Genomic DNA, 42,121 nt, shown 5'->3' with positions numbered 1-42,121 from the left:
GAATGTGCCGACAACAGAGCGAGGTTAGCACGCCAAACAGGGATGTTTGGCGAGGCTATGCTTCGCCGGGAGCGAATCATAGCCGGTGCGTTAAGACCGAGCGGCGGCGTCGGGTAGCCGTAGGCCACATTCTGCAGCCAAAGCGTGGGTTGTCAGGGAATTCGCTTTAATTCCCTGACTCGGACGTGGTCACGATAGCTATTTTATTCACCCAAGGTCAAAACGTCCGAAACCACTGCACCCAATTTATCCTATTCACCAAAACAAAAAGGCCTGATTTTTAGCCAAAAAATCGGTCAGGAAAGGTATTGATTTTATTAAAGTTTTTTTGAGCTATTTTTTAACAAAAACCGCCTAACAAAAACACAACAACCCATCCCAAAAACGATAGTTATGTTGTTTGTCTTATTCCGGCGTCAGAATGTGCCGACAACAGAGCGAGGTTAGCACGCCAAACAGGGATGTTTGGCGAGGCTATGCTTCACCGGGAGCGAATCATAGCCGGTGCGTCAAGACCGAGCGACGGCGGAGGGTAGCCGTAGGCCACATTCTGCAGCCAAAGCGTGGGATTGCTAAGGGAATTCGCTTTAATTCCCTTAGCTCGGACGTGGTCACAATAGCTATTTTGTCCACCCAAGGTCAAAACGTCCGAAACCTGCGCACCCAATTTATTCTATCCACCAACCCAAAAAAGGCCTGATTTTACACCCAAAAATCAGTCAGAAAAGGTATTGATTTTATTAAAGTTTTTTAAATCAACACCTACATCAAGTTAGAACACCCCCCTCATCACCATCAAACTTCTGACGGCTCATTTTCAAGAGTAATATTAGGATCGTTATACACAGCCATATCCATAAGGCCAATTTCACGATCAGTCGCCACAGCCGCTGTCATAGCGCCAGATACATTGGCTAAAGTTCTTGCCATATCAATAATTGGATCAACAGCTAAAACCATCCCAATTAATGGGAAGTATTCAGCCATCCCCATACCAGATAAAACAACGGTTGCAGCGACAGTTGCTGTGCCGGGAATGCCGGCGATGCCGATTGAGCCAATAACTACCACAATGACAAGCATAATATAAAATTGGATATTCGTTTCAATACCAACCATATGCGCTACCATCACGGCAAGTAAAGCAGGGAAAAAACCAGCACAACCGTTCATTCCCATCGTGCTGCCAAGTGAGCCGACTAAATTTGCCGTGCCGGTATTTACTCCCATTCGAACGGTTAACGTTGAGATAGTCATTGGTAAAGAGCCAACTGATGAGCGACTCGTAAAGGCTAATAACCATGTTCCTAGTGCTTTTTTGATAAACATAATTGGTGAAACACCATGAATCGAGACAATGGCGATATGTACAATTAGCATAATCAATGTGGCAATATAGATGGCAGCAACAAAGCTAGAAACCTGAATAATAGCCGGTATTCCATTCGAAATAATAGTGCGAGCCAGTAACGCAATGACTGCGTAAGGCATGTATTTAATCACTGTCATCGCAATGGACATCACGATTTTGTAAAGCGCTTCGATAAATGTTTTAAAGAGTGCAATAGGTTGTGGGTTCTTCTTTTCCATTCTATTGGCGGCAAGCCCCATTAAGGCAGAGAAGATGACTAATCCAACAATGTTTTCATTTACCATTGAGGCAATAATATTACTTGGGATTAGATTTATAAAGGTATCAATAATATTGGTGTATTGTTTTGCTTGGGCTTGATGTACAGAGCTTGAGCTTATTTCACCTAAAGAAAATAGATTCGCTAGCAAAATACCAACGACACAGGCAATGGCTGTTGTAAACAGTAACCAAAAAATCCCTCTAAATGCAATTTGAGGTAGATTTTTTTTGCCCGAAAAGTCGATAATCACTTTAACAATCGATACAAAAATAAGTGGTATCACTAACATTCGGATAAAGGCAATGAATGCTCGACCAAATAACCCATACCATGTTGCGGTTTCTTGCATCCAGAGGGTTGATGTATTAGGAAAGCCCGCTACAGCTTGAATGCCTAGACCAAGCACAGCACCAAGGATTAAGCCAACTAACATACGAACTGAAAAATTGACTTTTTTATCTTGTAACGGCTTCATCACCGCAAAAAAACAGATGAGAAGTAGCCCAATACCAATGAGAGTTTGATAATGAGTAATTGATAGGAACTTTTCAAAAAAAGTCCCCTTAAAAATGGCATCTGACATAATTAGCCTCTCTTTTGATAATTCAATTATCTGGTTAACAATCTATGTTTAATTACATGATTTGATGTTTAACTATAAATATATTCATGTTGTTTATTTGGCGATTGAGCCGGCAATATTTAAAATATCCCAAGGTCTGGAAAAAGGTGGCGCATACAGAAAATCCATCATGGCCAATTCATCAATTTTCACATTCGCCCATATAGCGGTTGCTAACGTGTTCACTCTTAATACCGCACCTTGCCCACCGGCTATTTGTCCACCTAAAATCACGCGCGTATCGGCATGATAAATAAGTTTTGCTGTTACACTTGTTTGTCCAGCAACATAATTACTGTGATTTTTATCTTTAACTATGACAGTTTTATAGGGGATTGCAGCTTTTTTGGCTTCGTTTTCAGTTAAACCAGTGCGCCCTGCTTCGATATCAAAAACTTTTAAAGCTGATGTGCCAATCGTGCCGGGATATTCGCAATGTCCACCACCTAAATTTTCGCCTACAATTTTGCCAAGCTTGTTTGCTCCTGTGGCGAGCGGGATATATACCATTGAATGGCTAACTTTATGGTAAAGCGCGGCGCAATCGCCAGCGGCATAAATATCGGTAATATTGGTTTGCCCTAAGCTGTTAGTGATTATGGCGCCATTTTTAAGTGTGTTGATGCCAAGATCTTTATAGATATCACTATTTGGTTTTACTCCCGTTGCAATAATAACCATATCAGCAGGATATCGTCCTTTATCGGTAATTACATGCGTGACATTGTGTGAGCCTTCAAAGCCAAGTACTCGCTCTTGCAAGTGTAGGTCGCAATGTTGTTTAATATTTTCTTCAATTAGGTCGGTAATTTGTTCATCAAACGCATCGACAAGGATTCTGTCATCCAATTGAATCAATTTAACCTTTTTTTGTAAGGCGACCAGTGATTCAGCGATTTCAAGCCCAATATAGCCAGCACCGACAACAATAACATTTTGGGTGTTTGGGTCTGATAATACGTGTTTGATTGCTAATCCATCGTGCAGATCACGTAATGTAAAAATGTTTTTTAGCTGACCATTTTTAAAAGCCGGCATGACAGGACTTGCGCCAACCGCCAGTAATAATTTATCGTAGTTGTCATCAAAGCAATCACCAGTATTGTGATCTTTAATGGTTAATTTTTTTTGATTAACATCAATCGCCATGACTTCATGTAACGTTTTAATTTCAATACCATCTTTTTGAAATTGTTCTGGTGTTCGAGATATCATTTCATTGGCATCAGTAAAGTGGTTACCAATGAAATAGGGTAAACCACAAGCGCCAAACGAGACAATATTCAATTTTTCATAAATACGGATGGTTGCCTCTGGGTTCATTCTTTTGGCCTTTGCGGCAGCACTTGCGCCTGCGGCTTGAGCGCCAATGATGATGATTTTCACTTAATTTGCTCCTCAGTGCTCAGATATTCAATTATTCATAATATCCTATCATACGCCATAAATTATAGGGGAGATAGACAGCTATTTAGCATGAATATTTGTTAATTTAAAATTTGAATCATTTGAACATGAACAATTACCAATCTTGCATAATCTTTTTAAGTCGCATGGCTTATGTAAAAAATGTTAGGAGACTATGTGTTTGAGTATAAGTTTTTAAATGTAAACGGTTGAGTATGATTAATTAGCTCTATGATTAAACACATCTGTAAGTCGCTCTCATTTAATGCGGGAATATAATAAAACGTTTTTCCGCCTGCATTAAAAAACAGTTCTCGATTTTCTTCATCAATTTCATAAAGAGTTTCAATACAGTCTACCGAGAAACCCGGGCAGATGACGTGCACGTTTTTAACGCCACTTTGCGCTAGTGTTTGTAGTGTCTCACTAGTACTTGGAGTTACCCATTTACCTTTACCAAATTTGGATTGATACGCCATTTGGATTGGTCGATTTATACCATTTGCTCGACATTTTTCGATTAATAACTGTGTGGTCATTTCACAACGTTCAATATAATCCTCTTTTCGTTTGTGAATATAGCGCTCTGGGATACCATGATAAGAAAGCACGAGTACTTCAGGCTCTCCTTGATCTTCAAAAGCCTGCTTAATTTGTAAATAAAGTGCATTGATATAGCTTGGATGATCAGCATAATCACGAATATAGCAGATGTTATCGATGATTTGATCAGAGGCGATAATTTGTTTAAGTTTGTCAAGTACTGCCAGAGTTGTGGTTGTGGAATACTGTGGAAAGAGTGGTAATACGGTAATCTTTGAGCATGATTGAAGCTTGTTCAACGCAGATTGCATATCCGGTTCGCCATAGGTCATGGCTAATTCACATTGGATATTAGGTAAATGGCGTTGTAACTTATCACATAATAATTGGCTATAATGTAATAAAGGTGATGCGCCATTTATCCAAATTTTTTGGTAATGGTGAATAATATAAGGCACTCGTTTAGGTATCACAAGATACTTTAAAATGGGAGACCAAAACAGCTTAGGTAAATCAACCACATGCCGATCAAGCAAAAACTCGGTTAAATACTGCTTTATTGCATCTGGCGTTGCTGCACTTGGCGTGCCTAAATTAACCAATAATAGACCTTGTTTTTTTTCCACAAGCAATCCTTATTTAGAGTAAAGATAATGGTTGATAATGTTAAGCAGCCGCTCTAGTGCCCCTTGATTTTGTTTTAATACTTGATATGCCTGTTCGCCAATTTGCTGACTATGACTTTTATTTGCCAAAAGCGCATTAACCGCTGAATAAAGAGCGTCTGCTGAGCTAGCACAAGTGATCATCCCGTTAGCTGAAATGAGCTGTTCACAAATAACTTTAAAATTGAAAAAGTGTTCGCCACTAATGATTGGAATGTGGTGAAGTGCTGGCTCTAATGGGTTATGCCCACCATGCTTCACTAAACTACCACCAACAAAGGCAATATCGGCTATGCCATAAAGTTCTATTAACTCTCCCATTGTATCGCCCAAAATAACTTGCGTCTGTTGAGTCGGAACTTGGTTGCTACTGCGGTTTATATAATTTAACCCGCGGTCATTAATTAATTTTTCGACGGTTTTAAAGCGTTCAGGGTGACGGGGGACAAGAATTAATAACAAATTAGGATATGTTTGTAATAATCGTTCAAAGGCAGACAAGATGATTTCATCTTCGCCACTATGTGTACTTGCAGCAATAAAGGCAGGGCGGTTTAATTGCCACTGTTGTTTTAGTGTTGTGATTTTTTGCTGCTGTTGAGTAGTTAAATCAATATCAAATTTAATACTGCCGGTTATTGCTAAATGATCGCTCGGCAAACCCAGTGATATAAAACGCTCTCCATCTTGCTTATTTTGTGCGGCAACGGTGCTAATTTTTGATAGTAAATGGCTAATCGCGCGTCCTAGTTTGCGATATCGGTTAGCTGATCGTTCTGATAATCTGGCGTTGGCAAGAATCAGCGGAATATTTCGTTTGTAACACTGACCAATAAAATTAGGCCAAAGCTCAGTTTCCATAATAATCACTAATTTGGGCTGAGTTGTTTTTAAAAAACGATTTATTGCGCAAGGCAAATCATAAGGTAAATAGACATGATGAACGCTATCACCGAGTAACGATTTCACTCGCTCCGAGCCTGTTGGCGTCATAGTGGTCACGGTGATAGGTAAATTAGGATATTGTTGTTGCAATGCTTTGATTAGTGGGATAGCGGCAATCGTTTCCCCCACTGATACGGCATGCAGTAAAATACCGTTAGGTTCAACTTTATTTTGGCAAAAACCATAGCGTTCAAGCCAACGCTTACGATAAGCAGGCGCTTTACAGCTACGCCAAAGTAGCCTTAGCCAAACCAAGGGTTGAATCAAATATAATAAAACAGTATATAAAATTTGCATGCTAATTATTGGGTTAGATCAAAAAAGTGCTCGCGATAATAAACCAGTTCGGCAATCGAATCACGAATATCATCAAGCGCTTGGTGCGAACTCTGTTTGCTAATTCCTTTTAATATTTCAGGCTTCCAGCGTTTAGCTAATTCTTTAATTGTGCTGACATCTAAATAACGATAATGGAAATAACGTTCTAAATTAGGCATATAGTTAAATAAAAAACGACGATCTTGCCCAATAGTATTCCCACAAATCGGTGAGCAGTTTTCAGGTACCCATTGTTTTAAAAATTCGATGGTTTGTTGTTCGGCTTGTTGTTCGCTAATGGTACTTGTACGAACACGTTCAATGAGTCCTGATTTGCCATGAGTATTTTGATTCCACTCATCCATTAATGCTAATTGCTCATCAGATTGATGAACGGCAATGACCGGTCCTTCAGCAAGGATATTTAAATTAGAATCGGTAACAATGGTTGCAATTTCAATAATGCGATCAGTGGTTGGATTAAGTCCTGTCATTTCAAGATCGATCCAAATAAGATTACTGCTGTTAATTTGTGGTTGTTTGCTCATAATTTGCGATAGAAATTTTCTTTTTGATACTGAGTAGTGTAGCATAACTGACAATCTGTTTTAGTAAAAAATGAGTGCTATGGCAAAAAATCAACTCTCCCAAAATCAAAAAAGGCGCGTAGCGGCAAAACACCAGCAACGATTAGTTATAAAACAAGATGAAAGTCTATCAAATTTTTCATCCCCTCGTGATGGTGTGGTGATAAGTCGTTTTGGTAAATCGGCGGATGTCGAAGATGATGCCGGCCTTATTTATCGTTGTAGTATTCGGCGCACGTTACCGTCGTTAGTCACTGGCGATAAAGTTTTGTGGCGCGAAAGTTTAGAGCCGAACACCAATGGCATCATTGAAGCGGTTCATCCTCGGCATTCTGAACTTGTTCGGCCTGATTTTTATGATGGTGTTAAACCTGTTGCCGCAAATGTTGATCAAATCGTGATTATTTCGGCTGTTTTGCCAGAACTATCACTAAATATTATCGATCGCTATTTAGTAGCTTGTGAAAGTACGGATATACAACCCATTATTGTTTTAAACAAGATTGATTTACTCAATGATCAGCAACGCGCTGATGTTGAAAAACAATTGGCGATTTATACCAAAATTGGTTATCAAGTGTTGTATGTTTCATGCCAGCATCAACAAGGTATTGCGGTATTACAAGATATCTTGCAAGGTAAGATTTCTATTTTAGTTGGGCAGTCAGGCGTGGGTAAATCAAGTATTATTAATTTACTGTTACCTCATCAATCACAATCAGCAATGATTGGGGATATTTCGGGAATATCAGGACTTGGTCAACACACCACAACCTCATCAAAGCTTTACCATTTACCAAATGGTGGCGATATTATTGATTCACCAGGTATCCGTGAATTTGGTTTATGGCACTTAGAGCCGGAGCAAGTGATTAGTGGTTTTAAAGAATTTAATAATTATTTAGGTGGTTGCCACTTTCGTGATTGTAATCATCTTGACACACCAGGATGTTTATTACAAAAAGCCGTGCAAGATGGTGAAATTGCTCAATCAAGGTTAGATAACTATCATCGAATTTTGCAGTCAATGCAAGAAGTTAAAGCAAAAACCAATAAAAGCTATAAGTAGTGGCTTTTGGCATATTGTTTGTTGCAATTAAGTTATTATGTTCATGAATGATTGCTCACAATAAGTAGTAACCGTGTGCCAGACTGCTAAAAGTACCGCCACTTGATTGTGAGCAATGGCATGATTTATTTATTATTTACCGCTTTAATTGCAAATCCAATAGCAACATAAGCCCAACCTTGGAAGATAAGGTCGATACCTAAAAACATGCCTAATACCCAAAGGCTGTCATATGGCCACCCCATGATAATCATAAAGCCTAAAATAAGTGTAATAATGGCAGAGGTTAAAATCCATCCCCAGCGAGGTAAATTACGATTATTTAGCGCTGCAAATAATTGAGTAAAACCACTCATCAGTAATAAGAATGAAATGACTAACGTTAAAGCTGATGAAACCGCAATTGGTTGGAAAAACGACATCAAGCCTATCAAAATGTATAAAATCCCCATTACTGCCCATAAAGCAGATTGGCCAAAGCTTTTAATATTAAATGAATGTAACGCTTGAGCGATCCCTGCAATTAATATTAATGAGCCAATAAAATAGACAGAAAAGACGGTAGCGATAAACTGATAACCTAATGCTAAGCACCCCAATACAATTAAAATAACACCGATTAAAATAAACCAACTTGATTTTTGTTTAAGACTTTGTAGCTTGTTTTCGTTAGATATCATGTTATTTCCCTGTTTTTATAAGTTAATTTTGGGTTTTAAATTAAAAAATTTTAAAACCTATGCGCTTGCTAATAGTGATTAGAAAATAAAAAGAAAGGTCTTGAAGTTTTAATTTATTACACAGTCGTTATTTTTGTTGAAAATTTGACTGTGCAATAAATTAGTAAATATGATAAGACTAAATTTAAAATTAATCTTTATCTTTCAGTGCTTCTTCTAATGTTGAATAGAACATGATTTTGTTAGATGTTGGCACTACTTTGGCTCGAGCAAGAGTTTTTAATGGTTGAAATTGTAACTCGCAAATCGATAAATCGACATGTTCAGGGAGTTCATCAATAAAATGTATTAAAGCATTGAGCCCACCAGCATCAAGAATAGGCACAGCATCCCATTGTAATACAATGTGTTTATAACCATTTATTTTTTGATATATTTCTGAAAAAGTACGTTCAGCGGCTGCAAAAAAGAGTGGGCCGTTAATTCGTAATGCAAGGGTTTTATCGTTGCTTTGGTTTAGTTCAACTAAGCGGGTCATTCGAGCTATACGGCGCATAAATAAAATTGATGCAAGCACTATTCCAACTGTAATTGCAATCACCATATCAAATAGTACCGTTAGCGACATGCAAATAAGCATAATTAAAATATCGTCTTTGGGGGCGCATTTAATGATGTAAATGACGCGTTGAACTGCACTCATGTTCCATGCCACTATAAGTAATAAAGCAGCCATCGCTGATAGTGGAATGAACGATAACACTGGTGCAAAGCAAATAAGTGCAAGTAACACAACCAATGAATGCAAAACAGCAGCAATAGGGGAGGTCGCACCCGCTTTGACATTTGCTGCCGATCTTGCGATGGCTGCTGTTGCTGATATGCCACCAAAAAATGGGGCAATGATATTACCTAAACCTTGGCCAATAAGTTCACTATTTGAGTGGTGTTTGGTGTGTGTCATTTCGTCTAATACTACTGCGCACAATAACGATTCAATTGCACATAACATTGCCATGGTCAGCGAAATAGGTAATAGGGCTGTGAGCATTGACCAATCCCAATTAAATTCGGTATGAAGCCACGGTACAGAAAATTCTGGTAGCACTGATGGAATACCGTGCCCTATGGTATTATCAGCCATTGTGTAGGTAAATCGTGAGCCAATTGTTTCAATTTGGTAGCCAAATTGATTAAAAATAAACATGATAATCACACCAGCAATGAGTGCAGGTAGGTGCCCCGGTATTTTTACTTTAAGCTTTGGCCATGCAATTAATATCATCAGTGTGACAAATCCAACAATGGTGTCAGCGATATTGATAGTTGGTAGAGTTTTTGTTAATTCAATGACTTTGCTAATATAACTTTCAGGCATATGTTCGAGCGTTAAGCCAAAAAAATCTTTAATTTGCATGGTGGCAATAGTGATGGCAATGCCCGAAGTGAAGCCTAATACAACAGGGAGTGGAATATATTCTATTAATCGACCTAATCGAGCCATGCCCATAAAAATAAGGAATATACCCGACAATAAGGTAGCAATTAGTAATCCAGATAATCCATATTGTAATGACACCGGGTATAAAATAACCACAAATGCTGCTGTCGGGCCAGAAACACTAAAACGAGAGCCCCCCGTTAATGCAATCACCAAACCCGCGATAATGGCTGTGTATAGGCCATGCTGTGGTGGTACACCGCTAGCGATTGCCAATGCCATTGCAAGTGGGATAGCAATAATACCAACGGTTATGCCAGCTATTAAGTCTTTAATAAAACGGGGGATGTTGTAAGGGGTATTTATACATGCTGATATCAGTGCACAGCTAATTTTGGTACCAGAAAGGCCATATAATTTCATTGTGTTTAATCAATTAAAGGGAAGTTGTGTTGAGTGACTAATAAGATAATCTTTTTTACGAAAAATAAAAGAGTGTTATGAAAATAATCATCTTTTTTTGTGAAATTTATTTATAGATAGAGTTTAATTAAAGCTACATTCTTAATGTTAATCTACAATGTAAATATTGATATTTAGACTCTTTTTAATGGTATATTAGGTTGTTTATTTCAATGGCAATGGGAGAAAAACGTATGATTATGGTACGTTTTCGTAAATTGTTTACTATTTTGTTATATGCGTTTTCTTCCATAAGTTTTGCTCAACAACTAATGATTGTGGGTTCTAAAACTGCTTATCAATATGATGCCGAGCACAAGATTATCCCTGCTCCAACAGGGTATATAGCTTTTTACATTGATCATGTTGGGCGACATGGCTCTCGTTATATTAGTAAGCCCAAATATGAAGATATTGCTTATCAAATTTTGTTAATGGCTGCAAAGCAAGATCAATTGACAGACCTTGGTAAGGATTTATTTAAGCAAATAATTCGCATTGCTGAACTAAATAAACATCATTATGGTGAGCTTACCGAGCTTGGTCGTAAAGATATTGCCTTGATTAGCCAGCGTATGCAAAAGAATAATCCAACTGTTTTTAGAGGAAATAGAATTGATGTCGTTTCATCTCGCTCACCACGAGCAAAAGAAACCGCAGAAATTTTTGTTGAATCTTTCAAATCTAAATATCCATATATCCAAGTTACTCAGCAACCCGAAGATCAGCAAATTTTATTGCGTTTTTTTGATTATTCACCTGCTTATGATGAATATAAACAAAGTAAAGCAGTTAAAAATGCGGTGAAATCAGTAGAAATGGCTTCTAAAACAGAGCAAATAAGCGAAGAAGTAGTAAAAAAAATCTTTACTCATGATTTTATCGAAAAGTTAGATAATGGTATTGAGGTCGTCGATAAATCATCAGTAAAAACACGGGATTTTGTGATTTCGATTTATCAATTATATCAAGAGTTACAGGCATTTTCGCCTCAAGTATTAAAGGATAATAGCCTTGACTTTAATCCGTATTTCTCGAACGATGAAAATGCATGGTTGAATACAGTTGTTTCGGCTAAAAATTATCTAGAAATCGGCCCTGCTTTTGATGCAAATGGTATCCAAATAAAAATTGCAGCACCCTTGTTGTGGGATATGTTAAATACTGCTGATATTGCTATAGAAAATAATAATATTGATGCTAATTTACGTTTTGCTCATGCTGAAACCGTTTCACCTTTAGCTACTTTACTTGAAATTGAAGGTACAGCTACTACTGCTGATTCCATTTTTGATTATTATTCTGTTTGGCAAGCTGATAAAATTATTCCTATGGGTGCCAATATTCAATGGATTTTTTATAAAAGTAAACAAGCAAATCAGCCTATATTAGTGAAAGTATTATTGAACGAACGTGAAGTGCATCTACCTATAAAATCAGCAGATTATCCTTATTATCGTTGGAGTGACATGAAGCAATTTTATATAGATAAGCTCAATAAATTAGGTCTAGGAAATATTCCGCTGCAAGCGACAAAAGATTAAGCTGTAATGGAGCTGATTACAAGAGTTCAAAAGCAATATTTCTATCAGAAATATTGCTTTTTTATGATCATTAACCTAAAAGTAAAGCATCATCGGTGACTTTTTCACCACGTGTTTGTTCAAACATGGCTAAGAGATCGGTGACGGTTAATTTAGCGCGCTCTTCGCCCGATACATCAAGTACCACTTGGCCTTGGTGAAGCATGACAGTTCGGGTGCCATATTCTAAGGCTTGTTTCATTGAGTGGGTAACCATCATCGTTGTTAATTTGTTTTGTGAAACGATTTGATCGGTTAAATCTAAAACAAATTGTGCGGTTTTAGGATCCAGTGCGGCTGTGTGTTCATCTAGAAGTAGTATTTTAGACGGTTGTAACGTTGACATTAATAAGCTAACAGCTTGCCTTTGTCCACCAGAAAGCAGCCCCATCATGTCCGTTAATCGATTTTCAAGGCCTAGGTTTAATGTTGCTAGCTTTTCTTTAAAGATCGATCGTGCTTTACGGTTAAGTGCTGGGAATAATGTGAATTTATGACCTCGGTTATAAGCAATTGCTAGGTTTTCTTCTATCGTTAAATTTTCACAAGTTCCAACCATCGGGTCTTGGAATACTCGCGCAACCATGCCGGCTCGTTTCCATGCTGGCCAGCGAGTGACATTTTTATCATTAATCGTAATACGACCAGAATCAGTCAGTAAATCGCCACTAATTGCATTGAGTAACGAGCTCTTACCTGCACCGTTACTGCCTATGATAGTGACAAATTCTCCTTCACTGATGTTAAGGTTTAACCCTCGCAATACATGATTTTCAATCGGAGTACCTTGATTAAAGGTTAATTGTAATTGTTCTGCTTTAATCATGTTTACTTTCCTCTGTTTTTCGAGAGTTTTTTTAGTTGTTTTGGTAAAACAAGTGCTAATACCATTAATAATGCGGTGATAATATTGAGATCTTCTGTTCCAACACCGATACTTTTTAGGGATTCGTTACTTAATGCAAAAGCAATAAATAAACGGTACAAAATAGAGCCCAAAATGATCGCAAACATAATCGACCAAATTCGTTTTGTTGGGAAGATGCTTTCACCGAGTATAATTGATGCCAGACCAATAACGATAGTGCCAACACCGATAGTAATATCGGCACTTCCTTGCGTCTGTACAAATAACGAGCCGCCAAGCGCAATTAAACCATTTGAGATCGCCATTCCCAAAATGATAATGCCATCGGTTGGTATGCCTTGGGATTTTGCCATTCGTTGGTTAGTTCCGGTCGCCCTTAAGGCAAGTCCTTTTTGGGTATTTAAAAATAGATTTAGTAATATCCAAAATACAATTACAAACCCTAATATTATCAAGTATTGTGCAATAGATTCATCAAAAGGAAGTGATGAGAAAATCGTATCAGAACCCAGCAATGATAGGTTTGGTGTACCTACAATTCTATTCGCTTCGTTCATGACATAGTGCCCAACCCCTAAAATTCTTAGGTTTATTGAGTAAAGTCCCATCATCACAATAATACTAGCAAGTAGTTGTAATATATTTAGTTTTACATATAAAAATCCTGTCATGGCGCCAGCAAGGCAACCTGCAAACATGCCAAGGAATGTCGCCATCCAAGGATCAGCGCCGATATAGATAAATACTCCACATACCGCCCCACCCAGAGGGAAACTCCCATCAGCAGTAAGATCGGGAAAATCTAGTAAACGGAATGATATAAATACACCCAAGCTAACCAGTGCATAAATAAGGCCAATTTCGGTTGAGCCTAATAAAAATTCAAAAGACATTAAAAAATCCATTAAAGTTAACCGCCAAGATTGGCGGTTTAATGATAAAAGAGTAAAAATTAAAAATTATTTTTCAACAATTTTTGCGGCTGACTTTAATACCTCTTCAGATAAGGTAACACCTTGTCGTTCAGCTGCTTTTTTGTTAATTGTGAGTTGAGTGATATTGCCCACTTGTGGGGGAATATCTCCTGGTTTTTCGCCATTAAGTATGCGGATAACAATTTTACCAGCTTGTCGTCCAAGATCATAATAACTCATACCTAAAGCAGCAATTGCCCCTCGTTCTGCTGAATCAGGATCTGACGCAATTAGAGGGATTTTACTTTCGTTTGCCACTTTTGCTAAAGCTTCATAAGCCGAAACCACGTTATTATCTGTTGTAGTATAGATTAAATCAACTTTACCTTTTAAACTTCGAGCAGCGGTTGATATATCTGATGTTCGTGGTGCTGGTACTGCTGTAATTTTTATATTGCGCTTTTCAAGTGCGGTTTGTAACTCTTTAAGTACAATTGTGGAATTTACTTCACTTGGACTGTAAATATAACCGATATTTTTAGTATCAGGTTTAATTTTTAGCATCATGTCGATTTGAGAATCAAGAGACAAGGCATCTGAAACACCTGTTACATTTGTTTTTGATGCTTCCCAACTTGGGATTAATTTTGCTGCAACAGGATCTGTTACCGCTGTAAAAACGATAGGAGTACGTTTTGTTGCGGCAACTAAAGCTTGTGTACTTGGGGTTGCAATACCGACGATAACATCAGGCTTACTGGCAGCAAATTGTTTGGCAATTTGTGCCGCATTTGCGCTAGTTCCTTGCGCGCTAGCAAACTGTAATTTTAAATTTTCACCATTAATATAACCGTTATCTTTTAACTCATCTTCAACTCCTTTACGTACATTGTCTAATGCTGGGTGTTCAACGATGGCCGTAATGGCTACAAATTTTTGTTCCGTCTTAGAGTCAGCAAAAGAACAAAATGTTACTAATGATAAACTCATTAGTATGCAAAACTTAATAATAGAATTACGCATCATAAAATGCTCCTGTAATATTTTTTTTACATATAAGTTAAATATTGAGTTACTATAAAGCAAAATTAGATAATTTTCTAGAGTAAAAATATTGTGTGTAAACATTTCGTTACAATTGTGAATGATTGTTATTATTAAACAAAAGATGTTGTAACGGATTATTTTATTGTTGAATTAAAGTTGGCTGTCAGTAATGTTTACTGATTAGGAGCGGTTGTTTGCCATATTGAGAGCCTTGTCTACTTAATTAAACAAGGCTGTTAATTTATTTTATTCAATGATTTCCAATGACTTTATCTGCTGATTGAATGACTTCTGGTGTTAATGTGATGCCTTGTTTTTTAGCTGCATCGGTATTGATGACAAGGCGTAGGGATTGTCCTATTTCTGGGGCTATGCTCCCTGGATTTTCACCTTTTAAAATACGTACAACAAGTTTACCTGATTGACGACCCACGTCATAATAACTCATGCCGTATGCCGCAACCGCTCCCCGTTCAATGGCATCAGGAAATGAGGCTAAAAGGGGAATTTTGTTTTCATTGGCAAATTTGACTAAAGATTCGTAGGCTGAAACAACATTATTATCCGTTGTGGTATAGATCAAATCAACTTTACCTTTTAAAGAAGCTGCTGCTGTTGAAATATCTGCTGTTCTTTGAGCGGGTACAGCAAAAAGAGCGATCCCTTGTTCTGTTAATAAAGTTTGAAGGTGTCTTAGTACAACCGTTGAGTTAATTTCACTCGGGCTATAAATATAACCGATCGATTTAACGTTAGGTACGATTTTTTTCATGAAATCAATTTGTGGACCTATTTCTTGGTAATCAGATACCCCTGTAATATTGGTACCTGTTGGCTGCCAATCTTTAGCTAATTTAGCCGCTATTGGATCGGTAATACCAGCAAAGACGATAGGAATGTGTTTAGTTGCAGCAGCGGTTGCTTGTGCGCTTGGTGTTGCAATTGCCACAATAACGTCGGGCTTTGTTGTAGTAAATTGCCTTGCAATTTGAGCTGCATTTGCGCTACTTCCTTGTGCACTTTTATATTGTACAGTCAAATTTTCATTTAACTTATAGCCGCTGTTTACTAGTTCATCTTTGACACCATCACGAATTTGATTTAATGAAGGATGTTCAACAATTGCCGTAATGGCAACATTTTTCATTGTATCTGCAAAACTGTAAAAAGGCGTAAGCAATACCATTATTATTAACAAAATAAAACGTTTCATAAAACACACTCATAAACTAGTACAGTAGTTTTATTGTAGCCTTATTCATCAGAAAAGTTAAGTTGTATTTTATGAATTAATGATTATTATTAATAAAATCGTTATACGGCCATCGTAAACTATTTCTTAATCATAGTGTTATATGTACTTTTATTGAGCAAATATAAATGGGTTCATTCCGCTTTTGGCAAAGCCTTCTTCTTCTGTTTTGATATCTAATATCAATGAGGCAATGTCATCGGCGATGATCTCAATGTGTGGATCTTTATCTTGATCAAGGATTTTTAAATAACTATGGCAAGCATCACAACATTCTGTTTTTGTGGCGGATAGTTCTACGTCAAGTGAAAAGTATTGGATATCTTTCATATTATCACAAGTCGTGCATTTGATTCGAGGTACATACCACTCACTTTCGCACAAACTACAATGCAAATAGCGTAAGCCATTGTTACTACCTAATTGGATGATACTAGCAACGGGCATGCTGTTACATACGGGGCATAAACAGTTTTTATCTGTACTTTCTGCTATTGCTTTACCTTTGATTTGGCTTGCTAGCTGGCTGTAATAAACCGACAAGCTTGACCATATAAATAGGGCTTCGTTACCGTCTACACAATCAAACTTACCATTGAGTAAATGCAAAGCTTTATCGTGTAATTGTTGGGCAGTATTTTGTTTAAGCTGCTCAATAACTAATGCTATTTGTTCGGTCGTTGCAGTTATCGAACTTAATAAGTTGTTAAGATATTCTTGCCAAACGTTGGACAAAGGGAGGTTGTTTAAACTTAATGGTGGATATTTATCATTTAGAAGGTGAGACAAGTCCACATTAACTGAGTTTTGTTTGGCTAAATTAGCTTGTAGTTCGACAATTTGGGCGCAAAAACTTAAATAATCATTAAACTGGTTATTGGTCGCCAATGTTTTTAAACGTTTTGCCCGATGAACATAAATATTTTGGGGTGATGGAAAAAAAAGTAATGGGATCTGCCTAATCACTGAGTTTGACGCTTGTTGTTCAAGTTGTTTTTGTGGGATTATTTTTATACTCATTGTACATTCTCATTGATTGTGATTTGGCTGATTATTGCTTTTATACCATTAAGCGGTGATACCGCTGATAGTAGCTCAGCGGTAAACATAGTTAAATAGGTTTATGTTCAATATCATTCTCGATATCATGTTTAGCGGTAGCTTTGTTTTGCTCGGATTCAGTTTTAGCATTTAATTCTGCTTGATAACTTTTTTCCATTTCTTCTTCATACCAAGCGGAATGATTTTTTCGTGCCCAAGCACGTGATACGTAACCTGTTATCATCCCTTTAATTGAGCCTTTAACCCAAATTGCCATATAAGCATGACCAATAGCAAGTAGAATTAAGCCAATAGCGGCAAGAGAGTGAAAGAATATTGCTATACGAACAATTGGTACAGGAAAATAGTCCGAAATATACTGGCGCCACATAATGATTCCTGTAACAAACAAGACCAAAATTAAACTCATAATGCACCAAAATAGAAACTTCTGACCAATATTGTATTTGCCAATTGGAATACCTTCTTCTTTGCCCATAATCACTTTTTTAAAGTTTTTTATCCATAAAATATCTTGTTTATTTGGAATATTATGATGAGCAAGTTTTAAGAACATAAACATAAGTAATATAAAAACAATACCCCCCAAAAACGGATGTAATGCCCTTACTAATTGCGGTGTGCCAAGCACTAACCCAAACAATTTAATTGATGGGAAAAATAGTGATAAGCCTGATAGTGCGGTAAGTATAAACAGACAGACCATACACCAATGGCAGAAGCGGACAATAAGTGGTGTTCTTAAAATCATCCCTTTTTTATTCATGGTGATTCTCCTGTTGTGATAAATTAGCACTATCTTTGTGACTAAAAACAGGTAAGCCTAGGCGTTTTCGAGCTTGCCTATCAACTTCCTTTTCTTGTTCAATGTCATCTTCATCCACTTCAATTGCACCAACCCCCATATAATGGAAAAGTAAGCCTCCAAATGTTGCCACAAAAGCAGCTGCAGATAATGGTTTCCAAATACCTTTCCAAAATTTGACGATTTCACTAATTTTAGGATCTTTCGGTAAGCCATGATACAGCTCAGGTTGATCTGCATGATGAAGAACATACATCACATGAGTTCCCCCCACCCCTTGCGGGTCATAGAGGCCTGCATGTTCAAAGCCACGTTTTTTCAAATCTACAATTCGATTTTCAGCATGACGAATCATATCTTGTTTAGTACCAAAGTGAATCGCACCAGTTGGACAGGTTTTAACGCAAGCAGGTTCTTGTCCAACTGCCACACGATCCACACATAAAGTACATTTGTACGAATGATTATCTTCTTTACTAATTCGAGGAATATTGAACGGGCAACCCGCAACACAATAACCGCAACCAATACAATGCTCAGATTGAAAATCAACAATACCATTAGCATATTGAATGATCGCACCTTCTGACGGACAAGCTTTTAAGCAGCCAGGATCAGCACAGTGCATGCAGCCATCTTTACGGATAAGCCATTCAAATTTACCGTTAACTTCAACTTCGGAATAACGCATTACTGTCCATGCTTTTGGCTCTAAATCAGCTGGATTATCATACACGCCGACGGTATTACCGATTTCGGCTCGCAGATCGTTCCATTCACTACAAGCTACTTGGCAAGCTTTACAGCCTATACATGTTGTGACATCTATTAACTTCGCTACTTCTTGTTGATAATCGCGTGCTCGTGGCGCTGGCGTTAATGTGTTGGTTGCAGAGCGACGAATAATATCTTGTGTTTGTAATGACATAATTTACTCTTCCTTATGCTGCGCTGGTCACTTTTTCGATATTAACTAAGAATGATTTATATTCTGGCGTTTGTGAATTTGCATCACCTAGATGAGGCGTTAATTCATTCACCAAAAATCCTTTCTTCGTCTGACCTGTGAACCCCCAAACAATAGGAATTCCAATAGTTTCGATTTCTTTACCATCAACAGTTAATGTCGGAAGACGTTTTGTTACCACAGCTTTAGCTTTGATATAGCCTCGGTGTGACGTTACTTTGACTGTATCGCCTAATTTAATACCTTTTTTATTGGCTAAATTTTCACTCAGTTCAATAAACTGTTCTGGTTGAGTGATTGACGCTAATTTTGCATGTTGTGTCCAAAAATGGAAATGCTCGGTGATACTATAAGTAGTACCAACATAAGGAAATTCACTTGCATTGCCTAATCGCGCCAAGTCTTCTTTAAATACACGAGCCACTGGGCTACTGATTTGATTTGGATGAAAAGGGTTATTGGTAATAGGTGTTTCAAACGGTTCATAGTGTTCAGGGAATGGCCCATCGACTAACCGATTTAAACAAAATAATCCCCCTAAACCATCATTATTCATAATAAACGCACCCGCGCCCGCACTTGGTGGTAATGTTGCTGTAAAATCAGGAACATCGTTACCCACCCAACTTGAGCCATCCCATTTGACTAAAACGCGCTTTGGATCCCATGGATTGCCGTTTTCATCTGCCGAGGCACGGTTATAAAGCACACGCCTATTCATTGGCCATGCCCAAGCCCAACCAGAGTGAACCCCTTTTCCTGACGGATCGCTTGGATCTCGTCGTGCCATTTGGTTTCCTTGCTCAGTCCAAGAACCGCAGAAGATCCAAATACCTGATGAGGTTGTACCGTCTGCTTTTAATTGAGAAAAACCACTCAATAGCTGACCTTTTTTAAGGATCACATTACCATTTGCATCGGTTATATCAGTAAGTGCACGCCCATTATAATCTTTAGCTAATTCTTCAGCCGCTGGACCTTCAGGGTTTTGATAATCCCAAACTAAATTATCAATTGGTTCGTGATAGGCGCCACCTTCTTCAGCATATAATTCTTTAATTCTCAAAAAGATACGTGCAATAATTTCAGGATCATATAAAGATTCGCCAGGAGGTCTTGCTGCTGCCCAATGCCACTGTAGCCAACGAGAGGAGTTAACTATTGTTCCGTTTTCCTCGGCAAAACAGTTAGATGGTAATCTAAAGACTTCAGTTTGAATTTTGCTAGAATCCACATCATTAGATTCACCATGATTTTTCCAAAACTCAGCGGTTTCTGTAGGCATAGGATCAATGCTAACTAGGAATTTTAAGTTAGATAAACCTTCACGGACACTATTTTTATCAGGTAGTGCAGCGAGTGGGTTAAAGCCCTGACAAATAAATCCATTAGCTTGGCCATCACGCATCATTTTATTGAATCTTAAAACGTCATAGGTTTTATCCCATTTTGGTAACCAGTCAAAACCCCAGTCATTATCTTTAGTCGATTTATCACCATACATTGACTTCATAAAGCTGACAAAGAATTTTGGATAATTCCCCCAAAAGTTCACCTCTCTCGAACCAAGCGGCTTTGGTGTTTTTTCATCCAAATACTGAGCGAGTGAAACTTGAGACTCTTTAGGCAAATCAAGATAGGCAGGTAAGCGATTTGATAATAAACCGACATCGGTTAAACCTTGAATATTTGAATGGCCGCGAAGTGCATTAACGCCACCGCCCATTACACCAATATTACCTAATATAAGCTGGATCATTGCAGCAGTGCGAATAATTTGTGAACCATAACTATGCTGAGTCCAACCTAATGCGTATAGAAAAGTAGCCGCTCTATCATTGGTCTTTGTACTAGCCAGAGAACGGCAAACATGTAAAAATCCGTCAATTGGGCTACCGGTCACTTTATTTACCATTTCCGGAGTGTAACGGCTAACATGTTGTTTTAATAGATTCCAAACACAACGAGGATGGCTGAGTGTTTTATCCCGAAGTGCATAACCATTTTCATCTTTTTGATATGCCCAGCTCGTTTGATCATATTGGCGATTAGTTGCGTCATAACCGCTAAACAACCCGCTATCGGCATCAAAATTGAAATCATCACGCACAATGAGGCTCGCATTACTATGCGTGACTAAATACTCAAAGTTAACTTCGTTATGTGTAATTAGATAATTAATAATACCGAGTAAAAATGCAATGTCAGATCCTGAACGAATTGGCACATAATGATCAGCAACAGAAGCAGTTCGGTGAAAACGAGGATCGATGGCTATGAGCTCAGCACCATTATTAATTTTGGCTTCGATTGCCCATTTAAAACCGACAGGGTGAGCTTCTGCCGCATTACCACCCATGACAATGACAACATTGGCATTTTTGATATCGTTCCAATTATTGGTCATTGCACCACGCCCAAAAGTGGCGGCTAAACTTGATACGGAAGGACCATGACAAACTCGCGCCTGAGTTTCAAGGCTTAACATTCCTAATGCGCGAGCAACTTTAAACGCTAACCAACCTGTTTCATTACTGGCAGCTGATGTGACAAGCCATCCAGTTGTTGTCCAGCGATTAACGGTGTTGCCTTTGTCATTTTTTTCAACGAAATTTTTGTCTCGATCAGCTTTCATTAAACGAGCAATGCGATCAATGGCATCAGCCCAACTTATTTTTTGCCATTTATCTGAACCTGGAGCACGGTATTCTGGATATTTAACGCGATTTTCACTTTTTATATAATCAAGAACACCAGCTCCTTTAGGACAAAGTGAACCGCGACTAACAGGGTGATCAGGATCGCCTTCAATATGAAAAATGGAAGATTCGGCATTTTTAGCACCATCTCCTCGGCTATAAAGTAGCATTCCACAACCAACTGAACAGTAAGTACAGTTATTACGGGTTTCTTTTGATTTGAGTAATTTAAATTGGCGAGTTTGTGCAAGTGCGACATTCGGCGCTAGTCCGAGTGTGGCAACTGTTGTGCCTGCCATACCACCAGCGCAGATCTTAAAGAACTGTCTACGGTTAAATAGCATATGGACTCCTTAGAAAGCTGACATTACATTTTAATTTATTATATTGGAAGCGATTAACATCCTTACTATTCATAATGATAATCTTTAATGAAATGGAAATAAAGGAAAAAACAAGTAGGAATCCAGAAAATTTGACATGGGTCAAATTTTATACAAAATGGTCGTTCTTTATATCAGTTTATTCTCTATTGATTGGCCTAAATTTGCCCATTTTGATAAATGGGCAAACTGAATTAGTGAACCTAGCTATTGGATTGCTTAGCTAAAGGGTTAATTTCGTCAATGGTTTGCATTACTCTAGTGGTAATAAGTGGTTTAAGGATTTCGTTCATTTTTTCAATTTTTGGTACGTTTTCGTCACCTTGATCATCTAGATAACCTTGTTCCCGTAGCGATGCAACAAGTGTTGAAAATACACCTTTGTCAAAGAACTCAGGGGAGTTAATACCGTGTAAGACAGATAATCGCTCGGCAATTAATCGGCCTTCTTTTTCTAACGTTGCTCGGCTGATTGTTGGATCTTTTTGTAATAAAGAAAACGCAATAGCATAACGTTGCAGTGTATCTCTAGATGATGAAGCAAGTAATTGTAATCCTGAAATTTTTAAATAATTTACTACTAACTTATCTGTCGAATCGTTAATTAAATTCAGATCGATATAAGTTGCGATGATTTGATGCACATATTCAGTAAGTTGTTCATCATTATGATAAAGGAATAGCTCTGATTTGATTAAAGGGAAGAGACACTTTACTTGTTCTAAAATTTCGTCAGATGATATATGGTTATGTTTAAGCACAATTCTGGCTACAATAGCTGGGATAATCAGTAAATGCTGAATATTATTGCGGTAATACGTCATTAATACTGCTTGTTCGGTGGTAAGACCGACCATTTCGCCAACTTTGTCGGTGGTAATAATGAATTTCCCCATATCTTTAGCGTGTTCAAATAATTCTTCGGGTGTCTGATCTGGAATAGTAATTAAATTTGAATAAGGGACTTTTTTTAGTAATTTTAAAAGATAATCAATATGTTCAACAAGTCTAATTTTTGTTAGAGCACGTTGGTCCGCAGCCAATAATATTGAGCAACATAAGTTCATCGCGTTAATTGCTGCTGATGAATTGATGTGTTCCATAATTTTATTAGCAAGTAAATTCGTGGTTGGTGTTAACCATTGAGGACGTTGAGTGCCAGTTGGTTCAATAGCATCTCGCCATTCTGGAACGTGTTGGTTTAGAAATTGATTTAGTGGGATAGGTTGACCAAAGTTAACATAACCAAATCCTAATTTTTTTAGTTTTAAAAATGCTTTGATAGTACGCCATAAACTCTCTTTTTCTTTTTTAGCGCCGCGTAATTCGTTGGCATAGGTTGCGACTTCTAATACATGTTCATAACCAATATAAACAGGAACAATGGCAATAGGCCTTGCATCACCACGTAGTAATGTTTGAATTGTCATCATTAACATACCCGTTTTAGGATCAAGTAACCGACCTGTACGTGAGCGCCCACCTTCAATAAAGTACTCAACAGCATAACCACGAATAAATAACTCTGCTAAATATTCCCGGAAAACAGACGTATAGAGTTTATTACCACGGAACGAACGACGAATAAAAAACGCACCTAATCGTCTAAAAATAGGGCCGGCAGGCCAAAAGTTTAGATTAATACCTGCAGCAATATGAGGAGGTACTAACCCCTGTCGATAAAGTACATAGGATAACAATAAGTAATCCATATGACTACGATGACAAGGTACATAGACAATCTCCTGTCCATTTTGAGCTAATTCCCGAACGGGATCTGCATTGGTTACTTTCAGCCCTTGATAAAGCCTATTCCACGCCCAAGTAAGGACAAAATCAGTGACTCTAAGCATATGATAAGAAAAATTAGCTGCAATTTCGTTTAAATTAGCTAATGCATTTTTTTTTGCTTTATCAAGAGTGATATTTTTACTTTTAGCTTCTTCTCGTATTGCTTCTGAGAGTGCTTGTTTTTTGAGTAGATTATTCAACATTGCTTGGCGAACTGGCAGTGTAGGACCAATTGAAGCCATGCGTTGTTTGGAAAAATGAATACGTGCAACACGGGCCAATTTATGAGCTAAAACCGAAAGATCTTGTTTATCGACATGAATATCTTTAAACGAAACAGTACGAGAAAAGCGTGTATAACAGTCTCTTCCTGATGTGATAATTTTTAGAAATTTACTAGTTGCACCAAGTACTTGTAGTGATAGCTTTTTTTTACCTTCTTTATCTGGCCGACGTCCAAACATGACCGAAACGGGTAACATTTGAATATCAAGATCATGATTTTGTTGATGTGCAGAAATATAATCCCTTAAAATACCGATAGCTTTTTTTCTTTGTTGGTTAGACGCAAAAATACCGGGGCCTTTATCTATATAGATATAAGCAGGAACAGTTTTTCCGTTAATATTGATACCAATTAATGGATCAGGTAAATTATATTGCAAACAAAGGGAGCGAATTACCATTAAATCAATTTGAGAGTTGTAAGGTAGAACATATAAAATTGGTCTAGCAGTATCAAGCTCTAATTCTGTTATTGGATTAGTAGGAATCGGTTTACTTTTAACAAAAATTTTGATCAAAAGTTGGATAAGAAAAAAATAGACTTTAGTCCACCAAGAAAACATAAAAAAATAAACCTCATACTTTTGCGTTATTCATATACTTAAAAAGCGATGAATTGAGTATATACCTGTTATCACCCAATCGTTAGTAAATTTGTGTAATCTTTAGACCATATGATTAATCAACCTAAAGCAAAATTATAACGATACATAGCCGTATTATAACGGTTTATTGCTATCAACGCCACGAACCTAATTGGCTTTTACTGCTAATGTTGATTCTATATTACTATCTATTGATTTATTAAGATAACTAACAATTTTTTGAAATAATCTACCGTTATTGAGTTAACTTATTGTTTTGGTGTAACGCTTCTAAAATATATCGTAATTGATTAACATCCAATTGACCGGGTGCCGATGCATTTTTTGCAGCACCAAAGGTCATTGCTGAACCAAATGTCGAACCTGCAATACGACTAATAGCGCCTAGCCCCGCCATTGACATAGTAATAATCGGTTTTATAGCATATTTTTCGTTCATTTCGGTGGTGGCAGCCAGTAAGGTTAATACATCATCCGTGGTTTTGGGCATAACGGCAATTTTAGGAATATCAGCCCCTAAATCTTGCATTTTTCGTAATCGATTAACGATATCATTTTTAGGCGGTGTTTTTTCAAAATCATGGTTTGAAGCTATAACAAAGACCTGATTTTTATGTGCAACATCAATAATATCTTTTACATAATCATCGCCAATAAATACTTCAACATCAATCAGATCGACAAGTCCACTACAGGCCATTTCTTTATTCAATTGAATATAAGAGGATAATGCCCAAGGTTTTACTCCGCCTTCGTTTATCGTTCTAAAGGTGAATAAAAGTGGTTTATTGGGTAACAAATCTACAATTTTTTTAGCGACTTGTTTAACCGCCTGAATGTCATCAACTTGGTTAAAATGATCGACTCGCCATTCTAAAACATCAAAATCAATTGATTGTAAAAACTGAACTTCCTCAATTAATTCTGCTTGAGTTTTACCAACAATCGGTACAATAATTTTTGGTGCGCCTACACCGATCTCAAGTTGTTTAATAGTGACTGTTTTCATTTTATTTCCTGCTAATTGTCGACAATTTTATTATAGGGTTTTATTTTATGGATTATATTAAATAAAACAATAGAATAAGATGAGTTAATATAATGTTATCACATAGAGTTGAACTAATCGTTAAAGCCCATTTTTTCTTTTACATATTCGATTGGTGCTTCTTCGCCTGTCCATATTTTTATTTGTGCAGCCCCTTGCCATAGCATCATTCCAATTCCATTTAAGGTTTTGCAACCTTGTTGTTCAGCCATTTCTAGTAGTTTTGTTTTACGTGGGCAGTAAATACAGTCTGTCACAATAAGATCTGAGTGTAACATGGTTGGATCGGTAATTAAACTTTGACCTTCTAATGGCTTCATCCCGACACCTGTTGCATTGCAAAGAACAGTACTTGTTGCTATTTCTTGGCGTAGTTGCTTATTGTCGGCAAGATCGATAACGCGCACATGGCATTGTGTATTTTGATTCAGTTTTTTCGCAACTGCTTCTATTTTGGTATAGCAATCATCTTTTTGATTAAATATTGTGATTTCTTTCACGCCATCAAGAGCAGCTTGCACCGCAATGGCAGTACCAGCACCACCAGCACCAAGGATGGTAATTTTTTTGCCTATCACATCAATATTAGCTTCTTTGAGCATACGCATGTAACCCATACCATCAGTGTTATAACCTGTTAAAACACCATTATCATTTGAAATCGTGTTACATGCTCCACTCATCTCAACGGCTGGAGTTAGTTTATCAAGGTATTGGCAGACGAGTTGTTTGTTGGGCATGGATACTGCACTACCGCGTAGACCTAATGCTCGGAGCCCTTTAATTGCATCAGGGAGTTTTTCTTGGTTAACTTCAAACGCCAAATAAACATAAGGTACATTCATTTTAGCATAAAGAGTATTTTGCATTTGTGGCGATAAACTATGACGAATAGGATATGCCATTAAACCAATCAATAAAAAATTTCCGTCGATATTACTTCTCATTAACCATTCTCCACAACCAGATTTGCTCTAGGTTTATTTTATTCTTGGGCTTTTTATTTTTAATAATTGTTCAACTGTATATTTAGGATTTCTTCTATCGAAGAAGAGTGAGTATACACTATCAATTGCACTTTCACCATGTATCGCCTAGAATAACGAACTTTGTTCATTAATTAAAAATCTATTTATGAATACAATACTTGAGTTATTCTCGTCGATAAATGCCGTTGTGATAGCGGTAATTTGTATGTTAATTTTGTCCCTTTGTCGTGTTCATGTGGTCATTAGCCTAATTATTGGGGCTTTTATTGGTGGTTTATTTAGTCATCTGTCTCTAAAAGAAACGATTGATGCTTTTAATACAGGTATCAGTAATGGTGCCAACATTGCACTTTCTTATGCAATGCTCGGTGCTTTTGCGGTGGCGATATCAAAATCTGGTTTACCAGAGTTACTTGCAGATAAAGCAATACAACAGCTTACAACAAGTAGTGCTAAAAAGCGTATAAAATGGTTATTAATTATTATCATTGCGCTAGTAAGTGTTTCCTCACAAAATGTCATTCCCATTCATATTGCTTTTATACCACTTTTAATTCCACCTCTTTTATATGTGATGTCGCGATTACAACTCGATAGACGAATGATTGCTTGTATTATGACATTTGGGCTTATTACTCCGTATATGTTTTTACCTGTTGGTTTTGGTAACATCTTTTTGAATCAAATTTTATTAAAAAATATTACTGCATCGGGAATGGATGTGAGTCATGTCAATGTAATGCATGCCATGGCGATCCCCGCATTAGGTATGTTTATTGGCTTATTATGGGCTATCTTTGTTAGCTACCGTAAGCCTCGAGAATATAAAATTATTCGTGGAGAGGGGAATCAAGGTACTTTAAAAGAGGTGAATAAGCGTTCACTTATTGTTTCATTATTGGCGATTGTTCTATCTTTTACTGTTCAACTTTATACTGGTTCAATGATTTTAGGTGCTTTAGTTGGTTTTATTTGCTTTATTGTATCGGGTTCAATTAAATGGGGCGAAGCTGATGGTGTTTTTACTGACGGCATTAAAATGATGGCAATGATCGGTTTTGTAATGATTTCAGCGCAAGGTTTTGCTGAAGTATTAAAACAGACTCATGAAATAGAACCTTTGGTTATTAACAGTGCAGCATTATTTGCTGGTAATAAAGTGATTGCAGCTTTTGTGATGATGCTAATTGGGTTGGTTATTACATTAGGTATTGGATCTTCATTTTCGACAGTCCCTATCATTGCTGCAGTATATGTACCACTTTGTGTACAACTTGGTTTTTCGCCAATTGCTACAGTTTGCTTAATTGGTGCATCTGGTGCTATTGGTGATGCGGGATCGCCGCCATCAGATACTATTTTAGCGACATCTTCAGGGCTAAATAGTGATGGACAACATGATCATATTCGCGATAGTGTTATCCCTACATTTACCCATTTTAATATTCCGCTATTTATTGCGGGTTGGGTTGGATCATTAGTTTTATAATCAACATAATTGTTGTTATTTAGGTCATTATGAATAATAAATCACACCAAAATATTCGTGCAGTTTGTGCGCAAGCTATTTTTAACGTACTGGAAGAAGGTCAGTCATTAAGTGCGACATTGACAGCTTTAAGTTATCAAATAGCCAATAAAGATAAGGCATTGGTGCAAGAAATCTGTTTTGGTGTGATGCGAGTATTACCAGAACTTAATTTCTATATTCACTCCTTAATGAGTAAAGTGTTAACCGGTAAAAATAGAATTTTGCACTATTTATTGTTAGTGGGGATTTACCAGATTCTTTATACCCGAATTCCCGAGCATGCCGCAGTTGGCGAAACAGTCAATGCTGTTAATACACTCAAAAAAACACAACTTAAAGGATTAATAAATGGCGTACTACGCGAATTTTTACGCCAACAAGCCTCATTACAACAAACATTTACACAAGACAGTAAGCAACAAAACCAACAAACATTACACCCAAGCTGGTTGTTAACTCGTCTTAAACAAGCCTATCCACAGCAATGGCAAACCATCGTTAATGCTAATAATCAAAAGCCACCAATGTGGTTACGGGTTAATCTTAATCAATATTCAGTCAGTGAGTACCAACAATTACTTGTTGAGCAACAAATTGAATCGGATAGCTTTCCAGAGTTACCTAGTGCTCTGCGATTATTGTCGCCTGTCGGTGTAAATAAATTACCCTATTTTGATGAAGGTGCTGTCACAGTACAAGATCTGTCTGCTCAATATGCCGCTTATTTACTTGCTCCACAAAATGGCGAGCACATTTTGGATATGTGTGCAGCTCCCGGTGGTAAAACCACACATATTTTAGAAGTTGCTCCAAAAGCGCAAGTTTTAGCGGTAGATATTGATCCTAGCCGAGTAAAACGTATTGGTGAAAACTTAGCTCGCTTAAAACAGCAAGCTGAAGTGAAAGTAGGAGATGGGCTAACGCCCGAAAATTGGTGTAAAGGGCGAAGTTTTGATCGTATTTTACTTGATGCACCTTGCTCGGCAACGGGGGTTATTCGTCGTCATCCTGATATCAAATGGTTACGCCGTGATAGTGATATTGCACAATTAACTGAGTTACAACATGCAATCTTAACTAATATTTGGTCTTATTTAAAAACTGGTGGTACTTTGGTTTATGCCACTTGTTCAATTCTACCAGACGAAAATAAATTACAAATTGAACGTTTTTTGCAAGAAAACACCAGCGCCAAATTACAAGGTGAACTTAAACAATTTTTACCTACTGAAAATGGTGGTGATGGTTTCTTTTATGCGATTTTAAAAAAGCATAGTTGATACAACATAAAATATGATCATTTATTAATTATTATAAATATCATATTGATTTTTATTAGTTATATTTGTTTATAATTTCAACTAACTGTTGACCGTGTTGTTGTGCTTTTGTTTTTATTTTAGCTTGTACTTCTTCAACCTCTGGTGAAACACCGTATAAAAGTCTTGGTGGTAGATATTCCATTTGCGCATATAAGGCCGATACTTTGACGGGCTCTAATAAATTATCCATTAAATCATTGCGATATTTTTTATAATTCTGTTCTTGTTGTCCTATGGTTAAACTTGGTAATAGTTTTTTACCTTTTAATTTATCACCTTTGGAGCCATAAGCAAATTGGTAAGTAAATACTTCATCAAACCATATTTTTAATATTGCCGGCATGTTATACCAGTACATTGGATATTGTAAAATAATAAGGTCATGTCTAAGTAATGCGGCTTGCTCCTCTTGCACATTGATTTGATAGTTTGGATAAAGATTGTGAATATTGCGAATTTCAATATCCTCAACTTTATCTTGTAGTGTTTCGATAATTGTTTTATTGGCGATAGACTGTTTAATGTTAGGGTGACCTAAAATAATTAATGCCATAATGATTCCTTTTTCCTTTTTTGCTATTAAAATGATAGTTACTCTAATTAGTTTATTCGTAAATAAGCTTATAGCAATATCTATCAAACTTGATAGTTAGGTGAATTAATGCAAATAGATGAACAAAGACCATTAAAACGTTATAACAATAAAACTTATTATTGTCCTATTAGTTTATCAATGGATTTAGTTGGCGGAAAATGGAAAGGGGTGATAATTTATTATTTGCTTTCTGGTGAAAAAAGATTCAGCGAATTGAAAACCGTTATTCCTAATATTACCGATATGACATTAAGTATACAACTTAAAAAATTAGAGGAAGATGGGTTAATTACTCGACGTGTTTTTGGTGATAAACCCCCTTTAAAAGTTGTCTATAAATTAACTCCATTGGGCGAAAAATTGGGGCCTATATTAGAGCAACTTTGTTTATGGGCGTTGAATATTTAAGATCGATATCAGTATCGCGGTGGAATGATTAAAGGCAATTGATAGATTTATCTATTTTGTTAAAAAGTTTCATATAACATATTGTTTAAGTATAAAAGTGGGTAAAGAAACAACTTAATCCTTACTTGGACAATCTTTAATAGTTATGGTAAATTTTGGGCTTATTTTATGTTATGAAGACCTCTTAATATGGCTTATATACTTACCTACAATGATCTTCCTGAAAATATCCAACATTGGCAAGGTTTACCACTTTCATTAAATGGGTGTGAAGTGGTTCCGTTGGATTATAATGCTGGTAAAACAGGTTGGATTATTTATGGCAAAAAGCTAAATAAAACCATCTTATCAAAATTCCAAGATCAGCTTGCCATGCCTATGGTGATTGTTTCATCATGGAAAATCAAAATTTACCAAATTGTTCGTATTGCAGGGGTGATACCTAAAAAAGCCAAATCGATTTCATTAGCATTAGGTATTGATGTTGCCCCAATCGATAATTTACCCACGCTACGCTCCCCGGGGTTACTTGTTATGGACATGGATTCGACAGCGATTGGTATTGAATGTATTGATGAACTTGCCAAATTGCAAGGGGTTGGTGAACAAGTTGCCGCAGTGACCGAACAAGCAATGCGTGGTGAGCTTGATTTTGCTAGCAGTTTACGCAAACGAGTGGCAACCTTAAAAGGCGCACATCAAGCTATTTTAGATCAAGTCAAAGATAATTTACCGCTGACTTCGGGGCTGACTTATTTAGTAAAAGAACTGCATAAAAAAAACTGGCATGTTGCCATTGCGTCGGGGGGATTTACCTATTTTGCTGATCACTTAAAGCAAAAGTTAAAACTAGTTGATAGCTATGCCAATGAATTAGAGATTAAACATGGCAAATTAACCGGTAAAGTCAAAGGGCAAATTGTTGATGCCAAATATAAAGCAAGAACATTACAACAGCTAGCGGCATCATTGGAAATTCCTATTGAGCAAACGGTCGCCATTGGTGATGGTGCCAATGATTTGATGATGATCCGTATTGCGGGTCTTGGTGTTGCTTATCATGGTAAACCGAAAGTGGTCGAAAAAGCACGAATTAGTATTAATTATGCTGATTTAACAGGATTATGGTGTATTTTATCCACCAGCTTATTAAGTGAAGGTTAGGAGATTAAATTGGCAAAAGCAGTAAAACGTGCTTATGTTTGTAATGATTGCGGAGCAGATTACCCGCGTTGGCAAGGGCAATGTAGCTCATGTCATGCTTGGAACACCATTACCGAAGTTAGACTTGCTAGCACATCATCGCGTAATGATCGGTTAACGGGTTATGCCGGTAGTGGTGCTGGGCAGGCTAAAATTCAGAAATTATCCGAAATCAGTTTAGAGGCATTGCCTCGGTTTTCGACTGGATTTTCAGAATTTGACCGCGTGCTTGGTGGGGGGGTTGTGCCGGGCAGTGCTATTCTTATTGGTGGTAACCCGGGAGCGGGTAAAAGTACATTGTTACTGCAAACCATGAGTAAGCTCTCTTCGCAAATGAATACTCTTTATGTCACTGGTGAAGAATCCCTTCAACAAGTGGCGATGCGTGCCCATCGCTTAGGGTTACCTGCTGATAATATCAATATGCTGTCCGAAACCAGCATTGAACAAATATGCTTACTGGCTGATCAGTCACAACCTAAACTAATGGTGATTGACTCAATTCAAGTAATGCATCTGACTGATATCCAATCATCCCCCGGCAGTGTTGCACAAGTACGCGAAACAGCGGCTTATTTAACACGTTTTGCCAAAACCAAAGGGATTGCCATTATTATGGTTGGGCATGTAACTAAAGATGGTTCGCTTGCAGGGCCAAAAGTGCTTGAGCATTGCATTGACTGTTCAATTTTATTGGATGGCGATGCTGACTCACGTTTTAGAACACTGCGAAGCCACAAAAACCGCTTTGGTGCAGTGAATGAACTGGGTGTGTTTGCTATGACCGAACAAGGTTTAAAAGAGGTTAGTAATCCATCAGCCATCTTTTTAAGCCGTGGAGATGAAATGCTACCCGGTAGTTCGGTAATGGTGCTGTGGGAAGGTACACGCCCATTACTTGTTGAAATCCAAGCTCTTGTCGATCACTCTATGTATGGTAACCCAAGACGTGTGACTGTTGGTTTAGATCAAAATCGACTTGCGTTATTGCTTGCTGTGTTACACAGGCATGGGGGATTGCAAATGGCCGATCAAGATATTTTCGTTAATGTGGTTGGTGGTGTTAAAGTAACCGAAACCAGTGCCGATTTAGCGTTAATTTCGGCCTTAGTGTCCAGTTTCCGTAATCGGCCTTTACCTCAAGATATTGTGATTTTTGGTGAGATTGGCCTTGGCGGCGAAATTCGTCCCGTACCTAGTGGACAAGAACGCATTTCAGAAGCTGCTAAACATGGCTTTAAAAAAGCAATTGTACCGATTGCCAATATGCCTAAAAAGAAACCAGAAAATATGCAAATTTTTGGGGTAAAGAAAATATCAGAAGTGTTAGATATTTTAAGTAATTTTTAGCTAAAAATACACTTATTGCCTTACCACTGAGCGACCTTGGCGGTAAGGCATAAATAGAGTATTAAAGTTAGGTTACCAAATAGGCACTAATAACAGAGCTCATAACATGGTTGATAAGCCGTTCCGCCCGGTAACTTCATACGATCTTGCTTAATAAAGCTACGCAATAAATTATCCATTTGTTTCATAATTTCGCTATCGCCTTGTAACTTATAAGGACCTTTTTCAGCAATTTGTTTCATACCAAACTCTTTAACATTGCCAGCGACAATACCTGAAAACGCACGACGCAAATCAGCGGCTAACAGTTCGACCGGTTGATCACGATGAAGATTTAATGACGCCATATTGGCATGTGTTGGCTCAAAAGGATGTTGCAATGATTCATCGATTTTTAATAGCCAATTAAATCCATAAGCATCGCCGGTTTTTAATCGTGAAGATTTAACGTGCTTAACACCCTCTTTCATAATGCGAGCGACCTGTTCCGGCGAATCAATCACAATTTGATAAAGCTTAGTTGCTTCATCGCCTAACGTGCTACGAATAAAATTATCGATAGAAGCGAAATAGGCTTCACACTCTTTAGGGCCAGTTAAAATCAACGGTAATGTTTGCTGTTTATTGGCTGGATTTAGCAAAATACCCAAAATATAAAGTAGCTCTTCGGCTGTACCTGGTCCACCTGGAAAGATGATAATGCCATGCGCCATTCGCACAAACGCTTCAAGACGTTTTTCGATATCGGGCATAATAATTAGCTCATTGACTAACGCATTAGGGGGCTCTGCGGCGATAATTGACGGTTCAGTCATGCCAATAAAACGGCTCTCTTTATAACGCTGTTGTGCATGACCAACAGCGGCTCCTTTCATTGGTGCTTCCATTACACCGGGGCCACAACCAGTGCAAATGTTTAGTTCACGTAAACCCAATTGCATTCCCACTTGGCGAGCATAGTAATATTCGTTTTCATTAATGGAATGTCCACCCCAACAAACGATCAAATTAGGCTCTTCGCCTACATGTAGCGCATTGGCATTACGTAAAATTGAAAACACAAGATTAGAAATATAAAATGAATGATCTTTTTCAAGCTTGATATTTTCTATTAACTCTTTAATGGCAGTAATTTGACTATTTAAAAATAAAATATCGCGTAATACAGCAAACAGATTGGCTTGAATGGAGCGGATGATCTTACCATCAACAAAAGCGCTTTCAGGGGCATTCACTAATTCTAATTTAACACCGCGCTCTTTACTGATCACATTAATTTCAAAAGACTTAAATCTATCTAACAGATCTTTGGTGTTATCGGTTTTGCTGCCGGCATTTAATGTTGCTAATGAGCAATTCCGATATAATTGATAAAGCTCGCTGTTTGCTGACTTTTTTAAAAGATCGACTTCAGCCTGAGCGAGTAAATCCATTGATCCTAATGGGCTAATATGGGTAATCATCACAACCTCTATTTTGACGGTTTTATCAACAAAGCGACTATTATATACTCAAACTGATTGAATAGGAAAAGTGGATCAATTTAATCAATCCAACACTTTGTTTTTAATTGATAATTTTGAATAAATGTTCAAAATTAAGTAACTTATTTTGAGTTAAATATTAAATGAATTAATTTTTATTGTGGTTAATAGCTTAATCATGCTATAAAATTATTTGGTATTTTAATTATGAAATTCAACAAGGTATAGAGTTAATGAGGAATGATTTTTACTTATTAAAAGGAACTGTAAGTTGTTTACAAGTAGATAAAAATCCGCAACAAACTGACACTAAGCTGACGATGACGGATCGAATAGAAAAAGATTTTTATGCGGTGTTTTGTTCAATTATAGCATTGATTTGCTTTTTTATTTGTTGTCGTCCGCCTTTAAGGGGGCAACGCTTTTGTTGCCAGATCGGCAATAAAAAAGTAGAGGGAAGGCTTAACAGGATTGGTTTTAATGAGGGCGATTATGTTGAAATGCTTGTTAAGCCGAAAAAAAATGATGTTTACCAGCCTTATGCCGTACGAATTCCGAAACAACATGCGATAATTTTCCCGCAACATATTGGTTTAACAACGTTCCCACTTTTAAAAGTTATTTTTATTTTGATGACGGTATTTGCCGTTGTTTTCCTACTTATTTTGTTAATTATTGAACTAGTTAACGATTGTTCATTAAATTATATTTTTAACATATTTAAATACTGTTTTTTGGGGTGGATCATTGCAATTATTGTTTCTTTTTTGATAGGTGGAGGAGGATACTCTTTTATTTCTAATCAAATTTATGCCTGTTTTGGGTATGAAAAACCGTGGAAATATGATTCTGAAAAAGAAAAGGAACGCTTTAAAAAATTGTATCGAATCAATGATCCTGAAATATTTAACGATCCACAGAGCCCGGACTTTGAAAAATTCAAAGAATTTAAAGCATTAACAAATTACTACTGTAGAACGCCAACTTTACCTAATTGGGTTAAAGTCATTGATGAACGAAACAAAAAATAACAAATAATTCAACAGATAAATATAAGGAATAAAAAATATGGAACAGAATATAGGCGATAGCCATTATTACCAAATTATTACTGGTTATATCACCGATCTGGAGGTCTATGACACGCGAGAAAGTTATCTTAATGCTCGCAAACTAGCTGGACGCCCTGATGTCAATTTACTCACAATAGGGCATTTAGATTTAGTTTCTATGGCTAATAGTATGAAAATAACTTCAGCAAAAATTGAAAAAATTGATTACGATACAGCCGATATTGAGCAGTATTTTTGCTGTAAATTAGGTGATAAGGTGATTGAAGGCGCATTTTGTCGAACCTTTTTTAATGAGGGAGACTACGTGGAGGCGGTTGTTGATCCACTAGCTGGTGGAAGCTATTTTGCTTATGCATTACGCCGTCCTGCCGATAAGCTTTTATGGTTACATCCTTATGCAACAGAGGGAACAGAAGCTGGCAATTCAAAACTAAATATACCTATTTTACCGCGTCTTTTCCTTATTGGTGCTGGAGGATTGGGGGTATTTACTTTCTTTTATTTTGTAGTAATGGCCTTTTCTAAAAATAATTTTTCGCTACTTCTTATGGCTGTTATGGGATTATTTTTTATTTTACCAACTTATTTATTCTCTTCTGCATTAAAAAAATCAAAATCCGGTTCTGCTATTGCTGATAAGATTTTTGCGACTTTGGGGTATAGTAATCCTAAAACGTTTGATATTGAAAAAGAATATAATGTTTTTGTCGACAAATTATTCGATTTATATAAACAATATTGTGAAAATCACAATGGATATTTAGCGACTGATGAAGATACATATAATGAGTTTATTGATCATTATATACATCAGCAATCAGAAGATGATTCTCAGGACGATATATTACTAAAACAATATTTACGTCAAACTAAAAAAATAGACGGGATTCAATGGGCATTCTTTTATGTTAATACGCCAGCCATCCCTAGCTATATTAACGTTATTCATACCGAAAACCACGATGACAGCCATGGGCAATAATGGTTAGTTGTTGAGTGTTTTATTCAGTTCTGGAAACAAAAACACGGGCAAAATCCCGTGTTTATTGTTATTTGGTTTTATAGTGGTATACAATTTTCAAGAAATTTTTGCTCATTATCATAGCTAGAAATAAAATTATAACTTATTGGGTTATCGCCATATTTGATCGATACAATGCATTTAAATGCAACGGTTTGACCTCTAGAATTATAAAGTTCTTGATTTGTATCATAAATTTTTACCACCTTTTCCTTGATAGGGAAAAATGATTGAATGGAAAGATTATTTTCCTGCCATAAATAATATCCGCCACTTATTGTTAATATTAATAACACTATAGCAAATACCCAAAATTTTGAGCGGGAAGTTGTTTTGCTTGATATAATAATTGAATCATTCATCCCTAATATCCTATATTAACTCACTAAACTTAAACATACCTATTCTTGGTTTAATTCCACATGGGTTAAAGGAAGAAAACGATATAAATTACGGTATTGATTAAGTTTATCATTCGTTTTTGTTAATTCTTCTGCTGTTAATTGTGCTTTTAATTCTTGTACTTTATTTAATGCTTGGGTTTGATTATGCTCTACCAATAAACTGTACCAAACATAGGCAAAAATGTTATTTTTTGGAATATCAACACCTTGCTCATGCATATCGGCAAGTTCAAACCACATTTGATAAATATCAGAAGATGAAAGCATGTTATCAGCATAAATATATTTCGGCTCGGTATAAGTCTGTTCAGGCAATGCCGAAACATAATTGGCTAAATCATTCCTTAATAAAATCGCTTTAGTATGTTGGTAAATGCTATTGGGAATTTGATGATAATCAGAATTTAAATAAGAATCTAAAGTATAATATCTGATAAGTAATTCGGCAGCACTAACATTACCTGACTTAAGCAACATTTTGATTTTTGAAAGGTAATTATCATCTCTTGAATCGTAATATCTCTGAGTATTATTCAATAATTCAATGATCGCATAATGATTTTGGTTATCTGCTAAATTATTAAGCTCTTTTTGATATTGCTCATCTGTTTTGGTAAATTTATAGTATTTCAATTTTAAGAATTGCTTATATTGATCATCCCTATAGATGCTATCAATCCAAGAAAAAATTAAATTTTGCTCTGGTGTACAAAGAAAATAATTCTTATTTAATTGTTTAACTAATTCTCTCTGCGCCAAGGTATTGCCCTGTGTTGCCAACTCAATTGCGGCTTTGCAACCCTCATAAGTTTTTAGACCATTACGATCAGAATTATGTTTTGTAAGATGATAAATCACTTTAGGTGACGGATTATTTGCCTTTTGTACCTTTAGCCAATCCTCACCATCAACCATTACCGTTGGTGAACGGTAAGTTTGCTGATGCTCAATGTATTGTGTAGTTAACCATTCAAATTCAGGGTGTGATTTGTCGATAGTGATCAAAAAATTTTGTGCTGGCACATAATATTGTTTTGCCGCCAAGTCAAGATATCGCCAAGCTTCATGATAATTTTGCTCAATGTTTTTGCCTAAATAATAAATGACCCCTAACCGATAATTTGCCACTGCATCCCCTAAATCAGCGGCCTGCTTGTAATATGATATTGCTGTGTTGGTATCTTGAAGAATAAAATCATATAACGTACCAAATCGGTATAAAATTATTGGATTATTTGGCTCAATTTTCAATGCAGCTTGGTAAAGCTTGATTAATTCATTGCTTGACTTACCCATAAGGTTTTCAGCATCACGATAAAAACCATAAGCAATTCCACGATGTTGAGCTAATGCCAGCAAAGGAGAAGTATGAGGGAATTCTTCTAAATCGCTATAGGATTGTAGCTCTTTGTCAAGTTGAGCATAAAAAATTTGTTCATCTTTTAAATTATCACCAAAAATCGCTTCTACGGTTTTACTGGCGTTTTCAATATAAAGATTATTGGCATAATCGAGTGTAGCTTGTATTTTTTTAAATTTATCAGGATAAATTGTTTCAAAAAAAGCACTATATTCAATTGTTTGGTTATTATCGATATTTTCATAAATAGGTTTAATTACATTAAGTAAAAACTGCTCTTGCAGGGTTTGCTCATTAGACGATTGAATATCGAAATTAACATCAGGATTAATGTTCATCCCTAAATGATAATATGTTGCCGCTTCCTTGGGATCCCTTTCAACGCCTAAACCGTTTAAATAAAGCCAAGCTAGTTGAAAAGCCATTTTTTGCCTAGTCTCATCTTTAAGTGATCGACCTTTTACAAATTCAATTAACCATTTAGCTGCCCATGGGTAATTAGGTTGTTCTGATTTTGAACCATCTATCTGGCCTCCGTCCAAAAAATAGTCGACTATCTCGGTTGCTGCATCCCATTCATCATTATATTTCATATTCCCCAAACTCTGTTCAAGCCAATATAAAGCCATTTTGGGGTTATTAACTTTATTTTTATAAAGTTGATAAAGTTGATATTGCGGTGCATCGTAAGATCCAAAATCATCACTTTGGCTTGCCATTTCATAGTATTTTATTGCTTTATCATAATCAGCTTTAACCTCTATGCCTTGATGATAAAGTTTACCTAATACATATTGAGCTAGACCTACGCCATTTTTCATTAATTGCTTGTCAAATTTACTGTTTCCTTCAGTTAGACTAAGTTTTGCTTTATCTGAAATGGGGGATGCGGCCTTTTCTAACCAATACAAACCTTTTTTAATATCTTTAGCGACTAATTCTCCCTCAATATAGGCGATGCCCAAGTCTGTTTGGGCAAGGGGGGATGGGGATGAATTTTCGGCTGCTTTAGTTAAAAATTCGATATATTTATCGGCCGATTTATCATAGCATCCTTGCAATTTTTTATTTTTTGACTTGAGATAAAACTGATTTGTTTCACAGTCCAAATCTTTATTTTCAACCAAAGGGTTATAAGCATGAGCAACTGTATATTGAGCGACACTATCGTGCTTATTTATAGCCAAAGACCAAACGTTTTGTGAAATTGTATCGGCAAAGGCATCACTTGAAAAAGCACATACCATTGAAAATAAAGATAATAATTTTAAATTTCGCATTAATTATCGTCCATATATATTAATCGCAAACAGCCTAAAGGGTAGTGGTATATCATTAAATTAGCAACATCTAAATCATCAATTCACCGCATAACAGCCAATCAAACTCAATAAAATAAACTGATTTAACTTATTATATTTTATTAAGTTTATTCTGTAATCAATTGGCAGGGTTAACAAATCTTTACAAATTTTTAACAAAAAAGCTAGCGCATTATTAATCAAGCGGTTATAATTTAAGCGCTTTTAAAGCAAGGGAGTGCTCATTAGTTGAGCAGTCAGTTATAAAAAATTAAGATAAAACAAAAATTTACTTGACAGGATAATCGAAATGCGTTACCATGTATGGCACATGGCACATGGCACATGGCCTGCCAAACCTATGCCTTAAATCTTTTTCAATTTCACCGTAGTCTAAATCAGACACAGTTCTTATTTTCATCACCGAAGTCATTTCGCGTAGCGAAATCGACGCCGTCATCGAGGTTTTTTCAGGCGATGTTTTCGGCGGGTTCTTCGACAAAATTATCGTCGATATCCAAGTGGATATTAAGACCGCCATTAGTATTCAAACCGCCATTATTGTTTAGACCTTCATTTTTATCTAAATTGGCATTATTCTTTGCGGCATTGTTGTTATTGTCCTATACACAGAGTTCTGTGGCATTAACGGCACATACATCAAGGGTCATTGAAGGTAGTGCGCCATATTTAACGTTCGACGGTGGTCGGACAAAGGCAATATCAACAGATAGTTTATTGTCTATTGAGTTTCACAATGGTCGGGTAATCACGCCGTCTACTAATACATCAAGTGTATCAAATCCAATAAAATTGCCTTATTCAGGGAATACTTTGGATGATATAGATATGATAGTCCCGTCATCGGTTAGTTCAGTGAGTATAAGTGATTTAATCACTCGATATAATTATTGGCGTGATGATGATGGTGATGGACAGGGTGCTAATGGAGTTACCGCATCGGGGAATATATCGGTATCGTTTAGGGATAAGGATGGCAATACCGTTGGTCGTAGTGATGATTTAGATGTATGTAAGGCTCCTTATAGGGTAACTTTAAGTAGTACAGGGGGATATTTACAGACACAGTATGGTGTTCCTAATAGAACCAGTTTTAGTGGAGCTACGGTGGATTATTATATCAATCCGTATGACAGTGTTCCACGTGTTTGTTACGCAAGGCCTAATTTGTTGTTGGGTGGTACAACTGGCATCGATTCTAGAGATAATCCTCGCTATGCAGGCCCAGCTAACATATGGTCTCCTACAAAGGGTTTTTTAACTCAGTCTACAAATCCATCATCTTACGGCCAAAACTTTCCAACTACAGGTGCTAGAGGATTGTATTTTGATTTGGACATAGCTGGAATCGATGCAAGTCAGTTGAGTTGGACAGTTAACTCAAGTGGTAGTCAAGGAGTAACGGTGAGTTGGAGATTGCCAAAACAAGGCGCAGACGAAGATATATGGATTAGAGATAAATCTAGTTATGTAACACGGGTAACGTTAAGCGATTATGTATCATCTTTGCCACAGACATTTGAGTTGGTCGGTAGGGATGGTCGAGGTCATGAGGTGAAGTATGGATTTGTGTTGAGGCGGTGGTTCATCTATCGTGGTACCCCGTTTGCTCTGCCTTCTCAAATATCTTGGTGTCGTTCTTCGGGTTATCGTCTTTCAGATGTCGGGGATTTAACCAATTCAAACCATAACAATTTAGGCGCAACGCCTCGTTCATCTGGTGATTATCTCATGCGTTACATAGGTGCTGGTTTTTTCTCGGAGTGGGGAAAAGTGAGCGGCTACGGTATTGGCTTCGTCGACGGCAATTATTGGGCAGGCAGAAGAATAAATGTTCGCGCTGCCTACCGTGTCAAGTCGGTCGACGGCTCCGTCAACTTCGGCGAGAACGGCGGTCGGGCTATTTGCACCACACCTTAGCTTTTATTTCTTAGTCCTTAATCCTTAGGCTGCGGGGGCGGTTATGGTGCTTGAGAGGACAATCTAACAAAGAATAACGCCCCCGCATAAGTTGGGCGTTTTCCCTTAGGGTTGCGTTGTTGTGGTGAAGCTACAATCGCGCCGCCCCCGCCCCCGCCGCCGGCGACGCTGAAAGTGTCGATGGCAATCCTAGTGGATAATGCTGTGGCGGTTTAAATTTGTGGTCTATTTATAGTACGGCAAGGTTTCGGACGTTTTGACCTTGGGTGAACAAAATAGCCACAGTGACCACGTCCGAGCAAAGGGAATTAAAGCGAATTCCCTTTGCAATCCCACGCTTTGGCTACAGAATGTGGCCTACGGCTACGCTACTCGTATCATCCTGATACTCGCCTCTTCGAGGCCATCTTCGCTGTGCTCAGATGTTCAAATTTGTTCCAGACAAATTTGTCCGCCG

Annotated in this window: 32 protein-coding genes; 10 read left to right on the top strand and 22 right to left on the bottom strand. The window is 37.1% G+C overall.

Translation table 11 applies throughout. The annotated features are described in order from the left end of the window. Window positions 1-795 precede the first annotated feature (795 nt). The 5 genes from GA0061081_RS10005 to orn all read right to left on the bottom strand — a co-directional run bounded on the left by GA0061081_RS10005 (window position 796) and on the right by orn (window position 6,682). Window positions 796-2,217 carry a cation:dicarboxylate symporter family transporter gene (locus GA0061081_RS10005; RefSeq protein ID WP_091350578.1) on the bottom strand — a complete coding sequence of 474 codons (1,422 nt, stop codon included), beginning with the start codon at window positions 2,215-2,217 and terminating at the stop codon, window positions 796-798. Window positions 2,218-2,310: 93 nt separating this feature from the next. Next, entirely contained in the window at window positions 2,311-3,642 is a 1,332-nt protein-coding gene (locus GA0061081_RS10000; protein WP_091350575.1) for a CoA-disulfide reductase, read from the bottom strand. A 194-nt stretch (window positions 3,643-3,836) separates the two neighbouring features. Continuing rightward, window positions 3,837-4,832, bottom strand: a complete 996-nt coding sequence (gene hemH, locus GA0061081_RS09995) for a ferrochelatase (protein WP_167349348.1) — start codon at window positions 4,830-4,832, stop codon at window positions 3,837-3,839. A gap of 9 nt (window positions 4,833-4,841) precedes the next feature. Continuing rightward, a complete protein-coding gene (waaA, locus tag GA0061081_RS09990) occupies window positions 4,842-6,113 on the bottom strand; it encodes a lipid IV(A) 3-deoxy-D-manno-octulosonic acid transferase (protein ID WP_091350571.1) in 1,272 nt (423 codons plus the stop codon). A 5-nt stretch (window positions 6,114-6,118) separates the two neighbouring features. Next, window positions 6,119-6,682, bottom strand: a complete 564-nt coding sequence (orn, locus tag GA0061081_RS09985; RefSeq protein WP_091350569.1) for an oligoribonuclease — start codon at window positions 6,680-6,682, stop codon at window positions 6,119-6,121. 79 nt (window positions 6,683-6,761) lie between these two features. Between orn and rsgA the strand changes: the two genes are divergently transcribed. Beyond that, window positions 6,762-7,790 carry a small ribosomal subunit biogenesis GTPase RsgA gene (rsgA, locus tag GA0061081_RS09980; protein WP_091350566.1) on the top strand — a complete coding sequence of 343 codons (1,029 nt, stop codon included), beginning with the start codon at window positions 6,762-6,764 and terminating at the stop codon, window positions 7,788-7,790. Between the two features lie 125 nt (window positions 7,791-7,915). On the opposite strand, the gene GA0061081_RS09975 is transcribed toward rsgA, so the two are convergent. Then, window positions 7,916-8,470, bottom strand: coding sequence for an HdeD family acid-resistance protein (locus GA0061081_RS09975; RefSeq protein WP_091350564.1), 555 nt, complete (start codon window positions 8,468-8,470; stop codon window positions 7,916-7,918). A gap of 190 nt (window positions 8,471-8,660) precedes the next feature. Continuing rightward, complete coding sequence (gene dauA, locus GA0061081_RS09970) at window positions 8,661-10,334, bottom strand: C4-dicarboxylic acid transporter DauA (protein ID WP_091350562.1); 1,674 nt, start codon at window positions 10,332-10,334, stop codon at window positions 8,661-8,663. Window positions 10,335-10,546: 212 nt separating this feature from the next. Between dauA and GA0061081_RS09965 the strand changes: the two genes are divergently transcribed. Next, entirely contained in the window at window positions 10,547-11,917 is a 1,371-nt protein-coding gene (locus tag GA0061081_RS09965) for a histidine-type phosphatase (protein ID WP_091350560.1), read from the top strand. A gap of 70 nt (window positions 11,918-11,987) precedes the next feature. Here the strand turns inward: GA0061081_RS09965 and GA0061081_RS09960 are convergent, their stop codons facing one another. The 11 genes from GA0061081_RS09960 to GA0061081_RS09910 all read right to left on the bottom strand — a co-directional run bounded on the left by GA0061081_RS09960 (window position 11,988) and on the right by GA0061081_RS09910 (window position 26,629). Beyond that, window positions 11,988-12,782, bottom strand: coding sequence for an ABC transporter ATP-binding protein (locus GA0061081_RS09960; RefSeq protein WP_091350557.1), 795 nt, complete (start codon window positions 12,780-12,782; stop codon window positions 11,988-11,990). A 2-nt stretch (window positions 12,783-12,784) separates the two neighbouring features. Further along, entirely contained in the window at window positions 12,785-13,717 is a 933-nt protein-coding gene (locus tag GA0061081_RS09955; RefSeq protein ID WP_174787311.1) for an ABC transporter permease, read from the bottom strand. Between the two features lie 66 nt (window positions 13,718-13,783). Beyond that, window positions 13,784-14,764, bottom strand: coding sequence for an ABC transporter substrate-binding protein (locus tag GA0061081_RS09950; protein ID WP_091350553.1), 981 nt, complete (start codon window positions 14,762-14,764; stop codon window positions 13,784-13,786). A gap of 271 nt (window positions 14,765-15,035) precedes the next feature. Beyond that, window positions 15,036-15,998 carry an ABC transporter substrate-binding protein gene (locus GA0061081_RS09945; protein ID WP_091350551.1) on the bottom strand — a complete coding sequence of 321 codons (963 nt, stop codon included), beginning with the start codon at window positions 15,996-15,998 and terminating at the stop codon, window positions 15,036-15,038. 150 nt (window positions 15,999-16,148) lie between these two features. Beyond that, entirely contained in the window at window positions 16,149-17,057 is a 909-nt protein-coding gene (gene fdhE, locus GA0061081_RS09940; RefSeq protein ID WP_091350549.1) for a formate dehydrogenase accessory protein FdhE, read from the bottom strand. Window positions 17,058-17,148: 91 nt separating this feature from the next. Next, window positions 17,149-17,865, bottom strand: a complete 717-nt coding sequence (locus GA0061081_RS09935) for a formate dehydrogenase subunit gamma (protein WP_091350547.1) — start codon at window positions 17,863-17,865, stop codon at window positions 17,149-17,151. Continuing rightward, window positions 17,858-18,832 (bottom strand): formate dehydrogenase subunit beta, encoded by a 975-nt coding sequence (gene fdxH, locus GA0061081_RS09930; protein ID WP_091350545.1) that lies wholly within the window; start codon window positions 18,830-18,832, stop codon window positions 17,858-17,860. Before fdxH ends, GA0061081_RS09935 begins: the two co-directional genes overlap by 8 nt. A gap of 13 nt (window positions 18,833-18,845) precedes the next feature. Then, window positions 18,846-21,914, bottom strand: a complete 3,069-nt coding sequence (gene fdnG, locus GA0061081_RS09925; RefSeq protein ID WP_091350543.1) for a formate dehydrogenase-N subunit alpha — start codon at window positions 21,912-21,914, stop codon at window positions 18,846-18,848. 242 nt (window positions 21,915-22,156) lie between these two features. Next, on the bottom strand, window positions 22,157-24,592 hold the full coding sequence (gene plsB / locus GA0061081_RS09920) for a glycerol-3-phosphate 1-O-acyltransferase PlsB (protein ID WP_091350541.1): 2,436 nt from the start codon (window positions 24,590-24,592) through the stop codon (window positions 22,157-22,159). Window positions 24,593-24,869: 277 nt separating this feature from the next. Beyond that, window positions 24,870-25,643 (bottom strand): type I 3-dehydroquinate dehydratase, encoded by a 774-nt coding sequence (gene aroD, locus GA0061081_RS09915; protein ID WP_091350538.1) that lies wholly within the window; start codon window positions 25,641-25,643, stop codon window positions 24,870-24,872. A 113-nt stretch (window positions 25,644-25,756) separates the two neighbouring features. Continuing rightward, a complete protein-coding gene (locus tag GA0061081_RS09910; RefSeq protein WP_091350536.1) occupies window positions 25,757-26,629 on the bottom strand; it encodes a shikimate dehydrogenase in 873 nt (290 codons plus the stop codon). Between the two features lie 187 nt (window positions 26,630-26,816). On the opposite strand from GA0061081_RS09910, the gene GA0061081_RS09905 reads away from it, so the two are divergent. Both GA0061081_RS09905 and rsmB read left to right on the top strand, forming a co-directional pair. Then, complete coding sequence (locus GA0061081_RS09905) at window positions 26,817-28,160, top strand: Na+/H+ antiporter family protein (RefSeq protein WP_091350533.1); 1,344 nt, start codon at window positions 26,817-26,819, stop codon at window positions 28,158-28,160. A gap of 29 nt (window positions 28,161-28,189) precedes the next feature. Then, window positions 28,190-29,482 (top strand): 16S rRNA (cytosine(967)-C(5))-methyltransferase RsmB, encoded by a 1,293-nt coding sequence (rsmB, locus tag GA0061081_RS09900; RefSeq protein ID WP_091350530.1) that lies wholly within the window; start codon window positions 28,190-28,192, stop codon window positions 29,480-29,482. A gap of 55 nt (window positions 29,483-29,537) precedes the next feature. On the opposite strand, the gene GA0061081_RS09895 is transcribed toward rsmB, so the two are convergent. Next, window positions 29,538-30,077, bottom strand: a complete 540-nt coding sequence (locus GA0061081_RS09895; RefSeq protein WP_091350527.1) for an NAD(P)H-dependent oxidoreductase — start codon at window positions 30,075-30,077, stop codon at window positions 29,538-29,540. Window positions 30,078-30,185: 108 nt separating this feature from the next. On the opposite strand from GA0061081_RS09895, the gene GA0061081_RS09890 reads away from it, so the two are divergent. The 3 genes from GA0061081_RS09890 (at window position 30,186) to radA (ending at window position 33,080) form a co-directional block, all read left to right on the top strand. Further along, window positions 30,186-30,527 carry a winged helix-turn-helix transcriptional regulator gene (locus tag GA0061081_RS09890; RefSeq protein WP_091350524.1) on the top strand — a complete coding sequence of 114 codons (342 nt, stop codon included), beginning with the start codon at window positions 30,186-30,188 and terminating at the stop codon, window positions 30,525-30,527. A gap of 189 nt (window positions 30,528-30,716) precedes the next feature. Then, window positions 30,717-31,691, top strand: coding sequence for a phosphoserine phosphatase (gene serB, locus GA0061081_RS09885; protein WP_091350520.1), 975 nt, complete (start codon window positions 30,717-30,719; stop codon window positions 31,689-31,691). 9 nt (window positions 31,692-31,700) lie between these two features. Continuing rightward, window positions 31,701-33,080 carry a DNA repair protein RadA gene (gene radA, locus GA0061081_RS09880; RefSeq protein WP_091350518.1) on the top strand — a complete coding sequence of 460 codons (1,380 nt, stop codon included), beginning with the start codon at window positions 31,701-31,703 and terminating at the stop codon, window positions 33,078-33,080. An 86-nt stretch (window positions 33,081-33,166) separates the two neighbouring features. Here the strand turns inward: radA and ppnN are convergent, their stop codons facing one another. After that, window positions 33,167-34,543 carry a nucleotide 5'-monophosphate nucleosidase PpnN gene (ppnN, locus tag GA0061081_RS09875; RefSeq protein WP_091350515.1) on the bottom strand — a complete coding sequence of 459 codons (1,377 nt, stop codon included), beginning with the start codon at window positions 34,541-34,543 and terminating at the stop codon, window positions 33,167-33,169. A gap of 254 nt (window positions 34,544-34,797) precedes the next feature. On the opposite strand from ppnN, the gene GA0061081_RS09870 reads away from it, so the two are divergent. Further along, the gene (locus GA0061081_RS09870) at window positions 34,798-35,595 is read left to right on the top strand and encodes a hypothetical protein (RefSeq protein WP_091350513.1); all 798 of its coding nucleotides are present in this window, start codon (window positions 34,798-34,800) and stop codon (window positions 35,593-35,595) included. A 37-nt stretch (window positions 35,596-35,632) separates the two neighbouring features. Further along, window positions 35,633-36,619 carry a putative type VI secretion system effector gene (locus GA0061081_RS09865; RefSeq protein ID WP_091350510.1) on the top strand — a complete coding sequence of 329 codons (987 nt, stop codon included), beginning with the start codon at window positions 35,633-35,635 and terminating at the stop codon, window positions 36,617-36,619. Window positions 36,620-36,696: 77 nt separating this feature from the next. Here GA0061081_RS09865 and GA0061081_RS09860 read toward each other — a convergent pair whose 3' ends face one another. Continuing rightward, a complete protein-coding gene (locus GA0061081_RS09860) occupies window positions 36,697-37,020 on the bottom strand; it encodes a hypothetical protein (RefSeq protein WP_091350508.1) in 324 nt (107 codons plus the stop codon). Window positions 37,021-37,059: 39 nt separating this feature from the next. Continuing rightward, a complete protein-coding gene (locus GA0061081_RS09855) occupies window positions 37,060-39,702 on the bottom strand; it encodes a tetratricopeptide repeat protein (protein WP_091350505.1) in 2,643 nt (880 codons plus the stop codon). Window positions 39,703-40,047: 345 nt separating this feature from the next. On the opposite strand from GA0061081_RS09855, the gene GA0061081_RS09850 reads away from it, so the two are divergent. Continuing rightward, entirely contained in the window at window positions 40,048-41,664 is a 1,617-nt protein-coding gene (locus tag GA0061081_RS09850; protein WP_091350503.1) for a hypothetical protein, read from the top strand. Window positions 41,665-42,121 lie beyond the last annotated feature (457 nt).

The organism is Gilliamella bombicola, from assembly GCF_900094945.1.
Classification (GTDB): Bacteria; Pseudomonadota; Gammaproteobacteria; order Enterobacterales; family Orbaceae; genus Gilliamella; species Gilliamella bombicola.
Note: the sequence above shows the minus strand (reverse complement) of the source record. Positions and strands in the feature narration are given on the sequence as shown.

What these genes read in the sequence shown, in the direction of transcription:
- GA0061081_RS09945 (WP_091350551.1), bottom strand. Translation starts at nt 15,998, where the DNA reads ATGAAACGTTTTATTTTGTTAATAATAATGGTATTGCTTACGCCTTTT.
- GA0061081_RS09960 (WP_091350557.1), bottom strand. Translation starts at nt 12,782, where the DNA reads ATGATTAAAGCAGAACAATTACAATTAACCTTTAATCAAGGTACTCCG.
- GA0061081_RS09870 (WP_091350513.1), top strand. Translation starts at nt 34,798, where the DNA reads ATGAGGAATGATTTTTACTTATTAAAAGGAACTGTAAGTTGTTTACAA.
- GA0061081_RS09935 (WP_091350547.1), bottom strand. Translation starts at nt 17,865, where the DNA reads ATGAATAAAAAAGGGATGATTTTAAGAACACCACTTATTGTCCGCTTC.
- serB (WP_091350520.1), top strand. Translation starts at nt 30,717, where the DNA reads ATGGCTTATATACTTACCTACAATGATCTTCCTGAAAATATCCAACAT.
- GA0061081_RS09865 (WP_091350510.1), top strand. Translation starts at nt 35,633, where the DNA reads ATGGAACAGAATATAGGCGATAGCCATTATTACCAAATTATTACTGGT.
- GA0061081_RS09860 (WP_091350508.1), bottom strand. Translation starts at nt 37,020, where the DNA reads ATGAATGATTCAATTATTATATCAAGCAAAACAACTTCCCGCTCAAAA.
- GA0061081_RS09850 (WP_091350503.1), top strand. Translation starts at nt 40,048, where the DNA reads ATGGCACATGGCACATGGCACATGGCCTGCCAAACCTATGCCTTAAAT.
- orn (WP_091350569.1), bottom strand. Translation starts at nt 6,682, where the DNA reads ATGAGCAAACAACCACAAATTAACAGCAGTAATCTTATTTGGATCGAT.
- GA0061081_RS10005 (WP_091350578.1), bottom strand. Translation starts at nt 2,217, where the DNA reads ATGTCAGATGCCATTTTTAAGGGGACTTTTTTTGAAAAGTTCCTATCA.
- dauA (WP_091350562.1), bottom strand. Translation starts at nt 10,334, where the DNA reads ATGAAATTATATGGCCTTTCTGGTACCAAAATTAGCTGTGCACTGATA.
- fdxH (WP_091350545.1), bottom strand. Translation starts at nt 18,832, where the DNA reads ATGTCATTACAAACACAAGATATTATTCGTCGCTCTGCAACCAACACA.
- GA0061081_RS09955 (WP_174787311.1), bottom strand. Translation starts at nt 13,717, where the DNA reads ATGTCTTTTGAATTTTTATTAGGCTCAACCGAAATTGGCCTTATTTAT.
- GA0061081_RS09895 (WP_091350527.1), bottom strand. Translation starts at nt 30,077, where the DNA reads ATGGCATTAATTATTTTAGGTCACCCTAACATTAAACAGTCTATCGCC.
- rsmB (WP_091350530.1), top strand. Translation starts at nt 28,190, where the DNA reads ATGAATAATAAATCACACCAAAATATTCGTGCAGTTTGTGCGCAAGCT.
- fdnG (WP_091350543.1), bottom strand. Translation starts at nt 21,914, where the DNA reads ATGCTATTTAACCGTAGACAGTTCTTTAAGATCTGCGCTGGTGGTATG.
- GA0061081_RS09890 (WP_091350524.1), top strand. Translation starts at nt 30,186, where the DNA reads ATGCAAATAGATGAACAAAGACCATTAAAACGTTATAACAATAAAACT.
- ppnN (WP_091350515.1), bottom strand. Translation starts at nt 34,543, where the DNA reads ATGATTACCCATATTAGCCCATTAGGATCAATGGATTTACTCGCTCAG.
- aroD (WP_091350538.1), bottom strand. Translation starts at nt 25,643, where the DNA reads ATGAAAACAGTCACTATTAAACAACTTGAGATCGGTGTAGGCGCACCA.
- plsB (WP_091350541.1), bottom strand. Translation starts at nt 24,592, where the DNA reads ATGTTTTCTTGGTGGACTAAAGTCTATTTTTTTCTTATCCAACTTTTG.
- GA0061081_RS09965 (WP_091350560.1), top strand. Translation starts at nt 10,547, where the DNA reads ATGGCAATGGGAGAAAAACGTATGATTATGGTACGTTTTCGTAAATTG.
- fdhE (WP_091350549.1), bottom strand. Translation starts at nt 17,057, where the DNA reads ATGAGTATAAAAATAATCCCACAAAAACAACTTGAACAACAAGCGTCA.
- GA0061081_RS09950 (WP_091350553.1), bottom strand. Translation starts at nt 14,764, where the DNA reads ATGATGCGTAATTCTATTATTAAGTTTTGCATACTAATGAGTTTATCA.
- GA0061081_RS09905 (WP_091350533.1), top strand. Translation starts at nt 26,817, where the DNA reads ATGAATACAATACTTGAGTTATTCTCGTCGATAAATGCCGTTGTGATA.
- GA0061081_RS09975 (WP_091350564.1), bottom strand. Translation starts at nt 8,470, where the DNA reads ATGATATCTAACGAAAACAAGCTACAAAGTCTTAAACAAAAATCAAGT.
- GA0061081_RS09910 (WP_091350536.1), bottom strand. Translation starts at nt 26,629, where the DNA reads ATGAGAAGTAATATCGACGGAAATTTTTTATTGATTGGTTTAATGGCA.
- waaA (WP_091350571.1), bottom strand. Translation starts at nt 6,113, where the DNA reads ATGCAAATTTTATATACTGTTTTATTATATTTGATTCAACCCTTGGTT.
- rsgA (WP_091350566.1), top strand. Translation starts at nt 6,762, where the DNA reads ATGGCAAAAAATCAACTCTCCCAAAATCAAAAAAGGCGCGTAGCGGCA.
- GA0061081_RS09855 (WP_091350505.1), bottom strand. Translation starts at nt 39,702, where the DNA reads ATGCGAAATTTAAAATTATTATCTTTATTTTCAATGGTATGTGCTTTT.